Source organism: Acidovorax sp. SUPP2825 (assembly GCF_030158995.1).
Lineage (GTDB): Bacteria > Pseudomonadota > Gammaproteobacteria > Burkholderiales > Burkholderiaceae_C > Paracidovorax.
The window spans coordinates 228,284-283,599 of sequence record NZ_BQXK01000005.1; the positions used below are offsets into that span (position 1 = coordinate 228,284).

The following is a 55,316-nucleotide window of genomic DNA, read 5'->3' on the forward strand; positions in this document are numbered from 1 at the left end:
GACATCCACCCCTGGGCGCCTGTGCATTTTTTGATGGTGCCCAAGGAGCATGTGCACTCCATGGCCGGCGTGACCGAGGCCCATGCCGGCGTGCTGGGCCGCATGATGGCCCTGGCCCCGCGCCTGGCGCTGCAGCAGGGCTGCAATCCCTATCCGGAGGGCGGATTCCGCATCGTGGTGAACACGGGCGCCGAGGGCGGCCAGGAAGTGCACCACCTGCACGTGCACGTGATGGGCGGCCCGCGGCCCTGGCTCAAGGGCTGAACCGGCGGCCGCCGGGAAGGGCGTGGAGCCCGGGCGCCGCAGGGATATGAACTTCCCCGTCATGCGGCGGGTCTAGAATGGTCCGTATTCGTTAGGAGATTGACATGGGTTCGTTTTCCATCTGGCACTGGCTGATCGTGCTGCTGATCGTGGTGATGGTGTTCGGCACGAAGAAGCTCAAGAACATGGGCTCCGACCTGGGCGGCGCCGTCAAGGGGTTCAAGGACGGCATGAAGGACGGCTCCGCGAGCGACGTGCCGCCGGCCACGCCCCCCGCAGGGCAGGTCGTCAACCACACCGCTGCCGACCCCAAGGGCACCACCATCGACGTCGAAGCCAAGCACAAGGGCTAAAGCCCTGCCGCCCCTGCTTCCATGATTGATATTGGCCTGTCCAAAATGGCGCTGATCGGCGCCGTGGCGCTGATCGTCATCGGCCCCGAGAAGCTGCCGCGCGTGGCGCGCACCGTCGGCACGCTGCTGGGCAAGGCCCAGCGCTACGTGGCCGACGTGAAGTCCGAGGTCAACCGTTCCATGGAGCTGGACGAGCTGCGCAAGATGAAGGAAACGATGGAAGGTGCCGCACGCGACGTGCACCAGAGCATCCACACCAGCGCCAGCGACTTCGAGAAAGACTGGAACAACGACTTTTCCGGCACCGCGTCCGGCACGGGCACCGACACCGGTGTGCCGTACGACGCGGCCGGCGACGCCAGCGTGGTGCCCGCGTACAAGCACCCCGGCAAGAACTGGCGCCTCAAGCGGGGCGCCACGCCGCAGTGGTACAAAGCCCGCAGCGGCGTGCGCACCAAGGCCCAGTCGGGTGCGGCGCGCGTGGCCCGCTTTCGGCCCCAGAAATTCCATTGATGGCTGCGCACCCCGCGCAGCCACCCGCGCGGGTGCAATGCCCGCCCCTCCTGCACCATGTCCGACACCCCCACTAAAGAAGACGAGCTGGCCGGCACCGAACAGCCGTTCGTGCAGCACCTCATGGAGTTGCGCGACCGCCTGGTCAAGGCGCTGATCGCCATCGGCATCGCCGCGGGCATCCTGTTCCTGTACCCCGGCCCGGGCGCGCTCTACGACCTGCTGGCCGCGCCCCTGGTGGCGCACCTGCCCAAGGGCGCCACGCTGATCGCCACCTCGGTGATCTCGCCGTTCATGGTGCCGCTCAAGATTTTGCTGATGTCGGCCTTCCTGCTGGCACTGCCCGTGGTGCTGTGGCAGGTGTGGGCCTTCGTGGCGCCGGGCCTGTATTCGCACGAGAAGAAGCTGGTGCTGCCACTGGTGGTGTCCAGCACGCTGCTGTTCCTGGTGGGCGTGGCGTTCTGCTACTTCTTCGTGTTCGGGCAGGTGTTCGCCTTTATCCAGGGCTTCGCGCCCAAGAGCATCACCGCCGCGCCTGACATCGAGGCGTACCTGAGCTTCGTGCTCACCATGTTCCTCGCGTTCGGCCTGTCGTTCGAGGTGCCGATCGTCGTGATCGTGTTGGCGCGCATGGGGCTGGTCAGCGTGGAAAAGCTCAAGGGCTTTCGCGGCTATTTCATTGTGCTGGCCTTCATCATCGCCGCCGTGGTCACCCCGCCGGACGTGGTGTCCCAGTTGGCCTTGGCCGTGCCGATGTGCCTGCTCTACGAGCTGGGCATCTGGGCGGCGCAACTCTTCATCCGCCACACCAAGGCGCCCGAGGACGAACAGGCGCAGGAACCAACCTGACATTGGACTGAGGCTGGGCAACGCCTGCGCGGCGTGCCTTGCCCTTGCGCGCTGCCGTCTGGTCGCATCGCCGATGGCAGGGCGTGATCGGGTGATCGATTCTTCATGGCGACGCTGATGCCACGCCAGGGATTGCCTGCAGGGCGCTCCACGGCCTGTTCGATGGCCTGATCCGCGCCGGATGTTCACGTGGCGCCGGCGAGCCTTCAAGACCACGGCGCTACCCCTGGGCCGCCCGCAAGGCCCATCCATCACCCATCCGTTTCAATCCTGTCCCGCGGCGGAGCCCCCGGGACAACGCCTCTTCAACGCTGTGGCTGAGGTGCCCGCTGCGGCCGGGGCCGAGTTCCGGGCACCACCTCCAGCTCCACCTGCGAATCGCCGCGCTGCAGCTGGAACGTGGCGGGCGTGCCGGGCTTGAGCGAGGCCACGGCAGTCAGCAAGGCGGAGACGCTGGCGGTCGGCTTGTCCTGCACCTGCACGATCACGTCACCCGGGCGCATGCCGGCGCGGGCGGCGGGGCCGTCCTGCAGCACGCCGGTGATGATCACGCCCTCGGAGGCCTTCACGCCGAAGGTCTGCGCCAGTTCGGGCGACAGTTCGTTCGGCTCCACGCCGATCCAGCCGCGCGTGACCTGCCCGTCCTTCACAATGCCGTCCAGCACCAGCTTGGCGGTGGACACGGGAATGGCGAAGCCGATGCCCATGCTGCCACCCGAGCGCGAGTAGATGGCGGTGTTGATGCCCATCAGGTTGCCGTTCACGTCCACCAGCGCGCCGCCCGAATTGCCGGGGTTGATGGCCGCGTCGGTCTGGATGAAGTTCTCGAACGTGTTGATGCCCAGCTGGCTGCGGCCCAGCGCGCTCACGATGCCGCTGGTGACCGTCTGCCCCACGCCGAACGGGTTACCGATGGCCAGCACGTGGTCGCCCACGGCGAGCTGGTCGGAGTTGCCCAGCACGATCACGGGCAGCTTGTCCAGCTGCACCTTCAGGATGGCCAGGTCGGTGTCCGGGTCGGTGCCGATCACGGTGGCGCGCGTGCGGCGGCTGTCGGTCAGGGTGACCTCGATCTCGTCCGCGCCCTCGACCACGTGGTTGTTGGTCAGGATGTAGCCGTCCGGGCTGATGATCACGCCGCTGCCCAGGCCGGTCTGCGCCTGCTGCGTGCCCTGGTCGCCGAAGAAGAACTGGAACCACGGGTCGTTGCTGCGCGGGTGGCGCACGGCGGCCTTGCTGGTGTTGATGCTGACCACCGCCGGCGCGGCCTTGCGCGCCGCGGCGGCGAAGCTGCCGGGGGCGGGGGGCGCGGCCGGGGTGCTGGGCGCCTCAATCAGGGCCACCCCCGCGCCGCTGCGGGTCGCGCCGCGCCGCAGCCAGTCCGGCTGGAGGGTGGCGACGACGAAATAGGCCGCGACGAGCACCGTCACGGTCTGGGAAAACAGCAGCCAAAAGCGCTTCATGGTGGGCAGGGAAGAAAACCGGGGGAAGGGCGATTGTCGCCAGTTTGGGCCGGACCTTGGACGAACAAGGCCCCCGGCCCGTCAGCCCGGGGTCAGCCCCATGGGGGCGCCGCTCAGGGCAAACCCTTAAAATGCCGCAGCGACTGCCACCGCACCCCCCGTCCCGTTCTCCCCGCGCGGCCCGGCCCACCGGCCCCGCCGCCTGCAACACGCCCCATCCGGAATGCCTGCTGAACGTCGGCCGCGCACCGCGCCCGCGGTGCCGCGCAGTCCCGCCATCGATCTCTCCGGAACCTGCCCATGACTTCTCCTTCCCCCGCCGCCGGCGCCCTGGCCGCTGCGCCCCGCCGCCCGCTCACCCGCCACGACTACCAGACGCTGGGCCTGTCCGCCCTGGGCGGCACGCTCGAGTTCTACGACTTCGTCATCTACGTCTTCTTCGCCGCCGTGCTGGGCGGGCTGTTCTTCCCGGCCGACATGCCCGACTGGCTGCGCCAGCTGCAGACCTTCGGCATCTTCGCCGCCGGCTACCTGGCGCGCCCCGTGGGCGGCATCATCATTGCCCACTTCGGCGACAAGCTGGGCCGCAAGCGCATGTTCACGCTGTCGATCTTCCTGATGGCCGTGCCCACGCTGGTCATCGGCCTGCTGCCCACCTACGCCAGCATCGGCGTGGCGGCGCCGCTGCTGCTGCTGGCCATGCGCGTGCTGCAGGGCGCGGCCATCGGCGGCGAGATGCCCGGGGCCTGGGTGTTCGTGGCCGAGCACGTGCCCGCCAACCGCTACGGCCTGGGCGTGGGCACGCTCACGGCCGGCATCACGGGCGGCATCCTGCTGGGGTCGCTGGTGGCGATCGGCATCAACCGCAGCTACGCGCCCGCCGAGGTGCAGGAATTCGCGTGGCGCATTCCGTTCATCCTGGGCGGCGTGTTCGGCCTGGTGTCGGTGTACCTGCGGCGCTTCCTGCACGAAACGCCCGTGTTCCAGGAACTGGCCGCCCGCCGCGCCGTGGCGCGCGAACTGCCGGTCAAGACCGTGCTGCGCGAACACCGCGGCGCCATGCTGCTGGTGGCCCTGATGACCTGGGTGCTGTCCACCGCCATCGTGGTGGTGGTGCTCATCACGCCGACCTACCTGCAGAAGGTGTTCCACATTCCCGCCACGCTGGCGCTGGAGGCCAACGCGGTCGCCACGCTCACGCTCACCATCGGCTGCGTACTCGTCGGCTGGGCCACGGACCGCTTCGGCACCCGCCCGGTGATGCTGGTGGGCTGGGGTGGACTGGTGGTCACCACCTACCTGTTCTACACCGGCCTGCCGGGCACGCCGGCCACGCTGGTGTTCAACTACGGGCTGATCGGCCTGTTCGTGGGCTCGATCGCGCTGCTGCCCATCGTGGGCGTGCGGGCGTTTCCGCCCGAGGTGCGCTTCACCGGCCTGTCCTTCTCGTACAACATGGCCTATGCGGTGTTCGGCGGCATCACGCCCATCCTCATCACGCTGTGGCAGCAGCACGACGTGTTGGCCAATGCCCACTACGTGGCGGCCATGGGCGTGCTGGGGTTCGCGCTGGGCTTCGTGCCGCTGGCCTCGCGCGGCTGGCAGCCTTCGGCGCGTACGTAAAGGGGAAGAGGGCGCCAAAGACCCGACACCCCGGAGCGTTCAAACGGAATCGCGTCTCGCTTGAAAATTGAGAATGAACGCAGTTTTTCAAAGCCTGCTGCGAATTTGCGGCGCCTTGGCTCTGGTGTTGTTCGGCCTCCTGGCTTTCGTCGTGGCCATGACGACCATGCCGGGGAGCTCACACCGGGGACCGCTTCCCGCCATGAGCGCCCAGGAACGGGAACTCTCGGTCCGGTTGCGCAGACACGTGACGGCCATTGCGTCCACCGAGCACAACCGCCGGCACTACGAAGCGCTGGAAGCCGCCTCCGCATACATCGAATCCGAACTCGCGGGCTCCGGCTTCGTGGTGCGGCGCGAAGAATTCAGCGTCGCGGGCAAGGTCGTGCGCAACTTGGAAGTCACCATTCCAAGCCAGTCGGCGCCGGGCCGCAGTGCCGTCGTCATTGGGGCGCACTACGACTCGGCCCAAGGAAGTCCAGGTGCCAATGACAACGGCACCGGTGCCGCAGCGGTGTTGGAACTGGCGAAGAGCCTGAAAGCTGGCGCTGAAACCGCGCGGTCAGACGTCGTCCTTGTCCTGTACACCAATGAAGAGCCCCCGTACTTTCGTACCTCACAGATGGGGAGCGTAGTTCATGCAAAAGGCTTGGTATCCCGGGGCATGACGGTCAAGGCCATGCTGTCGCTGGAGACGATGGGGTACTTTTCTGACGAACCAGATTCTCAAAAGTATCCCTGGCCACTCAACCAGTTCTATCCCAGTCAGGGCGACTTCATCGGCTTCGTCGCGACCACTGCCGATTGGCGCCTCGTTCGCCGGGTCGTCCAATCGTTCCGCGCGCAGGCGGCTTTTCCGTCCGAGGGAGTCGCTGCACCCCGGTTCGTGCCGGGCGTGGATTTTTCCGACCACGCTGCCTACCTGGACGAAGGCATACCGGCGCTGATGGTGACGGATACGGCCCCGTACCGGTATCCCTACTATCACACGGCCCAGGATACGCCGGACGAAGTCGACTTCGACAAATTGGCGCGCGTGGTGTCGGGCTTGAACGCTGTCGTGCGCGACCTGGTTGCGGGTGAGTAGGGTGCAGGCCGGAAACGGCCGGCTCGCGGTTTAGCTGTCCGGAAAACCGGCGAGGTGACGCTCTGCGACGCTGCACCTTGTTTGCTGCTCAAGGGAGTGCGTGGCCATGCGGGCATTTCCGCCTGAGGGGCGCTTCGCCGGCCTGTCCTTCTCGTACAACATGGCCTATGCGGTGTTCGGCGGCATCACACCGATCCTCATCACGCCGCGGCAGCGGCACGATGTGCTGGCCAATGCCCACTACGTGGCGACCATGGGCGTGCTGGCGTTCGCGCTGGGCTTCGTGCCGCTGGCTTCGCGCGGCTGGCAGCCGGCCGGCGCACGGGCCTGAGCCGAAAGCCGTGCAGGCGCCTGCCGGTGATTGCCCCCCGGGCGCCGCACCGCGCCCTCAGGCCGAGGTCGACGGGCTGTGCATCGCATCGGCCCATTCCTTCTGGATCAGCTGCTTGAACTCGCGGTACGTCCAGTCGGAATCGGGCTTGAAGTGCTCGATGCGCTGCTCCTTGTCGTCGATGTAGTCGAAGAACTCGTAGTGCTGGCGGTCCTTGTTCGCATAGCGGTAGCACTGGATGGTGGCGCAGAAGTCGCCGCCGGGCCGGGGTGACGGGTTGCTCAGCCGGTGGATCTGGTAGTACTGCGGCGTGAGGAAGGTCACGTCGCCCGCGTGCGCGAGCATGTGGCCCCAGGAGGTTTCGTCCTGCGGGCTGAGGGTGCCGAACCACTCGATCAGGATCTGGCCGTGCAGCACCTTGATGATCGCGTTGGCCTGCCCGTGGTCGTGGATGGGCGAATGGCTGCCCGCTGGCCAGACCTCCAGCACGTAGGGCTGGCCTGGCGAGTCGCCCAGGTTGCCGTCCAGCGTGATGCGCAGGTAGCTGAAGCCGCCTTCGCCGCCCGCCTTCTTCTTGAGTTTCTCGAAGCACATCTTGCCCGGCGTGACGATCGAATACTGGATGGCCTGCGCGAACTCCGGGAAGTCCGGTGTTTCCAGGCGGATGTTCGGCCCCGCCACGTTGGCGTAGAGCAATTGGCATTCCTTGGGCAGGTTCTGCGCCACGCTGACGGTGTTCTCCGCGATGAGGTCCAGCGTGATTTCTTCCGGGCGGATGACGCGCGGGGCGGGGTCCAGATTGACCGGGATCGGCCGCAGCAGCAGGTGGGGGTGGTCGCCCGCGCCCCGCACCTCGACGTGCCGCAGCGTGGGCGCGAGCGCACCGAGGCCGAGCGGGTCGGAGGTTTCCGGGAAGGCGTATTCAAGCTGCATCAGATGCAGCAGCATTTCGCCCTTGCCGTAGCGCAGGCGCCGGTTGTTGCTGTCCAGGCTGAGCCAGTACGACTGGTTCGCCGAGGGCTGCAGCAGGGCTTTCGGGGCGGTGCTGCGGGCGAGCTCGAAGCGCTCTCCGTTCTTTTCGACCCAGAGCACGGCGCAGGCCGCATCCACCGTCAGGCCGCAGGCGCCGGCCGGGTGCTTGCCGGGCTTTGCCGGCCGCAGGGCGATGGTGAGCGAGCGGGTGCCCGAATCGGCGGGCAGGCGCACGGAGGCGGTGCCCTGGCCGGTGATCCGGAAATCGGCCTGGGAGGCGTCCTGGGAGACGAGGTGGAGCTTGATCGGCGAGACGGTGGAGGCGGGCTGTGCGGAGGGCATGGCTTGGCGTGGGGGAATGGAGGGATGGGTGGGGGGCTGCGGAATGGGGCGGTGCGGGCGTGCGGGGCGGCAGCGCGCGTGCATGGGTGCATGCGTGCGCACGGCTTCCGGGGGCCCGGAAAGTGTCGGTGCTGGTGGTGTTTCCCTCCCTGTCGTGGCGCCGCCTGGTTGGCGGTCTGTGCGTCGGTGTTGCGTGCTTCGGTCTGCGGTGCGGCACTGTGCCGGCCTGGCGCGCGCCCTGCCACAATGGCCCGCATGACGGCCTCTTTTGTACCTTCTTTCACGCACGACTCCACCCCCGGGGTTTCCCGGCACGACCTGCAGCGCGCGTTCGACACCCTGCTGCAGCCCGAGCGTTTCAAGGACTACGGCCCCAATGGGCTGCAGGTGGAGGGCAAGGAGCGCATCGCGCGCATCGTGAGCGGCGTGACGGCCAGCCGGGCGTTGATCGATGCGGCCATCGAGGACGGGGCCGATGCGATCTTCGTGCACCACGGCCTGTTCTGGCGCGGGCAGGACGGCCGCGTGACGGGCTGGATGAAGCAGCGGCTGCAGCGCCTGCTGGTCCACGACATCAACCTGTTCGCTTACCACCTGCCGCTGGATGCGCACGCCGAGCTGGGCAACAACGCGCAGCTGGGCCGCATGCTTGGCGTGGCCGCCGATGCGCGCTTCGGCGAGCAGGACCTGGGCTTCGCCGGTCCCGCGGAGTTCGCCGATGCGCATGCCCTGGCCCGCCATGTGGAGAGCGTGCTCGGTCGCGCCGTGACGCTGGTGGCGCCCGAGCCGCGCCCGATCCGGCGGCTGGCCTGGTGCACGGGCGGGGCGCAGGGCTATTTCGAGGGGGCGATTGCCGCCGGGGCCGACGCCTTCGTCACCGGCGAGATCTCCGAGCCGCAGGCCCACCTGGCGCGCGAGACGGGCGTGGCCTTCATCGCGGCGGGGCACCACGCCACCGAGCGCTACGGCGCCCCCGCCGTGGCCGAACGGGTGGCCGCGCAACTGGGCATCGCCCACCGGTTCATCGAGATCGACAACCCGGCGTGAAGGGGTTTGCTATTTAATTGATAGCGTAATGCCCTAGTACTGATTGTGCTGGAGGGCTGCGGAAGGTATGGTCGCCGACTCCATTCATGAGATCGGTCTGCCTACCGGCTTCGCAGGCGCTTCTTAGCCAAAGCCGCTTTCCCCGGAGTTCGTACGAGACAGCTCATTGGCCCACCACCTTTTCTCCGTGCAGCACGTCGTTCATCCAGCGCGGATCGGTCGGTAAGACAAAGCCTGCGGGTGCATAGCCAACGAACTTGCCGTCATCCTCCCACTTCTTCATCTTGCGGGTGAATTCTGCGGGGTAGTCCCTTGCGCTGCATGCGATGTTGCTCCATGGATCGCATACGTACACGTCTGCAGGCCATGTCCTCATGTCTGCAGCCAAGGGGTTCGATGCGCGACCGATGACGGCAACGTCATGGGCAACACTTTGGTCATCGCCCCCGAGTTCAAGAATCTGCGCAGCCAATCCACGTTCTTCAAGGTGATGCGCTGCCAGAAGCGCCAATTCCTGGCACTGATGGGCCTTCCCTTGCTTGGCAGCCTGAAGTGGATCAGGCTTGGCACGCATGCGTTCGACCTCCAGCGTGGCTTGTTCCTGCCGGGCCTGTTCTTCCGGCCCGCCGTTTCCATTGACCTTATTGCCGGACTTCAGGTTCGGTCGGTAGTAAGTGTCCCGCACGAAATTCAGGACATCGGTCACTGCAGCTTTTGCTTCGGATGGGCTCAGGCGCTGCGCGGAAGACAGTACCGCCGTGCGTTGCCTTTGAAAAGCGGAAGTTTCTGCGTTGGAGGTGCCCTGTCGATAGGGACTCAATCCACTCAAATGGCTGCCGCCTTGGCCTGTTGTGCGCGCCTGGGCACTGCGACCAGTCGCGGCAGGCAAATGCTGGGTCCTCGAATCCATGTTGGGTCCATGCCGGTTGGAACCACTGCCCGATGTCGAAAAGCACAAGCCCATGACGCGTCTCCTGATCGTTGACTGCAACAGTCTATTTTGCGAGAGGCGTGATCTGCACCGAGGAAAAACGCGAAGATTCGTTTGTCAGCGCGAAGTGGAAGCTCGATGCTTTTAATCGGCACATCAGTGCGTTCAACGGGCAGGCCTGCCCTCAAAAGCAGACGCCTTCTACATGACCCGCCCGTACCACCACACCGACAGCGCGGCCGCCAGCAGCATGAACACCGCGCCGGCCAGCGCGAACAGGGCGGACACCTCGGTTTCCTTTTTCTCCACCGTGAGGCGCGAGCTGAGTGTCTCGTACACCTTCTGCAGGTCGGCCGCCGTGGCGGCATGGAAGTATTCGGCGTTGGTGCGCAGGGCCACGGCCTTGAGCGTGTCCTCGTCCAGGCGCACGCGCATGGACCAGCCTTCGAAGCCGATCGTCTCGCCGGCCACCGTGCCCACGCCCACGGTGTACACGCGCACGCCGCGGTCGGCGGCCCACTGGGCGGCCTCGAGCGGGTCCACGCCCGTGGTGCGCTGGCCGTCGGTCAGCATGATGATGGCGGCCGAGGTGTAGGAGCCCGGCGCCACGGGCGTGAAAGGCTTCCGGCCCTGCGCCCGGCCCACCTCGTCGATGGGCTGCGAGCGCATGGCCTGCCGCCCGCCCAGGGCGGCGATGTCGATGCCCGAATCGGGGAACAGCGTGGCCAGCGACAGCAGGATGCCGTTGCCCGTCGCCGTGCCGCGCTGCAGCTGGAAGCTGTCGATGGCTTTCACCAGGTCTTCATGATTTTGCGTGGGCAGTTGCGCCAGCTGGGCGCTGCCGGCGAACGCCACCACCCCCACCCGCACGTGGCGCGGCAGGTCGGCGATGAAGGCCTTGGCGGCGTTCTGCGCGGCGGTGATGCGGTCGGGCAGCACGTCGGCGGCGCGCATGCTGCCCGAGACGTCCATGGCCAGCATGATGGTCTGCTGCTGCGAGGGCAGGGTGATGATGGCCAGTGGGCGTGCCGTGGCCAGCAGCAGCGCGGCCAGCCCCAGCAGGAACAGGGCGGGCGGCACATGGCGCCGCCAGGTCGTGCGCGCGCCCAGGGCCTCGCGCACCAGCGCAAGGCTGGGGTAGTGCAGGGCGGTGGCCCGGCGCCGGCGCAGCAGCCACACGTAGAGCAGCACCAGCACCGGCAGCGCGATCAGCAGCCAGAGGAACGTGGGCCAGAGAAAGACCATGGTGCAGCGGCTCCTACTTGTTCTGTCTACGCGGCCCGGGCGGCAGCGCCCGCGACGGTGGGGGAGGCCGGGGCGCGGTAGGCGGGCTTGGCCGGCTGGCGGCCGCGCAGCTCCATGAAGCGCACCAGGGCGTCCAGCAGGTCGTCGCCGGTGGCCAGCTCCAGCGTGTCGGCCCCGGCGCGCGCGAGCGATTCGCGCAGGGCGGCCTCGCGCTGCGCGGCCAGGCGGGCGAAGCGGTGGCGAAAGGCCTTGTCGCGCGTGTCCACCTGCAGCTGGTCGCCGGTCTCGGGGTCGCGCAGGGTGACCAGGCCCACGTCGGGCAGTTCCAGTTCCAGCGGGTCGAGCAGGCGCACGGCGACGACGTCGTGGCGCTGCGCGAGCTGGGCCAGCGGCTTTTCCCAGCCGGGCGCGGTGATGAAGTCCGACACCACGAACACCGCCGAGCGCCGCCGCACGGTGCCCAGGGCCGTGCCCAGCAGGTGCGACAGGTCGGTGGCGCCGGGCGGCGCCGCAGCGGGCCCAGGCACCTGCAGCAGGCGGTGCAGCAGGTGCAGCACATGGGCGCGGCTGGCGCGCGGCGGCAGGATGGCGTCCACGCCCGGAGCCCGCGCGGCACCGGCGGGCGCAGGGGAGGCGGCACCCGCTCCGTACAGCATGGCGCCCACGCGGTTGCCGTGGCGCGTGAGCAGGCGCGCCAGCACGGCCACGAAGCCGGCCAGGATGTCGCGCTTGGCCTGCCCCGGCGGGCCGAAGTCCAGCGACGGGCTCAGGTCCAGCAAAAACCACGCGGCCATCTCGCGGTCTTCGGAGAACACGCGCACGTGCGGCACGGCGAGCCGCGCGGTCACGTTCCAGTCGATGTGGCGCACGTCATCGTGCGGCTGGTATTCGCGCAGGTCGGCCAGGTCCAGCCCGCCGCCGCGCAGCAGCGTGCGGTAGTCGCCCTGCAGCAGGCCGTCGAGCCGGCGGATCACCGTCCACTCGAGCTGGCGCAGCAGCCGCTCGGCCTGGCCGGGCAGCGCCGCTGCGCTTGCGGCCGGCGGGGCGGCGTCAGGCGCGCTGCGGCTCATGGCGGGCCCCGTCCTGGGCGTCGTGGTGCAGGGGCCGGGGCGGCGCGGGCAGGTGGGCCATGAGCTGGCCGACGAGGGCGTCGGCGTCCAGCCCGTCCGACAGCGCCTCGTACGACAGCGTGATGCGGTGGCGCAGCACGTCGGGCGCGAGGTCGGCCATGTCCTGGGGCAGCACGTAGGCGCGCCCGCGCAGCATGGCCAGGGCCCGCGCGCCCTCGGCCAGGTGGATGGTGGCGCGGGGGCTGGCGCCGCAGGCGATGCGCGGGGCCAGGCCGGGCAGGCCGTACTGGGCCGGCGCGCGTGTGGCGGCCACCAGGCGCACGGCGTACTGCAGCAGCGACGGGTCCACGTAGACCGTGCGGCACTCGGCCTGCAGCGCGGCGAGCTGGCCGGTGGTGGCCACGGCGGCCACCTGCACGGCGGGTGCGAGCGCGCGCTGGGCGATCACGAACTCTTCCTCTTCGCTCGGGTAGCCCACGAGCACCTTCATCATGAAGCGGTCCACCTGCGCCTCGGGCAGCGCGTAGGTGCCCTCGGTCTCGATGGGGTTCTGCGTGGCCATCACCAGAAAGGGCTCGGGCACGCGGTGCGTCTCGCCCGCGATGGTCACCTGGCGCTCCTGCATCACCTCCAGCAGCGCGCTCTGCACCTTGGCGGGCGCGCGGTTGATCTCGTCGGCCAGCAGCAGATTGGTGAACACGGGGCCGCGCGTGGTGCTGAACTCGCCCGTGCGCTGGTTGTACATGCGTGTGCCCACCAGGTCGGCAGGCACCAGGTCGGGCGTGAACTGGATGCGCTTGAACTGGCCCTGCACGGTGCTGGCCAGGGTCTTGACGGTGAGCGTCTTGGCCAGGCCGGGCACGCCCTCGACCAGCAAGTGGCCCTGCGACAGCATGGCCACCATCACGCGCTCCAGGAAGCGGTCCTGCCCGACCACGACGCGCTTGACCTCGTAGAGGATCTGCTCCATCAGCGTGGCGGTGTGCGGTGTGGCGTGTTCCATGGCTGTCCTTTTTGATGCGTTATCGAGGAGGCGGCAAGTGCAAAGGCCCATGCACTGGCGGGCGCTGTCCCTTCCGAAGGCCGCGGAGCAGGCCGCGCCAGCAGACGCCGCGCAAGGGCCGCCCCGCCGCGCTGGCGTCGTCCCCCTGCCCGCAGTGCGCAGCGCTGCGAGAGCGGGGGGAAGCGGCGCAGCCGCTCAGGGGGGTGTTCATAGTCAAAACGGAGGCATGCCGACGGCGGCCGCCGCGTTCTCGATGGGCACGGCGAAGCCGATGCCGATGAAGGTGCGCGCGGGCGTGGGGTTCAGGATGGCGGTGACGATGCCGACGACCTCGCCGTCGAGCGTGACCAGCGGCCCGCCGGAGTTGCCCGGGTTGGCCGCGGCGTCGAACTGGATCAGGTGCTGCAGCTCGCGCTTGCCCTCGGGCGAATCGAACTCGCGCTCCAGCCCCGACACCACGCCGGCCGAGGCCGAAGGCCCGATGCCGAACGGAAAGCCCACCGCCACCACCGGGTCGCCCGGGCGCAGGTTCTGCGTGGAGCGCAGCGGGGCGGCCACCAGGTCGTCGGGAATCTTGTGGGCCTGCAGCACCGCCAGGTCGTTCTCGGGCTGCACGCCGGTGACGCTGGCGCCGGCCTCCATGCCGTCGGAGAACGTGATCTGCACGCGCGTGGTGCCCTGCACCACGTGCAGGTTGGTGAGGACGACGCCCTTGTCCAGGATCACCACGCCGGTGCCGATGCCGCGCTCGACCTCCTTGCCCTTCTTGGTGCGGGCGTAGCCCACCACCCGCACCACCGAGGGCGCGATGGTCTGCACCGCGCGCGCCGTGGCCGCGGGCAGGGGCTGGGTCTCCAGCGTGCGCAGCACGGCGGCGTCGATGTCCTTTTGCGTGAGGGGCGGGGCGGACGGGCGCTGGCCCATCCAGACGCTGGCGGCCAGCAGCACCGACAGCAGGGCGATGGCGGCCCACAGGGCGCGCTGGTGCAGGCGTGGGGCCGCGCGCACGGGGCGATCCCCGGTGGGGGCGGCCGTGGCGGAAAGGGCCTCGGGCGCCTGCGCCGCTTCGGCCGAGCGCCCGGCGCCGGGGCGTGGTGCGGCGCCGGCCGGGCCACGCGGTGCGGCCGGGTGCGGTGCCGCCTCGGGGGCGCTGCGGCGGTCGGAGCGGGAGCTGCTGTAGCGGGGTGGCCTGGGCATGCTGACACCTCTGGAAGCGGGCGCGCCACGGGCGGGCGGCGGCGGAGCGTTCACGGTAGCACGGAAAAGCCCGCCGCGCATGTGACAGGGCGTATCGGCGCGGGCCATGGCGCCCGCAGGGCCTGCCGCCTCGGGCATCATCTGCGCATGCACACCTGGATCGACACCCACTGCCATCTGGACGAGTTCGAGGCGCATGCCGGGCCCGCGCACCTGGCCCAGGTCCGCGCCGAGGCCGCGCGCGCCGGTGTCATGCACTGCGTGCTGCCGGCGGTGGAACTGGGCAACCTGGACGCCGTGCGCCGCCTGGCGCACCAGCATGGCGACAGCTACGCGCTCGGCATCCACCCGCTGTTCACCGGCCGCGCGGGCGATGGCGACGTGGATACGCTGGCCGGGGCGCTGCAGGCCCACCACGCCGACCCGCGCCTGGTCGCCATCGGCGAGATCGGCCTGGACTACTTCGTGCCCACGCTGGACGGCCCGCGGCAGGAGCGCTTTTACCGGGCGCAGTTGCAGCTGGCCCAGCGCTTCGACCTGCCGGTGATCCTGCACGTGCGGCGTTCGTCGGACAAGGTGCTCAAGGGCCTGCGCGAGCGGCCGGTGCGCGGCGGCATCGCCCATGCCTTCAACGGCAGCCTGCAGCAGGCCCAGGCGTTCATCGCCATGGGCTTCAAGCTCGGTTTCGGCGGGGCGGTCACCTTCGACCGCGCGCTGCAGCTGCGCCGGCTGGCGGCGGAACTGCCGCTCGAATCGCTGGTGCTGGAGACCGATGCCCCCGACATTCCCCCGCATTGGCTCTATGTGACCGCCGCCCAGCGGGCCGACGGCGCACCGCCCGCGCGCAATGCGCCGGGCGAGCTGCCCCGCATCGCCGAGGTGGTGGCCAGGCTGCGCGGCATGCCGGTGGCGGAGCTGGCACAGGCCACGCGGGCCAACGCCTGCGCTGCGCTGCCGCGGCTGGGGGCGCTGCTGGCGATCTGAGCCTTTTGGGCCGCCAGTGCAATTGGTACTAGGGCATGTTGCTATGATATTGATAGTAATCTGCTGCTTCGCCGTGCGCCCCGGCCCGGTCTCGCGACACCGCGGGGCCCGCCGATTCCCCGTTCCCCTCTTTTTCTCCCCAATGCCCCCCGATGATGGCCGCCATGGATTCCGCCTCCGATCCGCCTGAGCCCTGGTTCCCCCCGCCTTCCGGTCCGGTGCCGGCGGCGGCCCCGCGTCTTGTCGGGCTGGCGCCGGTCGTCTCGCCGCGTACCGTGGTGCTGGTGCTCGGCAGCTTTCCCGGCGCGGCCTCGCTGCGCGCGGGGCAGTATTACGGGCACCCGCAGAACCACTTCTGGCGCATCCTGCAGGCACTGTGGCCGCAGCCCGTGCTGCCGGGGCGGGACGACTACGCCGGGCGCTGCGCCTGGCTGCTGGACCGGGGCCTGGGCCTGTGGGACGTGTACGCCGCCTGCGAGCGCGAGGGCAGCCTGGACACCGACATCCGCAACGCCGTGGTGAACGATTTCCGGGCGCTGCTGGCGCAGTGCCCCCGCCTGGCCGCCATCGCCCACAATGGCGGGGAGAGCTTCCGGCACGCCAAGGCCGTGCGCGCCCACCTGGGGCTGCCGCCCGCGCTGCTGGAGGGCGGCGTGCAGTCCCTGCGGCTGCCTTCCACCAGCCCGGCCAACGCCTCGTGGAGCTTTGACAAGAAACTGAACGCCTGGGCTGCCGCCCTGGGCACTTATGGATTGGTGTGACGATTTGACCCGCAAGAAAAACGACAGCGAAGCCCTGCCCGAAGTGAGCGTCTCCGACGATGGCGAGGTGCGCCACCTGCACCTGGGCACGCCGTGGATCCAGGGCTCCATGCGCGTGGCCGAGCCGTTCGGGCTCGAGCTGGAATACGTGCAGCGCATGATGGCCTGGCTGCTCTTCGTCGAGCCCGCCAGCGTCACCAAGCGCCATGCGATGCAGCTGGGCCTGGGCGCCGGTGCCCTCACCAAGTTCTGCCACAAGAAGCTGCGCATGTGCGCCACCGCCATCGAGCTCAACCCCCAGGTGCTGGCCGTGTGCCGCGCCTGGTTCAAGCTGCCGCCCGACGGCCCCAAGCTGCGCGTGATCCTGGGCGATGCCGCCGCGGAGATCCGCGACCCGATGTGGCTGGGCACGGTCGATGCCCTGCAGGTGGACCTGTACGACCACGACGCCGCCGCGCCCGTGCTCGACAGCGCCGCCTTCTATGCCGACTGCCGCGCGCTGCTGTCCGAGGACGGCGCCATGACCGTCAACCTGTTCGGCCGCGCCTCCAGCTACGAGCGCAGCCTGGGCAAGATGGCCGAGGCCTTCGGCGCCGACGCGCTGTGGGCCTTCAAGCCCACGCGCGAAGGCAACACCGTGGTGCTGGCGCAGCGCACGCCCACGCGGCCCAAGCGCGCCGACCTGCTCGCGCGCGCCGAGGCCGTGCAGGCCCGCTGGGACCTGCCGGCCACCAAGTGGGCGCGCGTTTTCAAGCCGGTGGCAGCATGACGCGGGCCGCTTCGGCCTTCCACCGTGGTGCGTGCTGCTGCTGCCGCCGCACCGCTGCGCTCGCCCTTCCTCTCCTTTGAATGAGGCCCGCCCATGAGCACCGCCACCCCAACCGACACCCCGACGAAGCCCCCTGCCTATACCGGGCCCCTGGAGTGGCGCCGGCTGGTGGACTGGCTGCGGGCCGACGGCGTGATCTCGGCCGAGGAGGCCGCCCGCACCATCGCTCGCTGCTCGCAGGCCGAAAGCCGCCAGCACCCGCTCGTGCGCCTGGCCAACGTGGCGATGGCCCGCGCGAGCGACGGCCGCCCGCTCGATGCCGAGGCGCTCACGCAGTACCTGGCGCAGCGCAGCGGCCTGGCCTACCTGCGCATCGATCCGCTCAAGGTGGACGTGGGCCGCGTGGCCGACACCATGAGCGCCAGCTACGCCGAGCGCCACAAGGTGCTGCCCGTGCAGGTCACGCCCAAGGAGGTGGTGATCGCCACGGCCGAACCCTTCATCGACGACTGGGTGGCCGAGGTGGAGCGCCAGGCGCGCCGCTCGGTGCGCCGCGTGGTCGCCAACCCGCAGGACATCCAGCGCTTCACCGCCGAGTTCTTCGCGCTGGCCAAGTCGGTGCGCGCCGCGCAGAAGGCCGGTGGGGCCTCGGCGGGCAGCAGCTTCGAGCAATTGGTGGAACTGGGCAAGAGCAACAAGCAGCTCGATGCCAACGACCAGGGCGTGGTCAAGGTGGTGGACTGGCTGTGGCAGTACGCCTTCGACCAGCGCGCGAGCGACATCCACCTGGAGCCGCGCCGCGAGCAGGGCGTGATCCGCTTTCGCATCGACGGCGTGCTGCACCCGGTCTACCAGATGCCCATGGGCGTGCTCAACGCGATGGTCTCGCGCGTGAAGCTGCTCGGGCGCATGGACGTGGTGGAAAAGCGCCGCCCTCAGGACGGCCGCATCAAGACCCGCAACCCGCGCGGCGACGAGGTGGAAATGCGCCTGTCCACGCTGCCCACGGCCTTCGGCGAGAAGATGGTGATGCGCATCTTCGACCCCGACAACGCCGTCAAGGACCTGGACGCGCTGGGCTTCGCGCAGCACGACGCCACGCGCTGGGAGGCGCTGGTCAAGCGCCCGCACGGCATCATCCTGGTGACCGGGCCCACGGGCTCGGGCAAGACCACCACGCTGTACTCCACGCTCAAGCGCGTGGCGACCGAAGAGGTCAACGTGAGCACGGTGGAAGACCCGATCGAAATGATCGAGCCCAGCTTCAACCAGACCCAGGTGCAGCCGCAGCTCGACTTCAACTTCGCCGAAGGCCTGCGCGCGCTGATGCGGCAGGACCCGGACATCATCATGGTGGGCGAGATCCGCGACCTCGCCACCGCCGACATGGCCGTGCAGGCCGCGCTCACCGGCCACCTGGTGTTCAGCACGCTGCACACCAACGATGCGCCCAGCGCCGTCACGCGGCTCATGGAACTGGGCGTGCCGCCCTACCTCATCAACGCCACGCTGCTGGGCATCCTGGCGCAGCGGCTGGTGCGCACGCTGTGCAAGCAGTGCAAGCAAAAGGACGAGGCGGCCTCGGCCGAGGCGCTGGCCGCTGTGGTCAAGCCGTGGAAGCTCAACGGCGGCTACCAGCCCTACAAACCCGTGGGCTGCGTGGACTGCCGCATGACGGGCTTCCATGGCCGCATGGGCCTGTACGAACTGCTCACCGTGAGCGAGGCGCTCAAGGACCGCATCAACCAGGCGCCCTCCATCGACGTGCTGCGCCGCCAGGCCGTACAGGACGGCATGCGCCCGCTGCGCCTGGCCGGCGCGCTGCGCGTGGCCGAAGGCATCACCACGCTGGAAGAAGTGATCGCGGCCACGCCGCCGATGGAGTAGACCGCGCCGCCGCGCGCGGCCCCCGGGGCCGGCTGCGCGCGCTTTGTCCGAGCCTTGCCGGGCCCTTCATCCACCGCCTGCGGACGCTCTGCCGTAGCGCGCCGGTGCGGCTTTTTCCGGGGCGCCACCCTGCGGTTTTCCCTAGGCGCTGGATAGGTGGAATCCACATCGATCCCGAGTGGACCGGACTGCACAATCGCCCGTCAAGTTCTTGTAAGGAGACGTTTTCGTGAAAATCAAGAGCCAGAAAGATTTCTTTTCGGGCCTCATGTTCATGGGTGTGGGCGTGGCCTTCGCGGTCGGTGCCTCCAACTACAACATCGGCAACGGCGCCCGCATGGGCCCCGGCTACTTCCCCCTGATTCTCGGCATCATCCTCGCCATCCTCGGCGTGGCGATCACGTTCTACGCCACGGTGGTGGAGAGCGTGGATGGCGACAAGGTCGGCAAGTGGGCGTGGAAGCAGCTGTTCTTCATCCTGGCCTCGAACTTCGCGTTCGGCGTGCTGCTGGCGGGCTTGCCCTCGTTCGGCGTGCCGGCCATGGGCCTGATCGTCGCGATCTACGCGCTGGTGTTCATCGCCAGCCTGGCCGGCGACACCTTCAGTGCCAAGGAGGTGTTCATCCTCGCCACGGTCCTGGCGGTGGGCAGCTACGTGGCTTTCGTGTGGGCGCTGAAGCTGCAGTTCCCTGTGTGGCCCAGTTTCATTTCGGGTTGAGCAGGAGCATCGAAAACCATGGAATTGTTTGACAACCTGGCGACCGGCTTCGGCGTCGCCTTCACGTTTCAGAACCTCATCTACTGCTTCATCGGCTGCCTGCTGGGCACGCTGATCGGCGTGCTGCCTGGCATCGGGCCCGTGGCCACCATCGCCATGCTGCTGCCCGCCACGTATGCGCTGCCCCCGGTGGCCGCGCTGATCATGCTGGCCGGCATCTACTACGGCGCGCAATACGGCGGATCGACCACCGCCATCCTGGTGAACCTGCCGGGCGAATCGTCCTCGGTGGTGACCGTGATCGACGGCTACCAGATGGCGCGCAAGGGCCGGGCGGGTCCCGCGCTGGCAGCCGCCGGGCTGGGCTCGTTCTTCGCCGGCTGCGTGGGCACGCTGATCCTGGCCGCCTTCGCGCCGCCGCTGACCGAAGTCGCCTTCAAGTTCGGCCCCGCCGAATACTTCTCGCTGATGGTGCTGGGCCTGATCGGCGCCGTGGTGCTGGCCTCGGGCTCGCTGCTCAAGGCGGTCGCCATGATCGTGCTGGGCCTGCTGCTGGGCCTGGTGGGCACCGACGTGAACTCGGGCGTCGCCCGCTACAGCTTCGACATCCCTGAACTGACCGACGGCATCAACTTCGTCGTGATCGCCATGGGCGTGTTCGGCTACGGCGAAATCATCGCCAACCTGTCCAAGCCCGAAGACGACCGCGAGGTGTTCACCGCCAAGGTGCACGGCCTCATGCCGACCAAGGAAGACTTCAAGCGCATGATCCCCGCCGTGCTGCGCGGCACGGCGCTCGGCTCGGCCCTGGGCATCCTGCCCGGCGGCGGCGCGCTGCTGGCGGCCTTCGCGGCCTACACCATCGAAAAGAAGACCAAGCTGCAACCCGGCGAAGTTCCTTTCGGCAAGGGCAACATCCGCGGTGTGGCGGCCCCCGAGTCGGCCAACAACGCCGGCGCGCAGACCTCCTTCATCCCGCTGCTGACGCTGGGCATTCCGCCCAACGCCGTGATGGCGCTGATGGTGGGTGCCATGACGATCCACAACATCCAGCCTGGCCCCCAGGTGATGACGAGCAACCCCGAACTCTTCTGGGGCCTGATCGCCTCGATGTGGCTCGGCAACGCGATGCTGATCATCCTGAACCTGCCGCTGATCGGCCTGTGGATCAAGCTGTTGACCGTGCCTTACCGTTGGCTGTTCCCCTCCATCGTGCTGTTCTGCGCGGTGGGCGTGTACGGCACGAACAACAACACGTTCGACGTGTGGCTGGTCGGTATCTTCGGCTTCATCGGCTACCTGTTCCACAAGCTGGGCACCGAACCCGCGCCGCTGCTGCTCGGGTTCATCCTGGGCCCGATGATGGAAGAAAACCTGCGCCGCGCCCTGCTGCTGTCGCGTGGCGACTGGAGCGTGTTCGTGACGCGCCCCATCTCCGCCGGCCTGCTGGCTGCCGCCGTGCTGCTGCTCATCATCGTGCTGCTGCCGGCCGTGAAGAACAAGCGCGAGGAAGCCTTCGTCGAGGACTGACCCTCGGGCTGGGTACCCTCTCACGATTGAGAACGACGGCACCTTCGGGTGCCGTTTTTCTTGGGGGCAACCGATGGATACACAACACTTTCCCGGCGGTGCCTGGGTCTCGCTAGCATCGATCCGCCAAACCGGCAGCTTCAGGAAAAAGACCCATGACGCGATCGATGCCACGTACTGCCGTGGGGGCGGCCTGTGCTGCCACCTTGTTGATCGTGTGCGAAACCGGGTGGTCGCAGACCTCGGCGGCAGGGGCCGCATCCGTCCGATCCGGCGCGTCTGCCATCGCCACGGCTTCCAGCGCAAAGGCCACGGTAGCGGCCAGCGAAACTCGCCCCGTCGGCCTTTGGGCCTCGCAGCCGGTGGCCCCCGACGACACCGTGGTGGTGAGCGCCGCCAACGCCGCGCCGGGCGCCACGGTCCAGGCCCGGCGCCTGGACGACCTGCCACTTGGCAATCCACTGGCCGGTGAACAGAGCAGCGGCGGTGCCTGGGTCGACATCGTGCCGCTGCAGGCCACGGCCCAATCGGTGAAGTTCGTGCCGCCAAACCAGGGCGCGGGGGTCTACGAATACCGCATCCTCGCCAATGGAACGACAGGCCCGATCGCTCAGGTGAATGCCCCCGATGTCTGGTTCGTGCAGGGGGACATGGGCGCGGCGGCGAGCCCTGGAGGCCGGCTGAGCGTGTTCGGCACGGCGCTGGGAGGCCTGTCGTCCTCCGGCAATACGCCCGTCATTGCGCTGGTGAAGGACGATCGCTTGGTGGCGACCTTGCAGGCCGAGCCTGTCGAGCCTGCGGAAGCCGCGTTCACCGCCAGCTTCAACGTGCCGGCCTGGGTCGAGCCCGGCGCGTATCGGCTGTACTTCCACAACGGGTGGGGTGGCCCCGGTGCATGGAAGCGCTTTTCCGGCTTCGGTGCGGGCCCGGACCGTTCCCAGGGGCCTGCCGGGGTCGATGCCATCCAGATCGCCCGGCGCGTCGATTGGCCCCTGGACGAATGCACCGTGCCGCCTCCCCGGGGAAACGGCCAGCCGGATGACACAAGCTTCACCGACGCTTTCGCGTGTGCCGCCGCAGGCGGCACCATCGCGCTGCAGGCTGGCCGCTACACGCTGTCCAGCCTCTATGCGCAAGGGTTCGGATTGCGCATTCCGAACCATGTGCGCGTGAAAGGCCAGGGCATGGGTGTCACGGAACTGTATTTTCCCGCGGCCACGGACGGCCCCCTGCTGGCAGGAAAGGGCCTGGCACTGAGCCAGGGCGGCTTCAACTACGACTATGGCGAAGCCGTGTACGGCGTCGAGGGCCTGTCGATCATCGCTCCGCTGATGACCCAGGGCGATGCGATCCGGTTCAACCACATGGCGCTTGCCGACAGCGTCTCGACCCCCTACGTCGTCAACGTGAAGATCGACCTGGGCGATGGCAAGCCCAACGATGCCAACGGCATCTTCGCCGCCAAGATGTCCAATGTGCTGGTGCGTGGCAACGACATCCGTGCGGGCTACCCGGTGCAGTTCAACGGCAACGTGTTTGCCGTCACCGTGACGGACAACACGTTCACGTGGTACCACGAGGCGGTGCGCTTCAACCACTTCGCGCAGAACGCCGTCATCACGAACAACACCTTCCGGCAAATGGCGCTGGAGGCGCCGAGGGGCGCGGCAGAGCGGTCTTTCGCAGCGCCGTCGTCCGACGTCTACTACGCCCGCAACCGGAGCGAAACGGACCGGCCCCCTTCGAACTCGGTCTGGGGGCTCACGCTCGATGAAGGCAACGGCATCTTCTTCGGCCATGCCGTCGCCGCTTCGGGCACGACGCTCACGCTGGACGGCGACCTGAGAGATCCGAACTCGGCGCCCGGCTTTTCCGCGATGGTCCTGTCGGGGCAGGGTGCCGGGCAGATGCGGTATGTGCTCCGAGCACCCGACAACCGCACATTGGTGCTCGACAAACCCTGGACGGTGGATCCCGACGGCACCTCGGTCATCAGCGTGGTGAGCACGCTCGGCCGCATGCTGTTCGTCAACAACGACTATCACGTGAACGGAGGGCAGAGCAGCTTCTATCCCTCGGCCGACGTGGTGCAGGCGAACAACCGCCTCGGCGTGGCCGGCGGGGCCGATAGTGCCCTGGTCCAGTCCACCGGCATCTACGAAATGGGCCGAGGGATGATTCCCGGCTGGCACCACCAGATCCTGGGTAACACCATCCGGTACGCAGGCGTTCTGGAAGTGCACGGCGGCAATCCGGCCGGCGTGGGCAACGACGTCTGGTACACGGACCGCATCACGCAGACCAACATCGTTCGACGAAATACTTTCGTGGACCAGGCAAAGGGCTCGATCGAGCTCTGGGATTCGATCGGCAATTCGCTGGTCGAGCACAATGTTGTCCCAGCGCTGCGCCTGCAGAACGCCAGCGCGATGCGCGACACGCTCTTGCGCGGCAATCGGAACGGCACTGGCGAGCCGCCATCGCTCCAATGGAACCAATCGATTCCAGCCGACGTCAAGGTGGTGAACTGAGCAGAGTCGGAGAACGGTTGAGCGCAGGCCGTGTGGGATGAAGGCACCGGTGCTGCAATGCGTCAAGGCATGATTTCGGCATCGGTCAGCGGTGGACAGTCAGCACACTCCGGCGGAATGTTCTCGAACACCACGTCGCGCCCTACACGCACCTTGTTCATGGGCGGGTTGAGGTACCAATACAACTGGCCGTTGATCCAGAGGTCCACTACATCGCTGGTGCCCAACAGTGTCCTCGGCTCTACGCGATAAAGCCGAATCACGTGGGGATAACGCATGTCCATGTGCGTTAAACGTTGAAGCCAGGAGGCTTCGTAGTAGTCCAACCGGTACACACGGCGGGGGCTGTAGTGACTTCGATCGTAGGTTGGAGTAGCGAAGTACCAGCCCCCGACGATCAAGGCAATCGCGAGAGCAGCCCGTTTTAGAAGAGCCCGGTATTTTTTCTTCTCAGGGCATGATTTCGGCATCGGTCAGCGGCGGACAGTCAACGCACTCCGGCGGAATGTTCTCGAACACCACGTCGCGCCCTACACGCACCTTGTTCATGGGCGGGTTGAGGTACCAATACAACTGGCCGTTGATCCAGAGGTCCACTACATCGCTTTCCCCGAGCAGCGTTTCGGGTGCGATCCGATACAGACGCACGAATGACGGCATCTTGAAATTAGGGTGAATGAGGCTTTGCAGTAACGAGGCTTCGTAGTATTCCAAACGATAGACGTTGCGTGGGCTGATCGCACTGTGGAACAGTTTGGGTTGGGAGCCGTACCAAAGACCGCAACCCAACGGAACGATCAAAAGCCAGAGCCATTTTTTTCGATATTTCCAAGCCATTGGCATTCCAGTCACCATGAAATTTTTTGCGGGAATGGCAGCCGCACCCTGCGCACATCCGACAACACCATGAAGTCGCCTCCCCTTTGGTGCTTGGCCCGCCAATCGCGAAAGTCCTTGTTTTGAACGACGTACTTGTAGCCCTGAACGGCAGCAGGGGATTCGTCCACCAGCACTTCTCCGAGCGGCACGCCCCACTGGGTACGAACGCCACATTCCACGCCATTGAAGCCCCAGCAGCCCAGCGGTTGTGAAATGAACGATTGGCCATCGTTGAAATCGTAGGCATCGCGCAGATAAAAGCCCAGTTCATTGATTTCGATGGTCGCTCTGCCCATGCCTTGAGGGGTCACCATTCCAGACGCTGCCACGTTGATCTGCGCTTCGCCCATAGCACCATAGAAGTCATCCATGGGATCGCTCCACTGGCCGAAAGCCAGGTAATTCACCTGACAGGTGTCTTCGAGTATTTTGGCGGGCTGGGCCAAGTTGCCAAAAAGCCAGCATTGGTGACTGCGTCCACGACTCTCCTGTTTCACACGGTCTTTCAATTGCGCGATTCCTGCCGGGCTCGCCCATTTCGCTTGCAAACGGGCCATTGCAGCCTGCACACGCGCAAAGCCTAAAGCCCACGCCATGGAGACGGTATTCTCGTCAAGCTGCGTCGAGGGCAAATAACTCAAACGCTGACCTGCCACGCTGCCTTTGACTTGCGGGGTCATCTGGTACGCCGCACCGTTAAACCACCGCTCCATCAACGCCGCCGCCACCGGCCACCCCAAGCGCGAGCGCATCACCGATGGAATGTCCCGCAACTGGAACAGGCGGGTGGCATATTGCGGCGCGTTCTGGCGCCCGAGCACGGACCGCAGGGCTTCCTGCGGCGCCTTCAGAAGATCGACCATTGACCCTGACTCCCTTTGTTTTTCAGTCACGCGGAGGCTTGCGTGAACGGGGCGGATTATGGCGAAGAAATGGCTTGATTCCCCGAGCGTTGCTGTATGGGTTGGTTGCAGGACGTAACCGTTCAGCAAATGATCGTGGTGCTTCGCGGAGCCATCCCGCACCGCCCGCAATGCCGCCGCAAAGCACTGTGACTTCGCCGGTATCGCCGATCGCGGGGCGGGCCGCGCACAGGGCCGATGGCTGTGCCGCCACCTGCGTGCGACACTGAATGAATGCGCACCCGGCCAACGCACCGGGCTGCCCAACCCGCCGAATCCATGCAGCAGTCCACACCCCCCGATACCGCGCGCTCCACGGCCCCTGCCGTCGAAGCGTCCGCTTCCGTTCCAGTGCAGCCCTCGGGGCCTTTGCCCGCGCCGAATGCCGGCGTGGCCGCCGGCATGGCGCTCGCCCTGGTCGGCGCCATCGCCTTCAGCGGCAAGGCCATCATCGTCAAGCTGGCCTATCGCCACGGCGTGGACGCGGTCACGCTCATCATGTACCGCATGCTGTTCGCGCTGCCGATCTTCGCGGCCATGGCGTGGTGGTCCAGCCGGGGCAAGGCGCCGCTCACGCGCCGCGACTGGGCAGGCGTGGCGTGGCTGGGGTTCACGGGCTACTACCTGGCGAGCTTTCTCGACTTCGCCGGGCTGGCGTACATCAGCGCCAGCCTGGAGCGGCTGATCCTGTACCTCAACCCGACCCTGGTGGTGGTGCTGGGCTGGGTGCTGTATCGCCGCAGCATCCGCTGGGGGCAGATGCTGGGCATGGCAATCAGTTACTGCGGCGTGGTGCTGGTGTTCGGGCACGAGGCGGGCCTGCAGGGCGCATACGTGGCCTGGGGGGTGCTGCTGGTGTTCCTGTCGGCCGTGAGCTATGCGGTCTATCTGGTGTACAGCGGCGAGATGGTCAAGCGCATCGGCTCGCTGCGCCTGGTGGGCCTGGCGACCACGGTGGCGTGCGTGTGCTGCCTGCTGCAGTTCGCAGTGCTGCGGCCGCTGGGCGCGGCGGTGGTGGCGCCCGAGGTGCTGTGGCTGTCGTTGCTGAACGCCACGCTGTGCACGGCGGTGCCGGTGCTGCTGGTGATGATGGCCATCGAGCGCGTGGGTGCGGGCCTGGCCGCGCAGGCCGGCATGGTGGGGCCGCTGTCCACGATCCTGATGGGGGTGTGGCTGCTGGACGAGCCGTTCACGCTGTGGGTGGCGTCGGGCACGGCGCTGGTGCTCACGGGCATCTTCGTCTTCACCCGCATGGCGGCGCGCAAGCCCGCGGGCTGACGCCCTGCGGAGCCGGTGCCTGGCGCCGGGCATTCCCCTTGCCCGGCGCTGGCGCGCGGCGCTTCGTATCATGGTCCTTCGATCGCTGGCGCACCGGGAGCAGGGCGCGTGCGGTGCCTCTTTTTGCGATTCGCAACGGGCCGGGCGCGCCGGCCGTGAAAGGAGACTATGGACCTGGGTATTGCCGGTAAATGGGCGTTGGTGTGCGGCGCCAGCAAGGGATTGGGGTATGGCTGCGCCGAGGCGCTGGTGCGCGAGGGCGTGAACGTGGTGATCAACGCCCGCAACGCCGAGGCGCTGGACCAAGCCGCGGCGCAGTTGCTGGCCGCGGCGGCCAATGAGTCGGCCACGCTCGCGCACAAGCACCCGCAGCCGGTCGTGCTGGCCGTGGCGGCGGACATCACCACGCCCGAGGGCCGGGCCGCAGCGCTCTCGGTGGAGGGCGGGCCCGGGGCGGCGTTCGACATCGTGGTCACCAACGCGGGCGGCCCGCCGCCGGGCGACTTCCGCGACTGGGACCGCGATGCCTGGATCAAGGCGGTGGACGCCAACATGCTCACGCCGATCGAGCTGATCAAAGCCACGGTGGACGGCATGGCGGCACGGGGCTTCGGGCGCATCGTCAACATCACGTCGAGCGCGGTGAAGGCGCCCATCGACATCCTGGGCCTGTCCAACGGCGCGCGCAGCGGTCTCACGGGCTTCGTGGCGGGCGCCTCGCGCAGCTCCATTGCGGCGAAGGGCGTGACGATCAACAACCTGCTGCCGGGCAAGTTCGACACCGATCGCCTGTCGGCCAACATCCAGGCGACCGTCCAGAAGACCGGCAAGAGCGAAGACGATGTGCGCCGCGCGCACCAGGCGGCCATTCCTGCCGGCCGCTACGGCACGCCGCAGGAATTCGGTGCGATCTGCGCGTTCCTGTGCAGCGTGCAGGCGGGCTACCTGACGGGGCAGAACGTGCTGGCCGACGGCGGGGCGTTTCCGGGCACGTTCTGACGCGAAGAGGGCCGCTTTTGGGGCGGCAGGCCCTTCAAGTCCGCGGCTGGGTTCCGGCCGCCGCGCCGGATGCCCTTCGCCGCCGCTCGCCCAGGCGCAGGCCGAGCACCAGGCTGGCGAGGAACAGCGCGAGCGCCAGGTACGCCTGCAGGTAGTAGCTCCAGCCCTGTTCGGCATACAGGTAGGGCCCGACGTCGGTGGAGTGGATCTCCAGCAGCAGCCCGGCGAACCACAGCGCGGGCACCACGGCCAGCGCCGCGCCCAGCCACCGGCGCCAGGCCATGCCCGCCATGCACACGGCCGAGGCGCCCAGGGCCACGGCCCAGATGTGCCAGAGGGCCGGCGTCTTGTCGCTGACTTCCGCCAGGGCCAGCCCCGGTGCCAGAGCCAAGGCCAGGAGCGCGGTGGTGCTGCGGGCCATCATTCGGCCGGGTAGCGGACGGTGAGCGGGATGTAGCATTCGTGCAGGCCCCCCAGTTCGTTCTTGAGCTTCTCGACGAACTTGTCGATGTGCACGGTCAGGTCGATGCAGCCGGCGCTGCCCGGCGTCGAGCCGCCGTGGATGAAGAAGCCGCCGCGCCCGTAGGTCTCGGTGTCGGGATAGGGGTGGATGGTCAGCCGGAAGTTGCCCCAGGCCGCGCGTGGCGAGCGGTACAGGTTCTTGAGCCAGTTGTTGGCCCACATCTCGGACGGCTGGATCCAGTAGTCCCCTTCGGGGATGGGCCCGGCATTGCGGGTCTTCTGCCATTCGGTGGAGTAGTCGAAGTGGCCGTTCTTGGGCTTGCCGGACACGGCGGGCAGCGCGAGGACGGATTGCGTGCCCGTGCCGCGCAGGACCTTTCCGTCGAATTGCAGTGCGATTTTCGATTGCAGGCATCCAGGGGCATGGGGTCGGCTGCGCTCTAGGGCGTAGGGATCGGACATGGCGGGGTGAAAGGGTTGGCGCCGCGTAAAAGGAGCATGCGCAACGGGCAGGGCGCCCGGGCGGTTCAGCGCGGCCGGCCGATTCTAGGAGGGGGTTCTGCCGTGGCCCGTGCGTTTTTGTAATGCCGGGTGTCGGGACGTATCGCACGCCGTACGCCGAATGCGCGCCTCTGGCACGCTACACCGACCAGGTGCGCGGCCGCTGCGCCGCCATGCCCCAGCACTGAGCACGCCAGGCCGCCCAAACGGCCTGCAGCAGGCCCATGGCGGGCTCCACCACGGGCGCGAGCACCCGCACCACCACCACGTTCGGATGGGGGCTGGTGGCGCCGGCCGTGGCGGCCAGCGGGTGCCCGTCGATGGCGGCGCGGGCGGCGTCCAGCGCGCCTTCGCGCCGCTCGCGGGTCAGGGCCTCGCCGGCGATGAAGAAGACCGACGCCATGCAGCGGTGCCCCGCCAGGCCCAGCGGGCCGTCGAGCAGCAGCCGGTCCGCCGCGTCGATGCGGCCGCGCTCCAGCCACACGCCCGGCACCTCGATGTGCTGGGTGAAGCGGCCCGATTCGAAGGGTTGCCCTGCGTGGGGCAGCCCGAGCGCGGTGACGTCCCAGCCCAGGCATTCGGCGCCCGGGGCCACCTCCAGCGTGAGCCGGTTCTCGGCCTGGCAGGCGTTGTAGCAAAGGGCTTCGAGCGGCAGCCATTCGAGCCGCGCGCCGGGCGCCAGAACGGCGTGCGTGCGCTGCAAGGCGGGGGCACCGGTGGATCGGTAAAAGCGCGTGGCGCCGGGGGTGGTGACCAGGCCGTGCGCGCCGGCCGCGACCGTGGTGCGGATGTCCAGCGTGTCGCCCCCCACCAACCCGCCGGGCGGGTGCACCAGCACGTTGTGGCACACCGCATCGCCTTCCGGGTACAGGCTTTGCAGGATGCGCAGCGGGCCGCCGTGTTCGAAGCGCGCCACCGTGCGCTCGGCCTCTCGGCGGTAGTCCAGTTGCAGGTGGGCGTGCCAGGTCATGCGGTTGCTATCAAATCGTGAGCTAGACCGGCATGATATCCGCCGGCATCGGGCCGATTCGATGCCGACCGGGCGAAGGGGATGGACTTCAGGCTTTCCATGCGCCCCGGTGCGAGGCCGAGGACTCCTCGATCAGCGCCGGGCCGATGCATTCGATGGCATGGGACGAGGCCGCGAACACGTCGCGGCACGACAGCTCGGCGTCGCGCTGGTCCAGCCGCTCGCCGCGAAAGGCGCGCAGCCGCACGGCGTCGATGCCGTACACCACGCGACCGATGTTGGCCCAGAAGATCGCGCCGGCGCACATCACGCAGGGTTCGCCGGACGAATACAGCGTGGCCTGCACGAAGGCCTCGCGCGGATGGTGCGGGCTGGCCAGCCGCACGGCCGAGGTCTCGGCATGCGCGGTGCAGTCGCCGGTCTCGCCGTTGGCATTCCAGGCCTCGGCCAGGATGCGGTCGTCCGCACCCACGATGACGGCGCCGAACGGTCGGTTGCCGCGCGCGCGGGCCTGGTCGGCGAGGGCGATGGCACGGCGCAGGTACAGGCCGTCGCGCGGGGCGAGGGGGACTTCCTCGGGCAGTTCGCAAGCGGGGGAAGCAGGCATGTTCATCGGGCGGTCTCCGCTTTCAGGCCGGCACCTTGCGGTCGGCCGCAGCGGGCAGGAACGCCGGGTTGAACACGCGCTCGGCCGCCGGCTTGCGGGCCAGGCCGAAGGTGGTGGCGATCTCGTCGATCTGCCGCGCGAGCACCTCGGGGTTCACGCTGCCCAGGCCGATGGCCTGCGTCTCGGCCGTGGCGAGGTATTGCCGCGTGATGGCCCAGCGGGCGCGCTCCATGTCCATGTTCAGGATGGGCTCGCGCGCCTTGATGGCGGCCATCGCCGCATCGGGGTTGGAGAGCGTCTCGCGCAGCGCCCGGTTCGTGGCGCGCAGGAAGGCCCGCGCCACATCGGGCCGCTCCTGCAGCAGCCGGCCGGCCAGGATGGCGTTGCCGTAGAGGTTGAGCCCGGTCTTGCCGTACTCGAGCACCGCCAGGTCCTGCGGCGGCATGCGGGCGAACAGGGACACGGCCGAGTCGTGGAAGTAGGTGGCCGCGTCCACGTCGCCGCGCACCATCACGTTGTCGCGCGCGCTGAAGTCGGTGGTCACCCACTGGAACAGGTCGGGGCTGGCGTTGAGCTGGCGCGCCACCATGGGCCAGCTGCGGCGCGTGGATTCCACGGCGGCGGCGGCCACGCGCTTGCCCTTGAGCGACTGGAAGTCGGTGGTCACGCCGCGGTCCTTGCGGCCGATGATGACGAAGGGCGCGCGGTTGTAGTACTGGTAGATGGCCTGCACCGGCGCGTCGGCGTTCTGCGCGTGGAACTCGGCCAGCGCGCTGATGTCGCCCAGCCCCAGGTCGTAGGCCCCGCTGGCCACGCGCGTGATCGAGGCCACGGAGCCCGAGCCCACGTCGATGGCCACGTCCAGCCCCTCGTCCTTGTAGTAGCCGTTGGCGGCGGCCAGGAAGAACGGCGCGGTCTGGCTGGTCACGCGGAAGTCGAGGGTGAACTTGAGCGCTGTGGTGGCCTTGCCCTGGGCGTGCACGGCGGGTGCGGCCAGGGTGGCGGACAGGAGGGTGGTGGCGGAGGTGGCGAGGAATCGGCGGCGTTGCATGGCGGTGGCTCCAGGTTCGGGGATGACAGCCGGCCACGGCGCATCTGCGCCGTGCATCGGTGCGAACTGAGCAATTTCCGGGCAACGGCGCCGTGGGGAACGGGCCGGGCTGAACGCTTCTACTCGGAGGCGGCGTTGCATGAAGCGTGCCTGCACGACGCCGTTGGAGTCGGCTCAGGGTGTGGGCGTGTGTGGTGCGGCGGAGGCGTGTCGCCGCTGGTGCATTTCCGGCGGGGCGGGCACACGGGTGGTGCGTGGCGGTCCCCGTTGCGGTGAGGCGCGGCGCGGCGGCCCGTGCCGCCGCGGCGCCGCAGCGCTGGTCCACCCGCTGCGCACGGATTGGCCTGCGATTTGCTTGCACGCCCCGCAAGAGTAGAAGCGTTCAGCCCGATGGCCTGCCCCGTGCGGCCCCATCGGCGGGTCATTGCTCTTGAAGCCGGTGGTGGCCGCCGGCGCGCCGTTGCCGTCCTGGCGAATGCGTGCTGCCGGTCGCCGCCTTTGTCCCCTTCAAGAGCCCCGTGGCGCGTGCCTGCCTGGCCGTGTCCGCCATGGGCCTTGGTTCATCCGACGAGGAAACCCGCCATGCAGCAGCAAAGCACCGCCAATCACCCCGCCATCTCCCCTGGCGACCCCGCAGACGCCACCGCCGATGTGCGCGGCGAACTGGAAAAGGAAGCCCGCATGGGCGGCATGGGCGCGGAAACCAGCGCCCGCGAAATCCGGCGCATCGACCTGTCCGACTTCGAACACCGCAAGGCCGAGATCGCCGAGCAGTTGTGGAGCGCCTCGGTCGAGATCGGCTTTTTCCAGGTCACCGGCCACGGCATTCCGGTGCAGGACATCCGCAACGCGTTCGCGCGCGCCCAGGCGTTCTTCGACCTGCGGCGCGAGACCAAGGCGCAGTGGCCGCTGGCGCGAAATGCCGGCTGGGAGCACAAGGCGCAGGTGCGCCCGTCCACGCGCACGCCGGACCAGAAGGAGTCCTACCAGGTCACCCGGCCGCGCATGGCGGGCCTGTGGCCCAGCGAGGCCGAGCTGCCGGGGTTCCAGGAAGCCACCTTGCGCTTCGAGGCGCAGTGCTGGCACGTGGGCATGCAACTGCTGTCGTGCTTTGCGGACCGGTTAGGGTTCGATCCGGACTTCTTCACCCGCGCGCACGACCCGTCGAGCGCGGCCTACCAGAGCACCCTGCGCATGCTCCACTACTTCGCCGTGGACCCGGCGCTCAAGGACGAACTGGGCCTGTGGCGCGCGGGCGCGCACACGGATTTCGACTGCCTCACGCTGCTGTTCCAGCGCCCGGGCCAGGGCGGGCTGCAGGTGCTGCCCGGCAAGGAGATGGAGAGCCGCCAGTGGACCAGCGTGGAGCCGGCCGAAGGCGTCATCACCTGCAACATCGGCGACATGCTGACGCGCTGGAGCGACGACCAGTTGCCCAGCAACTTCCACCGCGTGCGCACTCCGCTGCCGCACGAATACCAGGGCGCGCGCTACAGCCTGGCGTTCTTCTGCCAGGCGAACGAGGATGCCGTGGTGGAAGGCCCGGGCCGCAAGTACCCGCCGATCACCGCGGGCGACTACCTGCGCCAGCGCATCACGGCGAATTTCGCGAAGTACTGAGCGCGCCGGCGTGTGCTGAAGGACCGCGCCGCGTGCGCTGCGCGGACGCCGCAGGCGCCAGGCGCTACACCGTGGAGGTCAGCGGCGCCGGCGTGGTTTCGGACGCGCCGCGTGCCGGCAGGACGATGTGAAACACGCTGCCCTGGGCCGTGTTGCTCGCATGGATGCGCCCGCCGAAGGCCTCGACGATCTTGCGGCAGATGGCCAGGCCCAGGCCGGTGCCGCCGGAGCCGTCGCGCGTCTTGCTCGACTGCATGAAGGCCTCGAAGATGCGCTCGAGCTCTTCCTCGGGCACGCCCGGGCCGCTGTCTTCGATCTCGATGTGGATCTGCCCCAGGCCGTCCATGAAGCCGCGCAGCTCGATGGTCGAGCCCCCGGGCGAGAACTTGACCGCGTTCGCCAGCACGTTGCGCACGACCTGCTGGAACCGCAGCGGATCGGCCTTGGCGACCAGCGGCAGATCCGGCAGCTCCAGATGCAGGTACAGCCGGTGCCGGGCGAGCAGGGGGTCGAACTCCCGCGCGACCGAGCGGATGAGCCCGCGCAGGTCGGTGCGCTCCAGGTGGAAGGTACCCACCGTGCTTTCGATCTTGGCCACGTCCAGCAGGTCGTTGACCAGCGTGAGCATGCGCTGCCCTGAGGAGTGGATGTCGGTGAACATGCCGGCCAGCCGCGCATCGGCCGGGCTGCGCAGCGCGCCCAGCTCGGCGAACCCGATGATCGACTGCAGCGGCGTGCGCAGCTCGTGGCTCATGTTGGCCACGAACTCGGACTTGGTGCGCGAGGCCTCCTCGGCCGCGGTGCGCGCCTCCTGGATGGCGCGCTCGGCCATGCGGAAGTCGGTCACGTCCATGAGGATGCTCAGCACGCCGGTGGCATGGCCCATCTCGTCGGTCAGCGCTGCCTTGAAGACGCGGGCGTCGCGGTGGGTGCCGTCGCCGTGCAGCAGCCGGGTCTCCAGCGTCATCTTGCCGCCCTGCATCAGCAGGCGCTGGTTGGCCTCCACCACGACGTTGGCCTCGTCCGGCGGCAGGAAGGCATGCAGCCGCTCGCCGATCACCAGCGCGCGGCCCCGGCCCTTGTATTCCTCCCAGGCACGGTTCACGAGCACCACGCAATGGTCCTTGTCGGTCAGGGACATGGGCAGGGGCGTGGTTTCGAGCAGCAGGTTCTGGAAGGCCAGCTGGGCCTGCAGCTTGAGCTGCGCCTCCCAGCGCCCGGTCACGTCCACCGCGCTGCCGGCGAAGCCGGCGATGCGCCCTTCGCTGATGAGCGGTACCACCGCCAGCTCGAACAGCAGGTGGCGGCCATCGGCGCTGCGGATCAGCGCCTGGCAGGTGCGCGCCTGCGCCGTGGATTCGGTGTCGAGCATGGCCACGACCTCGTTGCGACTGACCGAGTCCACGATGTCCGGCAGCGTCTGCCCCACGGCATGCGAAGGGCTGCGTCCGCTGATCGTGTCCCACCGCGCGTTGGCATAGGTGATGACGCCTTGCGCATCGGTGCGGAAGATCAGCTCCTGCACGCTGCTGATGAGCACCGCCAGATCGTGCTGGCTCTGCGCGATCTTTCGCTGCGCGAGGTTCATCGAGCGCTGCGCGGCCTCGCGCGCTCGCAGGCCGCGCCAGGCGGTCGCGGTCAGTCCGAGGGCGAGCAGCACGGCGGCCAGGCCGATGCCGAGCATGCTCTGGGCCTCCTGCAGCCACCGGTCCTGCGCCATCGCGTAGGACTCCTCCACGATCGCCACCAGTGGCTTGTCGCGCGAGGCGCGAAAGGCCAGGATGCGGTCGCTGCCCAGCACGCCCTGGCCGATGTAGCTGGCGAAGTCGCGGTGGGGCAGGTAGCTGTGGAAGACGGGCAGGTTGTCGATCCGCCGGCCGACCAGGGCAGCGGCGGGCGCGGAGCTGGCCAGCACCTGGCCGTCGTCGCTGGCGATCACCGCGTCGTAGCTCAGGGATTCCAGGGTGAGGTACTGGAAGTTCGACAGCGCACCGGGATTGACCAGCCCCACGAGCATCAGGTCCCGACCGCCGTTGGTGCGGAAACCGCGCAGCAGCGGAATGAACGACATGCCTGCCGGGGCCACGTCGGGGGGCGTGGTGCGGCGCAGGCTGCCCAGGCTGCGGCCCGGCACCAGCGGGCCGATGCGCTGGCGTTCTTCCTCCACCCAGGGCCCCAGGCCCGTGACGTCGATGAAGGTACCCGCCTCGCCGGTGACGGTGCTGGCGACCACCAGGCCCTTGGTGTCCACCACCGCCACGCCGCGCATGAAGGGCAGCCCGGCCAGCACCTGCCGCATCGCGACCTCCATCGCCTGCGTGCTGGTGGGGGCATCGGTCAGTGCCTGCGAATGCGCGAGCACGCCCAGCGCCATGTCGCCGGCATCGAACGTGCGGGCGGCCTGGTCTTCGATGATGCGGGCCAGCAACTGGGCCTGCACCTGGCTGGCGGTCATCGTCGCACGCATGTCGTTCACGGCGAGCAGGGCCATCGCGGCCGCCGCCAGCAGCGCGGCCGCCACGCCGGCGGCCAGCACGAGGCCGCTGGCCGGCAGCCCGCGAAAGCGCAGCGCCGGTTCCGCCGCGAGGGAGGGTGGGGAGGGAGCGCGGCGTTTCATCGTCATGTCAGGGCTCGATCACCTGGCCGAGGCCGTTCTTTTCCGCGGCGGCCTTGAGCCGGCCGTCGCGCTTGATGCGGGCCACGAAATCCTCCATCTGCCGGAGCCAGGCACCATCGCCGGGCCGCACCGCGTAGGCGTAGGGCACGACCCGGATCGAATGCGCCGGCACGAGGAGCTTGGCCCAGTTGGCGTTGTCCAGCAACTGGCGGCTGTAGAAGTAGTTGGTCATGAACACATCCACGCGGCCGGAGATGAGCTCCTGCTCGCGCGTGGCGGGCGCGTCGACCGGCACCACCCGCGCATGCTGCAACTGCGCCGCCATGATCGGCCCCGTCAGGGTGCCTTGCTGCACGCCGACCCGCACGCCGGGCTGGTCGATGTCGGACCATTGCGTGACCACGGCATTGTTCTTGGTGGTGATGGCGTACACGTCGCTGTGCAGGTAGGGCTGCGTGAAATCCAGCACCTGCTGGCGCTGCGGGGTCACGGCGATGGCGGACATGGCCACGTCGCACCGGCGGCTGGTGAGGTCGGCCACCAGGGATGGAAAGGAGGAATCCACGTACTCCAGGCGCGCGCCCAGGTCTTTCGCGAGTTCGGCCGACAGGTCGATGTCGATGCCCTTCAGCTCGCGCGTGCGGGGATGGCGGTAGGTCACGCCGTAGTAGTCGGGCCAGATGCAGACCCGCAAGACCCCGGTCGAGCGCACCCGATCGGACACCGGCCCGGCCTGCACCGCCGGCCATGCGGCCAGGCAGGCCCCGGAAAGCAGCGAGAGGGAAAGGACGATCCGCTTCATGCCATCCATTTCTTCAGGGCCGCGCCCTGCAGGAAAGGGGGCGCGCGATGTCCTCGGGATGCAGGCCCGCCGGGAAGGCGGCCTGGGGTGTCAGCGCATCATAGGGGCCGGTGCCCGGTCGCCCGTGTCGGCCTGTGCCTTTACCTTGACCGATCTCAGGGTTTCGGGGAAGGCGCGTCAGGCCAGGCTCGCCCCATGGCAGCGCGGCGCCGGGTTTTTGCCAGACGCTTGAGCAGGGACGACGAGCGGTGAAGGCCATGGGATCGGATGGTGAGAAAATGATAGAAATAAAAAACAGCGTCGTTGGCTGATTTTAATCAGAAAAATCATTTTTATCATCTTTAAATTTGTTTGTTTTGAACCCAACAGCGGCACAATTCACGCATGGCAACATCTGCTCCTGAGATCTCCGACGTGACCGATCACTGCACCACCCTGGAGGTGGCCAAGCTGCTCGGCATGGCCGTTCGATCCGTTCAACTCATGGTGGATCGCGGGGAGCTTCAAGCCTGGAAGACGCCCGGCGGGCACCGGCGCATTTCCCGCGCATCCGTGCAGCAATGGCTGCAGGGCAACAAGGCCGCCCCGGCGCAGCCGCACAACCGCCGGGCGGACGACGCCCGGACCGGGGCCGGAACCGAGGCCGGCGCGCCGAAAAAGCCCCTGTTGCTGCTCATCGAGGATTCGACGCACTTCCAGAACCTCATCCAGCTCATCGTGCAGCAGCAGTTTCCGGAACTGGGGCTGCAGGTGGCCGATGACGGCATCGCCGGGCTGGCCCTGTACGGGCAGCTGCAGCCGGACATCCTCATCGTGGACATCCTGCTGCCCGGCCTGGATGGCGCGACCCTGATCACCACGCTGCGGTCCCATCCCCAGTTCGCTCGCAGCGAGCTGATCGTGGTGACCTCGCTCGACGAATCGCAACGCGCGCCCTATGCCTTCGCCCTGCAGGGCGTGGCCGTCATCCACAAGCCCCGGCTGGTCGCCGAACTGCCTGGGGCGCTGCAGGCCTGCCTGGAAACGCTGCGCCATGGATGAACCCGTCGTCCTCCTGGTGGAAGACGATGCCCTGGTGTCCCGCTTCGTCGGCATGGTGCTCGACGACCTGCCGGTGCGGCTGCAGGTCTGCAGCAGCGTGGAGCAGGCGCTGCAGTTCCTGGCGGAGCACCGTGTCCAGCTGGTCATCACCGATCTGATGATGCCCGGGGAATCCGGCATGGGGCTGATCCAGCGCATGGCCGCCGACCGCTCCCTCGCCGCGGACGCCAAGGTCGTGGTGTTCAGCGCGGGATTGAACACCAAGGTGCGCGAGCAACTGGCGTCGATGAACATCTGGCGTACGCTGGCCAAACCGGCTTCGGTGGGCGATCTGCAAGGCTGCGTGCGGGATGCCCTGCAACTGGCCGGCCAAAGTCCTCCCCCTGCGCCGCCGCCCGCGCCTGCCGCCCTGGCGGTGGAGGGCCTGGCGGAGCACGAAACCCTCGCGGTGGCCACGCACTTCGCCAACAACCGCCGCCTGTTCGAGAGCTATCGCGAGCGCTGCTTTTTGCAATTCCCCAAGGATCGCGCAGAGGGGGACCGGGCCGCCGCCGTGGCCGACCTGGCCGCGCTGCGCCGGCTGGCGCACAACCTGCGCACCGTACTGCTCACGCTGGGCCGCAGCGAAGGCCACCAAGTGGCCAGCCGCCTAGAAGAGGCCGCCTGCGCCGAAGACGTGCCTGCCTCAGTGGCCGGCTGGAAAGCCCTGCGAGATCATCTGAGCGCTTGATCTGCAGCCGCAGGGCGCCTTGGTCAGCGGCCGGCCATGGCGCTGAGCCTGGGGATGGCACGGGTGTTCGCTACGGGCTGGGCATGCCTTTTTCCGACGCCCGCCTGCCCGCTGAACGATGGCCCTGCCTGGTGTGCCATGGCGTTGCTCACCTCCGTTTGTGCGCCGAGCTTGAAAATGGCCACGGCCTGCAGGAGTTGCTGGGCTTGCGTGCTCAGGCTGCTGGCTGCCGCAGCGCTTTCCTCCACCAGGGCCGCGTTCTGCTGGGTGACTTGGTCCATCTGGACGATGGCCTCGCCCACCTGGGCTACGCCCTGGCTTTGCTCGGTGCTGGCGGCGCTCACCTCTCCGATGATGTCGGTGACGCGGCGGATGGCCGTGACCACTTCGGTCATGGTGCTGCCGGCCTTCGCCACCAGCGCCGTGCCCTCGCCCACCTGGGCGACGCTGCTGTCGATCAGTGACTTGATCTCTTTCGCGGCCTCTGCGCTGCGCTGCGCCAGGTTGCGCACTTCGCTGGCCACCACCGCGAAACCACGGCCTTGCTCGCCGGCCCGGGCGGCCTCCACGGCGGCATTGAGCGCCAGGATGTTGGTCTGGAAGGCGATGCCGTCGATCACGCCGATGATGTCGGCGATGCGTTTGGAGCTATCGTCGATGATCTTCATCGTGCTCACGACGTCGTTCACCACCTGACCTCCCTGAACGGCGACGGTCGATGCGCTCACGGCCAACTGGTTGGCCTGGCGGGCGTTGTCCGCGTTCTGTTTCACGGTGCTGGACAGTTCCTCCATCGAGGCCGCGGTTTCTTCCAGCGCGCTGGCTTGCTGTTCGGTGCGGGCGGACAGGTCGCTGTTGCCCTGGGCGATCTCGGCGCTGGCCGTGGCCACGCCGTCGGAGCCATGGCGCACGGTGGCCACCACCGAAGTCAGCGCCTCCTGCATGCGGGCCATGGCGGCCATCACGCTCACCGTGTCGCCGCTGCGTACCACCAGTGCCGCGCTCAGGTCGCCGGCCGCCACATTGTTGGCGGCTGCCGCCAACGCGGAGGGTTCGGCGCCCAACGAACGGGAGAGATCACGAACGATGAGCCAGCCGACCAGCACGCTGACGACCAGCATCAGCGCTGCGGCCACACCCAGCACCACGGCCATGTTGTGGGCATGGGCCAGGGCCTCTTTGGCGACTTGATTGGCCAGGCCACGCTGGATTTCGCGGGATGCGTCCACGGCGCCGAACAAGGCGTTTTGCAGGGTGCGCACTTCTTTGATCAGTAACGTTCCCGCTGCTGCGCTGTCACCGGCTTCCGCCAGAGCGACGGCCCGATCGATGGCCTGGTTGTAAGGCTCGCGGTTGGCGTTGATGATGCGCAGTTGCTCGCGGGTCACCGGCAGGGCCAGCGACGCGTCCAGTTGCTGGAGCAGTGCGGCATTGGCCGCGCGAGCTTCGGCAACCTTCTTCTTCTCGCCCTGGCGCAGTGCCGGGTCGCTGGAGATGATGATGTTGCGCACTGCGCGCGCGCCGTTGTTCAGGTTGTCCTTGATGTCGGTGAACTGTGCCACCTTGACCATGCGGTTGGTCGACACTTCGGTCAGATCCTGGGCCAGGCCCTGCATGCGGAGCGCAGCGAGCAGCGCAATGGCGACGCCGAGGGTGGCGAGCAACCCGAATCCCATGATCAATCGGGTGGAGATCTTGAGGTGTTGCATGGTCAGTGTCTCTTCAGTGCGGTAGTGAAAATATCATTTTTATTAATTATGCCATTTTCACTTCAAACGTGTGCAAACGTTTCCTGATTGTGCGCTTCTTGGTAACCCAGTCGCGGAGGCCACGGCTCGGCCCCCAGAGCACGGGGGTCCAGGCAGCGGCACCAGGGCGGAGTGGCGCATCCGGCGTGAGGCTCGGCGCGACAGTGAAGAAGCAGCGAAGGAAAAAGAGCAGGGCGCCGCGCCCGACGCTGAGCGCTCGGTGCCGAAGCTCAGGGCATGACCCAGCGGTCCGCCGCCGCGCGGATGTGCGAGCGCATGGCCGACTCCGCCAGCAAGGGGTCGCGGGCCGCGAGGCAGCGGTAGATCTGCTCATGCTCGGCCAGGGCCGCATGCCAGGTCGGCTGGCCTTCCAGCCGCTCGCGCATGTGGCTGGCCAGCGGCCCGCGGCGCTCGTCGAACAGGCTGCCCACCAGCCGCACCAGCACCGAGTTGCCCGTCATCTCCGCGATGCGCACGTGGAACTCGCGGTCGTGCTCCAGCACATCACGCCCGGCCGCGATGTCGGCGCGCATGGCGTCGATGCTCGCCTGCACGCGGGCCAGACCGTCCGGCGTGGCATGCACGCACGCCAGCACGATGACCGCCCCCTCCACCGCGCCCCGCGCCTGCATCAGTTCGGCCGGGCTCTCGCCCATGGAAGGGGGCAGGGCGGAGCGCCGCAGCGCGCGGCTGCAAACGTACACGCCCGAGCCCATGCGGATCTCCACGCTGCCCTCGATCTCCAGCGCGATCAGCGCCTCGCGCAGCGAGGGGCGTGACACGCCCAGCTGCTGCGCCAGATCGCGCTCGGGCGGCAGGCGGCTGCCTTCCCGGTAATCGCCCTGCTGGATCAGCAGGCGCACCTTGTCCGCGATCTGCTGGTACAGGCGCCGGGATTCGAAGGCTTTGGTCGAGTCGTTCATCAAACGTGTGGATTGAAATTGGCCAGACCATATGGCCTGACCAAAAAGGGTTTGCGCGCAGTGTAGGGGGTGAAATCACCAGATTCCAAGCATTGGATCGCTGAAAACCCTTCGGCTGGGGTTAACCCGGTAAGGCCAATTTAAATTTGGCGCTCAAATTGGCCTTACCAGAAACCCCTGCGATGGGCCGCCGAGCGGTCCGCACGCCGACACCGCCTTGAACTACGCTTTCGACTTCTCCGCGCCGCTGGCCTACTGGCCCGACCTCCTGGCAGGGGCGTGGACCACGCTGTCGCTGTCGCTGGCATCGACCTTCTTCGGCTTCCTGGTGGGTGTGTTCTGCGCCCTGGCCAACACGGGCCGCTCGCGCTGGCTGGCCCGGCTGGCGGGGGTGTACATCGAGGTCATCCGCAACACGCCGCTGCTGGTGCAGGTGTTCATCGTGTACTTCGGGCTGGCCTCGCTGGGCCTGCAGGTGGGCGCGTTCACCGCGGCCATCGTGGCGCTGGTGGTGAACGTGGGGGCCTACACCAGCGAGATCGTGCGGGCCGGCATCGAGTCGATTCCCAAAAGCCAGCTGGAAGCGGCCGAGTGCATGGGCCTGTCGCGCTGGCAGACGCTGCGCCACGTGGTGCTGCCGCCGGCCATCGAGCGCGTGTACCCGGCGCTGTCCAGCCAGTACGTGCTGCTGATGCTGGCCTCGTCGATCTGCTCGCAGATCTCGGCGGAAGAACTGACGGCGGTGGCCAACCGCATCCAGTCGGACACCTTCCGCTCGGTGGAGACCTATCTCATCGTGGCCGCGGCGTACCTGGCCATGTCGCTGGTGATGCGCGGCGCGCTCTGGCTGGTGGCCATGGTCGCCTTCCCGCGCCGCCGGCGCCTGGGCACCCCCCTTTAAAAGCCGCAGGCACGCACCATGGGCTTTCTCAACGCATCGCACCTTCATTTCCTGTTCGACGGCCTGCTGTGGACCGTGGGGCTTTCGCTGCTGGCGTTCGCCGGCGGCGGGCTGCTCGGCTTTGCCGTGGCGCTGGGCAGCTCGTACGGGCCGCGCTGGTCGCGCGTGGCCGTGTCCCTCTACATCAAGCTGATCCAGGGCACGCCGCTCTTGGTGCTGCTGCCGCTGGCGTATTTCGGCCTGCCCTCGCTCGGGTTCAACGTGGCGCCGCTCACGGCAGCGGCGCTGGCGCTGTCGATCTACGTGTCGGCCTACCTGGGCGAGATCTGGCGTGGCTGCATCGAGTCGGTGCCGCGCACGCAGGCCGAGGCCGCGGAATGCCTGGCCCTGCGCTGGCACCAGCGCGTGTGGCACGTGATCCTGCCGCAGGCCGTGAAGATCGCCACGCCGCCCACCGTGGGCTTCATGGTGCAGATCGTCAAGAACACCTCGCTGGCCTCTGCCATCGGCTTCGTGGAGCTGGCGCGGGCGGGCCAGATCATCAACAACTCCACCTTCGAGCCGTTCGTGATCTTCGTGATCGTGGCGGCCCTGTATTTCGCCCTGTGTTACCCGCTGTCGGTGCTGAGCCGGCGCCTGGAGAGGAGCTTTCATGTCGCCCATCGTTGAGATCGAGAACATCTCCAAGTGCTTCGGCGCCACCCGCGTGCTGGAAGGCGTGTCGTTCACGGTGAACAAGGGCTCGGTGGTCGCCATCATCGGCCAGAGCGGGTCGGGCAAGAGCACGGCGCTGCGCTGCATCGACCGGCTGGAGACGGTGGATGCCGGCCGCATCCGCGTGTGCGGCCACGAGGTGACCGCGCCGGGGCTCAACCTGCACCAGCTGCGCCGCGACGTGGGCATCGTGTTCCAGAGCTACAACCTGTTTCCGCACCTCACCGTGCTGGAGAACATCATGCTCGCCCCGCGCCTGGTGCAAAAGGCCGCCAAGGCCGAGGTGCGCGAGCGTGCACAGGCCGTGCTGGCGCAGGTGGGCCTGTCCGACAAGGCCGACTGCTACCCCTCGCAGCTGTCGGGCGGCCAGCAGCAGCGCGTGGCCATCGCCCGGTCGCTGGCCATGCAGCCGCAGCTGATGCTGTTCGACGAGGTGACCTCGGCGCTGGACCCGCAACTGACCGGCGAGGTGCTGCGCGTGATGGAAAAGCTGGCCGAAGGCGGCATGACCATGATCCTCGTCACGCACGAGATGGGCTTTGCGCGCAAGGTGGCCGACGAGGTCATCTTCATGCACCGGGGCCGCGTGTGGGAGCACGGTCCGGCCTCGATCCTCGACGCGCCGGCCACCACCGAGTTGCGCGATTTCGTCGGCAACGGCCTGTAGCGCTGCCACGGTGATTCCCGAGCCCCGCGCCAGACGGGGCCGACCCCAACCCTTCCTTTTCACACGGAGACAAAGCCCCATGACAACACCGCGTTCCTTCCTGCTGCGCACCTTGCTGGCCTCGGCCGCCCTGATGGCCTTCGGCACCGGCAGCGCCCATGCCGATCTGCTCAAGGACATCCGCGAGGCCAAGAAGATCCGCATTGCTCTCGACACCGGATCGCCGCCCTACGGCTTCGTGGACGACGCGATGAAGCCCGTGGGCTCCGACGTGGAGACCGCGCAGCTGCTGGCGCAGGACCTGGGCGTGGCCCTGGAGATGGTGCAGACCACCAGCCCCAACCGCATCCCGTTCCTGCAGACGGGCAAGGCCGACATCGTGGTCGCCTCGCTGTCGGTCACGCCCGAGCGCGAGAAGGTCATCGACTTTTCGGTGCCCTACGCGCAGATCCTCGCCGTGGTCGCCGCCCCCAAGGCCGCGGACATCAAGGGCTTCGAAGACCTGCAGGGCAAGCGCGTGGCCACCACGCGCGGCTCCAACAACGACAAGGTCGTCACGCAGGGCGCCAAGGGCGCGCAGATCGTGCGCTTCGACGACGACGCCACGCTGGTCACCGCCGCGGTGAGCGGGCAGGCGGACATCATCGCCACCTCGCCCGCCATCGTGAACACGGCCCTGGCGAAATCGCCGCAAAAGGACCTGGTGCAGAAGTTCGTCATGCAGAAGGTGCCGCTGGGCGTCGGCCTGCGCAAGAACGAGCCCGAGCTGAAGGCCTGGATCAACGACTGGATCACCAAGAACACCGAGAACGGCAAGCTCGTGGCGATCTACAAGAAGTACCACGGTGGCAACTGAGCCAGCGTTTCAGTCCACCGAACCCACCCACCCCTCTTTTTCCTGCATTGCGAGCCCCCCATGCTGACCGTCATCTGTGAAACCCCTGGCACCCTGCGCGCCGTGGAGCGCGAACGCCCCGTGCGCGGAGAGGGCGAAGTGCTGCTGCGCGTCAAGCGCGTGGGCGTGTGCGGCACCGACCTGCACATCTACACGGGCAACCAGCCGTTCCTGCAGTACCCGCGGGTGATGGGGCACGAACTGTCGGGTGTGGTGGAAGAGGCCGTGCCCGGCGGGCGGCTGGCGGTGGGCGACGTGGTCTATGTCATGCCCTACCTGTCGTGCGGCACCTGCGTGGCCTGCCGGCAGGGCAAGACCAATTGCTGCGTCAACATCCAGGTGCTGGGCGTGCACCGCGACGGCGCGTTCACCGAGGTGCTTTCGCTGCCCGAGGCCTTCGTGCACCGTGCCGAGGGCGCCACGCTGGACCAGGCCGCGATGATCGAGTTCCTCGCCATCGGCGCGCACGCCGTGCGCCGGGGCGACGTGCAGCCCGGCCAGCGCGTGCTGGTGGTGGGAGCCGGCCCGATCGGCATGGCCGCCATGATCTTCGCGAAGCTGCGTGGCGCGGAGGTGACAGCCATCGACGGCCGCCAGGACCGCGTGGCCTTTTGCCAGCGCGAGCTGGGCGTGGCCCATGCCGTGGCGCTGGGCGAGGGCGACGAGGCCCAGCTGTCCGCCGCCACGGGCGGCGAGTTCTACGACCAGGTGTTCGACGCGACGGGCAATGCCAAGGCCATCGAGCGCGGCTTCGGCTTCGTGGCGCACGGCGGCAAGTACGTGCTGATCTCGGTGGTGCGCGACACCATCACCTTCTCCGACCCCGAATTCCACAAGCGCGAGACCACGCTGCTGGGCAGCCGCAACGCCACCACCGAAGACTTCGAGACCGTGCTGGCCGCCATGCGCGCGGGCCAGGTGCCCACGGCGGCGCTCAACACGCACCGCATGGCCCTGGCCGACGTGCCGGCCGATTTCGCGCGGCTGCTGGACCCCGCCCAGGGCGTGGTCAAGGCCCTGGTGGAAGTCTGAGGAACGCGCTGCCATGGTCCAACCCATCCTCCAGTTCGGCACCAGCCGGTTCCTGCAGGCGCACGTCGATCTGTTCGTGTCCGAGGCGCTCGCGGGCGCTGCCGGCGCGGGCGATGCGCTGGGCGGCATCACCGTGGTGCAGACCACCGACCGCCCCGACGGCGCGGCCCGCATCGCGGCGCTGGCGCGCGGCGAGGGCTACCCCGTGCGCATCCGGGGTCTCGCCGGCGGCGAGCGCGTGGACCGCACCGTGCAATGCACGGCGGTGCGCGAGGCCTGGCAGGCCGCCACGCACTGGCCCGAGCTGCGCGCCGCCGTGGCCGGCCCGGTGCGCGTGATCGTCTCCAACACCGCAGACCGCGGCTACCTGCTCGACGACCGGGACGGCCCCGCCGCGCTGCGCCCGGGCAGCGCGCCACCGCACAGCTTTCCCGCCAAGCTGCTGGTGCTGCTGCACGGCCGCTGGCAGGCCGCGCCCCAGGCGCCGATCACGCTGCTGCCGTGCGAACTGGTCGAGCGCAACGGCGACGTGCTGCGCGATGTGGTCGCGGGCCTGGCGCGCCAATGGGCGCTGCCGGCCGAATGCACCGACTGGCTCACGGCGCACTGCGTGTGGGCCAATTCGCTGGTGGACCGCATCGTGTCCGAGGCCATCGCGCCCGTGGGCGCGGTGGCCGAACCCTATGCCGTGTGGGTGGTCGAACGCCACCCGCGCCTCACGCTGCCGTGCACGCACCCGGCCATCGTGCTCACCGACGACCTGGCGTTCTACGAGCGGCTCAAGCTGCTGCTGCTCAATGCCGGCCACACCTACCTGGCTGAGCGCTGGCAGCAGGAAGGCCGCGCCGCCGGCGAGACCGTGCGCGAGGCCATGGCCGATGCCGCGCTGCGTGCCGGGCTGGAGACGCTGTGGGCCGAGGAGATCCTGCCCGTGTTCGGCGCCCTGGGCGCACGGGCGCAGGCCGAGGCCTACCTCGTCGATGTGCGCGAGCGCTTCGAAAACCCGTTTCTGGACCACCGCATCGCCGACATCGCGCAGAACCATGCGCAAAAGAAGCAGCGCCGCTTCGGCCCCCTGGTGGCGCTGGCGGCCGAGCATGCCCCGCACCTGGCCCAGCCGCGCCTGAAGGTGGCCCTCGCCGCCGCCTGACCCTTTCATTCCCTGTTTGCCACCGCCCTGCCGCGCAGCCCCGACGATGAACACCGACCTGCAGTCCACCCCGCCCCTGGCCCTTCAGCTGGGCGCTGCCGACAACGTGGCCGTGGCGCGCCAGGCGCTGGAGGCCGGCACGCGCCTGTCCATCGGCGGGCACGCCGTGCAGGTCCGCGAGCCCATCGCCTCGGGCCACAAGGTGGCGCTCGTGTCCATCCCGCGCGGCGCGGCCGTGCTCAAGTACGGCCAGGGCATCGGCATCGCCACGGCCGACATCGCGGCCGGCGACCACGTGCACGTGCACAACGTGGGCATGGCGGCATCAAGCCACGGCCACAGCGCGGGCGTGGGCTACCGGCCCACGGGCGCGTTGCAAGAAACGCTGACCTTCGACGGCTTCGTGCGCGCCGACGGCCGCGTGGCCACGCGCAACTACCTGGGCGTGATCGCCAGCGTGAACTGCTCGGCCACCGTGTGCCGCCACATCGCCGATGCCTTCAGGGGCGAGGCGCTGGCCGCCTACCCGCAGGTGGACGGCGTGGTCGCCATCACCCATGGCAGCGGCTGCGGCATGGGTGGCAATGGCGAGGGGCTGGAACTGCTGCAGCGCACGCTGCGCGGCTACGCCAACCACCCCAACTTCGCCGGCGTGCTGGTCATCGGCCTGGGCTGCGAGGTCAACCAGATCGCGCCGCTGGTGGAGACGCTGACGGCGCGCGCGCCCGGCCTGTTCGCCACGCTCACCATCCAGGACGAGGGCGGCACGCGCGAGACCATCGCGCACGGCAAGGCCATCCTCGGTGACATGCTCGTCCAGGCCAACGCAGCGCGGCGCGAGCCGGTGCCGCTGCGGCACCTGGCGGTGGGCCTGCAGTGCGGCGGATCGGACGGTTACTCGGGCATCAGCGCCAACCCGGCGCTGGGCGCGGCGGTGGACCTGCTGGTGCGCCACGGCGGCACGGCCATCCTGTCGGAGACGCCCGAGATCTACGGCGCCGAGCACCTGCTCACGCACCGCGCCGCCACGCCCGAGGTCGCCGCCAAGCTGCTGGATCGCCTGGCCTGGTGGGGGCGCTACGCGGCGCTGCACGGCGGCGATCTGAACAACAACCCCTCGCCCGGCAACAAGGCCGGCGGCATCACCACCATCCTGGAGAAGTCGCTGGGCGCGGTCGCCAAGGCCGGCTCCACCGGGCTGATGGACGTGGTGGGCTATGCCGAGCCCGTGCGCACGCAGGGCCTGGTCTTCATGGACACACCCGGCTACGACCCCGTGTCCGCCACCGGCCAGGTGGCCGGCGGCGCCAACCTGATCTGCTTCACCACCGGCCGGGGCTCGACCTACGGCTGTAAGCCCACGCCTTCGCTCAAGCTGGCCACCAACACGCCCATGTTCCAGCGCATGGCGCTCGACATGGACTTCGACTGCGGCGGCATCGTGGAGGGGCGCCAGAGCATCGCCGAGGCCGGCGAAGCGCTGTTTCGCCTCATGATCGCCACGGCCTCGGGGCAGCGCAGCAAGAGCGAGGACAACGGCCTGGGCGACAACGAATTCCTGCCCTGGCAGCTCGGGGCCGTGATGTGACCGACCGATAACTCTGTGGATGGACGACGCCCCGATGCAACCCGACTCCCTTGCGCTCGATGTTCTCACCGTGGGCGAGCCCATGGCGCTTTTCATGGCCACCGCCCCGGGCGAGCTGCATGCCGTGGCCGACTACCGCCGCGCGGCGGCCGGCGCCGAGTTGAACGTGGCCACCGGCCTGGCGCGGCTGGGGCTGCGCACCGGCTACATCACGCGGCTGGGCGCGGACTCGTTCGGCCGCTTCCTGCAGGGCGAGATGGAGCGCGAGGGCATCGACCGCCGCCACGTCGCCACCGATGCCGCGCACCCCACGGGCTTCATGCTCAAGACCCGCGCCGAGGACGGCAGCGATCCGCAGATCGAATATTTCCGCAAAGGCTCGGCCGCGAGCCACCTGAGCCTGGCCGATGCGCCGCAAGGCGCGTTCCCGGCCCGTCACCTGCACCTGACCGGCATCACGCCGGCGCTGTCGCCCAGCACGCGCGAGCTGGCCTTCCACCTCGCGCGGCAGGCGCGCGCGGCGGGCGCCACGATTTCGTTCGACCCCAATCTGCGTCCCCGGCTGTGGCCCTCGCCCGAGGCCATGGCCGAATGCATCAACGCCCTGGCGGCGCTGTGCGACACCGTGCTGCCGGGCCTGGGCGAAGGCCGCACCCTCACGGGGCGCGATACCGCCGAGGGTGTGGCCGACTTCTACCTCGCCCAGGGCGCGCGGCAGGTGGTCGTCAAGCTCGGGCCGGAAGGCGCCTTCTACGCGCAGCAGGGCGGTGCGCGGGGCACAGCGCCCGGGTGCCCGGTGACTCGCGTGGTGGACACGGTCGGCGCTGGCGACGGCTTCGCAGTGGGCGTGGTCAGCGGCCTGCTCGAAGGGCTGGACCTGGCCCGCGCTGCGGCGCGCGGCAACGCCATCGGCGCGCGGGTGGTGCAGTTTCCGGGCGACTCGGACGGGCTGCCCACGCGGCAGGAACTGGGCGACGGGGTCTGACGACACCCCTTGCCCAGCAGAGCATCCCGGAGCGAGGAAGGCGAAGAAGGCTACAAGCGGTTGCTATTAAAAGTATAGCTATATGCCATAGTACTTATTGCGGTGGAGACCTTTTCAATGCACGACCTGTATGCGCCTTGCGCCGGACCGGCCTGGCGCCTGTCCATTCACTCCATTGAACGGGCGCCGCCGCCCCTTCACTGCTCCGTATAGTGGTAGGTCAGCCCGCCATCCACCGAATGCGTGCCGCCGGTGATGTAGCCCGCGTCCTCGCTCGCCAGGAATGCCACCAGCCCCGCCACATCCTCCGGCATGCCCAGCCGGCCCATCGGAATCTGCGCCTGCAGCGCCTTGAGCTTGGCTGGGTCGTTCAGCAGCTTTTCGTTGATGGGCGTGGCGATCGCGCCCGGCGCCACGTTGTTGATGCGGATCGACAGCGGCGCCAGTTCGCTGGCCAGGTTGCGTGCCAGCATGCGCAAGGCGCCCTTGCTCGCGCAGTACGAGGCGAAGTGCGGGAACGCGATCTCTTCGTGCACCGAGCTGATGTTCACCACGGCGCCGCCGCGCTGCAGTGCGCGGCGGTGGCGCACGAAGGCCTGGGTGGCGAAGAACAGGCCCTTCACGTTCGTGTCCATCACCAGGTCGTAGTCTTCTTCGGTCACGTCCCAGAAATCGGCATGGCGCTCCACGCCGGCGTTGTTGACCAGGATGTCCAGGCCGCCCAGCGCCTCGACCGCACGCTCGACCAGCTGGGTGGCCGCGCTGGCGGTGCCGATGTCGGCCGCTACATAGACCGCGCGGCGGCCCAGCGCCTGGATCTGTTCGATGAGTTCGCGCGGCCCGCCGTCGGGCTTGCGGCCGTTGAGCACGACGTCGGCGCCCTCGCGAGCGAAGCGCAGCGCGATCGCGGCGCCGATGCCTTGGGTGCTGCCGGTGACGAGGGCGGTTTTCTGGGAAAGGCGTGGCATGGGGAAATGCTCGGTGGGGGATGAAGGAAAGGCCGGCCGGAGGGGCGCCGGGCGATGTGCCATTTCATCCCCGTTGGCCTGCCGGCCGTGTCAGCCAATGGCGCAAGGGGGCCATGGCCCGGCAGGTGTGCGGGCCGCCGTCCCTCACCAGAAGGGCCGCAACCCGCCGAGTCCCGCGCTGGTGCCCCCGGGTACCGCGCCGCGCGCGGGCCGGTATTCGCAGCCGATCCAGCCCGGGTAGCCCAGTTCGTCCAGCAACTGGAACAAGTAGGGGTAGTGGACCTCGCCCACATCCGGCTCGTGCCGCTCGGGCACGCCCGCGATCTGGATGTGGCCTACCCGGCCCGTGGGCACGTACTGGCGGATCTGGGTGGCCAGGTCGCCTTCGACGATCTGGCAGTGGTACAGGTCCATCTGCACCTGAACGTTCGGCGCGCCGATCTCGGCCAGCAGCGCATGGGCCTCGTCCTGGCGGTTCAAAAAGTAGCCGGGCATGTCCCGTCCGTTGATGGGTTCGATGAGGATCTGCAGCCCGTGCGGCGCGGCCATCGCGGCCGCCACGCGCAAGTTGGCCACATAGGTGGCGCGCACCTCGCCCCGCGTGCGGCCGGCCGGCAGCAGCCCCGCCATCACGTGGATGCGCGGCGACTGCAGCGCTTGCGCGTAATCGATCGCCTGCACCATGCCGGCGCGAAACTCCGCCTCCCGCCCCGGCAGGCAGGCCGTGCCGCGCTCGCCCGCGTCCCACTGGCCCGGTGGCGCGTTGAACAGCACCTGTTCGAGGCCATGGGCCTGCAGGCGCGCCGCCAGTTCGGCGGGCGGGTGGCCATAGGGAAAGAGAAATTCGACCCCACGAAAGCCGTCACGTGAAGCCGCGGCGAAACGGTCGAGGAAATCGAACTCCGGGTAGAGCAGGGACAGGTTGGCGGCAAAGCGGGGCATGCGATACGGCTTTCGGGCGCGGGCGATGGCTGCGATTTTCTGGCGCTGAGGCGACCGCTGCGAGGGGGCTCGTCGAGAGATTTGAGAGCGCCGCTCACACGTCGTCGTCACGTGCTGACTGGATTGCCATTTCTTTGAAATGATTTAACGAAACGTTGATCGGGTGTCGGACACGGCAAGGGCATGGAATGAATACTCCGATGTGTTTTGTGGCCTGGATCCGCAATGCAATGCCCTCGACGTCATTCATTACACACGGGTACGTGCCCATCCACAGGGCGCCGACGACCCGGTACCAACCGAGCACATCAGCGGACACATCGGCGACTTCGCAAAAAGCGACAGAGCTTCGCATTCCTGGACTGGGACAGCGTCGTCCCTGTCGATTATGCGCACTCCTTTTTTAAATGAAATTGAGAATCATGAAGATTGACGCCCATCGCGGACTACTCAAATGCGTCTTGCCTCCGAAGGACAAGGACTCCCAGCCAGATCTGCAGCGCACGCAACATGGGGGCTGTTCGAAAGCGGGGAAAGTGCTATCGACGGCCGCACGTGCCATTGGCCTTCCAACCATCCGAAGCGGGGCCTCCAGCAAAAGTTCGAAGATTGCGGCGCCTCGAAATGCAGATATCCAGAAGTTGCCAACTGCGAGTCAGGCCAATAAAGAGCGTGTCGACGCAACCGTTGGAAAAATCAGGTTGATTCACGCAAAGATGAAGCCTCGGCTCGATGCGCACAAAGAGCATGTGAAGAATGATCAAAATCGCACGCAAGCGTACATTGCCGATGGGCTCGAACCTTGCGATGAGGTCAATGAATGTCTGAATTCACTGGTGACGACATGCAACGAGGATTATTCTGCCGAACAGTCCCGGGCCATAAGAAAAAATCTGAGCGATATCGCATCAGATCTGCAAGAAATTTCCAATCTTTCAGAAGGGGAGATGGAAAGAATTGCTTTGGACTACATTTTCACTGTTTTTAAAAATACAAGCATTCCTGTGCTGCATGCCGGTTTGAATAATAAAGACGATAAAACCGCACATTTGAAAAAGATCGTGTTCGATGTTCCGAGCAGCAAAAAGATTGCCGGCGTGCAGGAAAGCCATCAGTTCTCTTTTCCATACCTCGATAATTACGACAAGATGGCGGAGAATGAGCTGCGCTTGTTGACGAAAGACAGTTCAATTCCTGATCTGAAGGGCAAGACCATTTCATTCGTCGGTGCCGGTTTTCCGCTTTCCGCCATGATGTACCATATTCATTCGGGCGCCAAAATCCAGTTGGTTGATATTGATCAAGGTGCTTGCGAAAGGGCCGAGGCTTTTTTGGATATCTGCGCCGAAGCCAATATCATTGATCGCAGTGATTTCTCTGTCGCGCAGGGTGACGCCAGTAAAATCAGATATGTTCGAAAATCGACGGACGATGTTGGAGTGCAAGCTGCCGAAGACAGGGCAGGTGCCTCGTCGGACAATGCAGAGGTATCGGAATTGCAGAGCGATATCCTTATATTCGCCGCCGCACTGCCCAGCGAAGTCAAGGCAGCCGCCTTGAACAATATTTCTTCCCGGGGTCTGGATGTGATCAATCGATGCACCTCCGAAACAAATAATCTACTTTATCCGTCCACCAAATTGTCTGCCTTGCAGAAAAGGTATGGACTGGAAGGTGGTTCTCGTGTTTTTTCGGTGGAAAAGGTCATGTATCCAGAATACGCCTATAGAAACAAGATTTCTATCAACGCGGCGGGTGTTCCAGTCAATAAAAATGGAGTGCCAGTGATTGAAACCAATAAAATCAACCAAAATACCGCCCAGAAAATTGGCGTTGCCGTCAATCCCGCATCGAAGGGGAGCCTCTCGAAAAGGCTTGGCAATTCCTTGTCCTGACAGCGCTTCCGTGTCCAGCCCGTCTGCTTGAAGAAAGGCTGTCGGACCGAATCCATGCCACTGGGCGAAGTCCAGCGCACCGAGACGGCGCTGGCGCTGTAGCGGGTGGTGGCTTGGAGCATCAATCGGCCGATGCGCCTAGGGCGGTCAATGCCGTATCGGGCCGCGGCCCCGCTGTTTGAGAAGGACGAGCAGCAAGCGACGGCGCAAGTGCGCCACCAGAAGAAGACTCGAAGGAGGCGCCGCAGTCGAACGTGCGGTGGTGCGGCTGGTCGGCTCCACAGGGCGGCTTCCTGGACCACCAGGGCAATATTGGGCTTGGCGCCAAGACGGTGGCTTGGCATGCCGGCCGCATTGCATGCAGGGGATGCGGTGTGTTCTGATGCCTCTTTGAGATGCGTGTCGTGCAATGCCCTTGAGCTGGCCTTGTTTAATCGATGGATTGTCATTATTGCTGGCTATGATCGCGGCCTTTAATCACAGCGATTACGCCGATAGGGGCTTGCTCACATGACACGCCGCGTCACGATCCAAACGCCATTGGGAGAACAGCTGCAGTTTCGCCGCCTGCAGGGCAAGGAATCCTTGAGCGAGCTGTTTGCGTTGGATGTGGACCTGCTGAGCGAGAGCAAATCCCTCGACCCCAAGGCGTTGCTGGGCAAGCACGCCACGGTGGAGGTGGAGACCGAAGGCGGAGGTCGGCGCTACCTGGACGGCATCGTCACCCGGTTCGGCTTGCAGGGCGAAGACCACCGGTATTACTCCTACCGCCTGCGCTTGAACCCCTGGCTGTGGCTGGCCACACGCAAGAGCGACTTCAAGATCTTCCAGAACAAGACCGTGCCCGACATCATCGAAGAGGTGCTCGGCAAATACGGCCACCCCCTGCAAAAGCGGCTCACGCGGGCGTATCGCAGCTGGGATTACTGCGTGCAGTACGGCGAGACCGACTGCGCCTTCGTCTCGCGCCTGATGGAGCATGAGGGCATCTATTACTACCACCAGCACAGCGCGGGCCAGCACATCCTGACCCTGGCCGACGACATCGTCGCCTCGCACAGCCCGCTCGCGGGCGCCGCCGTCATCCCGTTCTACCCGCCTGAGAAGGCCGCCGTCGCCGACAAAGAGAACATCCACGCCTGGGAGCTGCACCAGGCCATCCACTCCGGGCGGCACTACAACGACGACTACGACTTCAAGAAACCGCGCGCGGACCTGTCCAATATGCGCCAGACCCCGCCGGGGCACGCGCACGACGCCCACGAAATCTACGAATGGCCGGGCGGGTACACCGAATTCGGCGACGGCGAAGCCTATGCCCGGGTGCGGCTGCAGGAAAGCCTCACCGGGCACAGCACCGTGCGGGGCCAGTCGCGCCACCGGGCGCTCGCTCCGGGCTACACCTTCACGCTGGAGAACTACCCGCGCGAGGACCAGAACCAGGCCTACCTGCTCACCGGTCTCGAATATCACTTCAAGGAAAACCCCCAGGTCAGCGCTGCTGCGCCGGGCCCCAAGGGCACGGCGCAGGAAGAAGGCTCGTTCCAGCGATTCACCCTGCTGGCCCAGCCCACCAGCGTGCCCTACACCCCCGCGCGCACCACGCCGAAGCCCAGGACCACCGGCCCGCAGACCGCCGTCGTCGTCGGCCCGCCGGGCGAGGAGATCTGGCCCGACCAGTACGGGCGCGTCAAGGTGCAGTTCCACTGGGACCGGGTGGGCGCCATGAACGAGAACTCCAGTTGCTGGGTGCGGGTCTCCAGCAGCTGGGCCGGCTCCGGCTTCGGGGCTATGTTCATTCCTCGCATCAACATGGAAGTCGTGGTCGACTTCCTCAATGGCGACCCGGACTACCCCCTCATCACCGGCTGCGTGTACAACGCCGACAACATGCCGCCGTGGGCGCTGCCGGCCAACGCCACGCAGTCGGGCATCAAGACCCAATCGAGCAAGGGCGGGGCCTTCGGCGACGGACTGAAGAACGGCGCGGGCGATGCCAATGCCATCCGCTTTGAGGACAAGGCCGGGGCCGAGCAGCTGTGGCTGCATGCGCAAAAGGACCAGCTCACCGAAGTGGAGAACGACGAGGACAAGTGGGTCGGGAACGACCGGCGCAAGACCGTCGACCGGGACGAGACCAACGTCATCCACCGCGACCGCACCGAGACCGTGGACCGCGATGAAACCATCACCGTGCACAACAACCGCACCGAGCGGGTGGACCACAACGAGAAGATCAGCATCGGCGACAACCGGAACGAAGACGTCGGCATCGACGAGACGGTGAGCATCGGCAACAACCGCAGCAAGACCATCGGCCGCAACGAAAAGGACAAGATCGGCAACAACTGGTCGATCAAGGTCGGAAGCTTCAAGACCGAGACCGTCGGCCTGGCCTACCTGCAGAACGTGGGGCTGGCCAAGATGATGAACATCGGCGCGGCCTACAACGTGAACGTGGGCGCGGCCATGGTGGTCAACGTGGGGCTGACGCAGAGCACCAACGTGCTGATGGGGCGCTCGGTCACCGTGGGGCAGAGCCAGACCAGCAAGGTGGGCAAGGACCGCACCGACAGCACCTCCGACAACTACACCGAGAGCGTGGGCAAGAACGCGGCCACGACGATCGGCGAGGTGCGCACGCTGTCGGTCGGCAAGGAAATGTCCGTGACCGTGGGCGACGCCATCGAGATCAAATGCGGCAAGGCGGTGCTGCGCATGACCAGCGACGGCACCGTGCAGATCAACGGGCAGACCATCAACGTGGCCGGCAGCTCCAGCGTGACCGTGGCGTCGCCCAACACCAACGTCAATCCCACCTGACCGGAGTCCGCATGGCGCTCGCACAACCGTCCTCCGTCGATGCTTCGCTCTCTTCTTCGCCGTCTCACGGCGATGGTGCAGGCGCGACCCCATCCGTCACGATGTGCCAGGCCACGGTGCGCGCGCAAGCCGGGCAGGGCGCCTACAGCGTGGCGT

General features: G+C 67.7%; 51 protein-coding genes and 1 pseudogene (2 of these 52 running past the window's edge). 31 read left to right on the top strand and 21 right to left on the bottom strand.

Translation table 11 applies throughout. From position 1 onward, the window contains the following. The 4 genes from AVAK2825_RS08840 to tatC form a co-directional block, all read left to right on the top strand. On the top strand, positions 1 to 264 hold the 3' portion of the coding sequence (locus tag AVAK2825_RS08840; RefSeq protein WP_284396780.1) for a histidine triad nucleotide-binding protein. 96 nt of this gene lie to the left of the window's left edge; 264 of the gene's 360 nt are visible here — the last part of the coding sequence; its start codon lies beyond the left edge, outside the window; it ends in the stop codon at positions 262 to 264. Between the two features lie 104 nt (positions 265 to 368). Continuing rightward, positions 369 to 617, top strand: a complete 249-nt coding sequence (tatA, locus tag AVAK2825_RS08845; RefSeq protein WP_284396782.1) for a Sec-independent protein translocase subunit TatA — start codon at positions 369 to 371, stop codon at positions 615 to 617. Between the two features lie 21 nt (positions 618 to 638). Then, positions 639 to 1,130, top strand: a complete 492-nt coding sequence (tatB, locus tag AVAK2825_RS08850; RefSeq protein WP_284396785.1) for a Sec-independent protein translocase protein TatB — start codon at positions 639 to 641, stop codon at positions 1,128 to 1,130. A gap of 57 nt (positions 1,131 to 1,187) precedes the next feature. Next, positions 1,188 to 1,979: a twin-arginine translocase subunit TatC gene (tatC, locus tag AVAK2825_RS08855; protein ID WP_284396789.1), complete on the top strand. Its 792-nt coding sequence runs from the start codon at positions 1,188 to 1,190 to the stop codon at positions 1,977 to 1,979. Positions 1,980 to 2,284: 305 nt separating this feature from the next. Here the strand turns inward: tatC and AVAK2825_RS08860 are convergent, their stop codons facing one another. Then, positions 2,285 to 3,442 carry a S1C family serine protease gene (locus AVAK2825_RS08860; RefSeq protein WP_272567637.1) on the bottom strand — a complete coding sequence of 386 codons (1,158 nt, stop codon included), beginning with the start codon at positions 3,440 to 3,442 and terminating at the stop codon, positions 2,285 to 2,287. A 300-nt stretch (positions 3,443 to 3,742) separates the two neighbouring features. On the opposite strand from AVAK2825_RS08860, the gene AVAK2825_RS08865 reads away from it, so the two are divergent. From AVAK2825_RS08865 to AVAK2825_RS08875, 3 genes and pseudogenes are all read left to right on the top strand, one after another. Then, a complete protein-coding gene (locus AVAK2825_RS08865; protein ID WP_284396793.1) occupies positions 3,743 to 5,065 on the top strand; it encodes an MFS transporter in 1,323 nt (440 codons plus the stop codon). A gap of 73 nt (positions 5,066 to 5,138) precedes the next feature. Then, positions 5,139 to 6,152: a M28 family peptidase gene (locus AVAK2825_RS08870; protein WP_284396796.1), complete on the top strand. Its 1,014-nt coding sequence runs from the start codon at positions 5,139 to 5,141 to the stop codon at positions 6,150 to 6,152. A 100-nt stretch (positions 6,153 to 6,252) separates the two neighbouring features. Next, positions 6,253 to 6,483, top strand: a pseudogene (locus AVAK2825_RS08875) (MFS transporter); the annotation flags it as partial. A 57-nt stretch (positions 6,484 to 6,540) separates the two neighbouring features. Here the strand turns inward: AVAK2825_RS08875 and AVAK2825_RS08880 are convergent. Beyond that, the gene (locus tag AVAK2825_RS08880) at positions 6,541 to 7,797 is read right to left on the bottom strand and encodes a cysteine dioxygenase (RefSeq protein WP_284396799.1); all 1,257 of its coding nucleotides are present in this window, start codon (positions 7,795 to 7,797) and stop codon (positions 6,541 to 6,543) included. A 255-nt stretch (positions 7,798 to 8,052) separates the two neighbouring features. Between AVAK2825_RS08880 and AVAK2825_RS08885 the strand changes: the two genes are divergently transcribed. After that, positions 8,053 to 8,844 (top strand): Nif3-like dinuclear metal center hexameric protein, encoded by a 792-nt coding sequence (locus tag AVAK2825_RS08885; protein WP_284396802.1) that lies wholly within the window; start codon positions 8,053 to 8,055, stop codon positions 8,842 to 8,844. Positions 8,845 to 9,007: 163 nt separating this feature from the next. Here AVAK2825_RS08885 and AVAK2825_RS08890 read toward each other — a convergent pair whose 3' ends face one another. From AVAK2825_RS08890 to AVAK2825_RS08910, 5 genes are all read right to left on the bottom strand, one after another. Further along, positions 9,008 to 9,754, bottom strand: coding sequence for a hypothetical protein (locus AVAK2825_RS08890; RefSeq protein WP_284396805.1), 747 nt, complete (start codon positions 9,752 to 9,754; stop codon positions 9,008 to 9,010). 222 nt (positions 9,755 to 9,976) lie between these two features. Continuing rightward, the gene (locus tag AVAK2825_RS08895) at positions 9,977 to 11,020 is read right to left on the bottom strand and encodes a VWA domain-containing protein (protein WP_284396808.1); all 1,044 of its coding nucleotides are present in this window, start codon (positions 11,018 to 11,020) and stop codon (positions 9,977 to 9,979) included. Between the two features lie 26 nt (positions 11,021 to 11,046). Further along, positions 11,047 to 12,090 (bottom strand): DUF58 domain-containing protein, encoded by a 1,044-nt coding sequence (locus tag AVAK2825_RS08900; protein WP_284396811.1) that lies wholly within the window; start codon positions 12,088 to 12,090, stop codon positions 11,047 to 11,049. Further along, positions 12,071 to 13,093 (bottom strand): AAA family ATPase, encoded by a 1,023-nt coding sequence (locus AVAK2825_RS08905; RefSeq protein ID WP_284396814.1) that lies wholly within the window; start codon positions 13,091 to 13,093, stop codon positions 12,071 to 12,073. The genes AVAK2825_RS08900 and AVAK2825_RS08905 overlap by 20 nt, the downstream gene beginning before the upstream one ends. 213 nt (positions 13,094 to 13,306) lie before the next feature. Further along, positions 13,307 to 14,290: a S1C family serine protease gene (locus AVAK2825_RS08910; RefSeq protein ID WP_284396817.1), complete on the bottom strand. Its 984-nt coding sequence runs from the start codon at positions 14,288 to 14,290 to the stop codon at positions 13,307 to 13,309. A gap of 147 nt (positions 14,291 to 14,437) precedes the next feature. Between AVAK2825_RS08910 and AVAK2825_RS08915 the strand changes: the two genes are divergently transcribed. The 7 genes from AVAK2825_RS08915 (at position 14,438) to AVAK2825_RS08945 (ending at position 23,470) form a co-directional block, all read left to right on the top strand. After that, positions 14,438 to 15,274, top strand: a complete 837-nt coding sequence (locus tag AVAK2825_RS08915) for a TatD family hydrolase (protein ID WP_284396820.1) — start codon at positions 14,438 to 14,440, stop codon at positions 15,272 to 15,274. Between the two features lie 164 nt (positions 15,275 to 15,438). Beyond that, the gene (locus AVAK2825_RS08920) at positions 15,439 to 16,035 is read left to right on the top strand and encodes a DNA-deoxyinosine glycosylase (protein WP_284396825.1); all 597 of its coding nucleotides are present in this window, start codon (positions 15,439 to 15,441) and stop codon (positions 16,033 to 16,035) included. Beyond that, the gene (locus AVAK2825_RS08925) at positions 16,022 to 16,804 is read left to right on the top strand and encodes a class I SAM-dependent methyltransferase (protein ID WP_502870513.1); all 783 of its coding nucleotides are present in this window, start codon (positions 16,022 to 16,024) and stop codon (positions 16,802 to 16,804) included. Before AVAK2825_RS08920 ends, AVAK2825_RS08925 begins: the two co-directional genes overlap by 14 nt. Positions 16,805 to 16,897: 93 nt before the next feature. Then, complete coding sequence (gene tfpB, locus AVAK2825_RS08930) at positions 16,898 to 18,691, top strand: type IV pilus assembly ATPase TfpB (RefSeq protein ID WP_284396828.1); 1,794 nt, start codon at positions 16,898 to 16,900, stop codon at positions 18,689 to 18,691. Between the two features lie 229 nt (positions 18,692 to 18,920). Next, complete coding sequence (locus AVAK2825_RS08935; RefSeq protein WP_284396831.1) at positions 18,921 to 19,409, top strand: tripartite tricarboxylate transporter TctB family protein; 489 nt, start codon at positions 18,921 to 18,923, stop codon at positions 19,407 to 19,409. 18 nt (positions 19,410 to 19,427) lie between these two features. Next, entirely contained in the window at positions 19,428 to 20,939 is a 1,512-nt protein-coding gene (locus AVAK2825_RS08940) for a tripartite tricarboxylate transporter permease (RefSeq protein ID WP_284396834.1), read from the top strand. A 155-nt stretch (positions 20,940 to 21,094) separates the two neighbouring features. Further along, complete coding sequence (locus AVAK2825_RS08945) at positions 21,095 to 23,470, top strand: hypothetical protein (protein ID WP_284396836.1); 2,376 nt, start codon at positions 21,095 to 21,097, stop codon at positions 23,468 to 23,470. 62 nt (positions 23,471 to 23,532) lie between these two features. Here the strand turns inward: AVAK2825_RS08945 and AVAK2825_RS08950 are convergent, their stop codons facing one another. From AVAK2825_RS08950 to AVAK2825_RS08960, 3 genes are read right to left on the bottom strand one after another with little or no spacing between them, the layout of a single operon-like run. Then, positions 23,533 to 23,940: a hypothetical protein gene (locus tag AVAK2825_RS08950; RefSeq protein WP_284396838.1), complete on the bottom strand. Its 408-nt coding sequence runs from the start codon at positions 23,938 to 23,940 to the stop codon at positions 23,533 to 23,535. Then, positions 23,921 to 24,307, bottom strand: a complete 387-nt coding sequence (locus AVAK2825_RS08955) for a hypothetical protein (protein WP_284396840.1) — start codon at positions 24,305 to 24,307, stop codon at positions 23,921 to 23,923. The genes AVAK2825_RS08950 and AVAK2825_RS08955 overlap by 20 nt, the downstream gene beginning before the upstream one ends. Positions 24,308 to 24,318: 11 nt before the next feature. Then, positions 24,319 to 25,212, bottom strand: a complete 894-nt coding sequence (locus AVAK2825_RS08960) for a DUF6402 family protein (RefSeq protein ID WP_284396843.1) — start codon at positions 25,210 to 25,212, stop codon at positions 24,319 to 24,321. A gap of 441 nt (positions 25,213 to 25,653) precedes the next feature. Here AVAK2825_RS08960 and AVAK2825_RS08965 point away from each other — a divergent pair, with 441 nt between their 5' ends. After that, complete coding sequence (locus AVAK2825_RS08965) at positions 25,654 to 26,529, top strand: DMT family transporter (RefSeq protein ID WP_284396942.1); 876 nt, start codon at positions 25,654 to 25,656, stop codon at positions 26,527 to 26,529. A 168-nt stretch (positions 26,530 to 26,697) separates the two neighbouring features. After that, complete coding sequence (locus tag AVAK2825_RS08970; protein WP_272567669.1) at positions 26,698 to 27,528, top strand: SDR family oxidoreductase; 831 nt, start codon at positions 26,698 to 26,700, stop codon at positions 27,526 to 27,528. Between the two features lie 34 nt (positions 27,529 to 27,562). Here AVAK2825_RS08970 and AVAK2825_RS08975 read toward each other — a convergent pair whose 3' ends face one another. The 5 genes from AVAK2825_RS08975 to AVAK2825_RS08995 form a co-directional block, all read right to left on the bottom strand. After that, positions 27,563 to 27,949 (bottom strand): hypothetical protein, encoded by a 387-nt coding sequence (locus AVAK2825_RS08975; RefSeq protein ID WP_284396847.1) that lies wholly within the window; start codon positions 27,947 to 27,949, stop codon positions 27,563 to 27,565. Further along, positions 27,949 to 28,452 (bottom strand): tlde1 domain-containing protein, encoded by a 504-nt coding sequence (locus AVAK2825_RS08980; protein ID WP_284396849.1) that lies wholly within the window; start codon positions 28,450 to 28,452, stop codon positions 27,949 to 27,951. Before AVAK2825_RS08980 ends, AVAK2825_RS08975 begins: the two co-directional genes overlap by 1 nt. A 178-nt stretch (positions 28,453 to 28,630) precedes the next feature. Then, positions 28,631 to 29,461 carry an urease accessory protein UreD gene (locus AVAK2825_RS08985; protein WP_284396851.1) on the bottom strand — a complete coding sequence of 277 codons (831 nt, stop codon included), beginning with the start codon at positions 29,459 to 29,461 and terminating at the stop codon, positions 28,631 to 28,633. 88 nt (positions 29,462 to 29,549) lie between these two features. Further along, positions 29,550 to 30,074 (bottom strand): nucleoside deaminase, encoded by a 525-nt coding sequence (locus AVAK2825_RS08990; protein WP_284396855.1) that lies wholly within the window; start codon positions 30,072 to 30,074, stop codon positions 29,550 to 29,552. 16 nt (positions 30,075 to 30,090) lie between these two features. Further along, entirely contained in the window at positions 30,091 to 31,119 is a 1,029-nt protein-coding gene (locus AVAK2825_RS08995) for an ABC transporter substrate-binding protein (RefSeq protein WP_284396857.1), read from the bottom strand. A 681-nt stretch (positions 31,120 to 31,800) separates the two neighbouring features. Between AVAK2825_RS08995 and AVAK2825_RS09000 the strand changes: the two genes are divergently transcribed. Continuing rightward, positions 31,801 to 32,739: an isopenicillin N synthase family dioxygenase gene (locus AVAK2825_RS09000; RefSeq protein ID WP_284396945.1), complete on the top strand. Its 939-nt coding sequence runs from the start codon at positions 31,801 to 31,803 to the stop codon at positions 32,737 to 32,739. Between the two features lie 64 nt (positions 32,740 to 32,803). On the opposite strand, the gene AVAK2825_RS09005 is transcribed toward AVAK2825_RS09000, so the two are convergent. Then, on the bottom strand, positions 32,804 to 35,362 hold the full coding sequence (locus tag AVAK2825_RS09005) for a sensor histidine kinase (protein ID WP_284396859.1): 2,559 nt from the start codon (positions 35,360 to 35,362) through the stop codon (positions 32,804 to 32,806). 1 nt (position 35,363) lies between these two features. Beyond that, entirely contained in the window at positions 35,364 to 36,158 is a 795-nt protein-coding gene (locus tag AVAK2825_RS09010; RefSeq protein WP_349817163.1) for an ABC transporter substrate-binding protein, read from the bottom strand. 384 nt (positions 36,159 to 36,542) lie between these two features. Here AVAK2825_RS09010 and AVAK2825_RS09015 point away from each other — a divergent pair, with 384 nt between their 5' ends. Next, on the top strand, positions 36,543 to 37,199 hold the full coding sequence (locus AVAK2825_RS09015; RefSeq protein ID WP_272567680.1) for a response regulator: 657 nt from the start codon (positions 36,543 to 36,545) through the stop codon (positions 37,197 to 37,199). After that, positions 37,192 to 37,929, top strand: coding sequence for a response regulator (locus tag AVAK2825_RS09020; RefSeq protein WP_284396863.1), 738 nt, complete (start codon positions 37,192 to 37,194; stop codon positions 37,927 to 37,929). The genes AVAK2825_RS09015 and AVAK2825_RS09020 overlap by 8 nt, the downstream gene beginning before the upstream one ends. A gap of 23 nt (positions 37,930 to 37,952) precedes the next feature. Here AVAK2825_RS09020 and AVAK2825_RS09025 read toward each other — a convergent pair whose 3' ends face one another. Continuing rightward, the gene (locus tag AVAK2825_RS09025; RefSeq protein WP_284396866.1) at positions 37,953 to 39,638 is read right to left on the bottom strand and encodes a methyl-accepting chemotaxis protein; all 1,686 of its coding nucleotides are present in this window, start codon (positions 39,636 to 39,638) and stop codon (positions 37,953 to 37,955) included. A gap of 269 nt (positions 39,639 to 39,907) precedes the next feature. Continuing rightward, positions 39,908 to 40,600, bottom strand: a complete 693-nt coding sequence (locus AVAK2825_RS09030) for a FadR/GntR family transcriptional regulator (RefSeq protein WP_284396868.1) — start codon at positions 40,598 to 40,600, stop codon at positions 39,908 to 39,910. Positions 40,601 to 40,817: 217 nt separating this feature from the next. Between AVAK2825_RS09030 and AVAK2825_RS09035 the strand changes: the two genes are divergently transcribed. From AVAK2825_RS09035 to AVAK2825_RS09070, 8 genes are all read left to right on the top strand, one after another. After that, positions 40,818 to 41,501 (top strand): amino acid ABC transporter permease, encoded by a 684-nt coding sequence (locus tag AVAK2825_RS09035; RefSeq protein WP_272551408.1) that lies wholly within the window; start codon positions 40,818 to 40,820, stop codon positions 41,499 to 41,501. Positions 41,502 to 41,519: 18 nt separating this feature from the next. Continuing rightward, complete coding sequence (locus AVAK2825_RS09040) at positions 41,520 to 42,170, top strand: amino acid ABC transporter permease (protein ID WP_284396872.1); 651 nt, start codon at positions 41,520 to 41,522, stop codon at positions 42,168 to 42,170. Next, positions 42,154 to 42,882, top strand: coding sequence for an amino acid ABC transporter ATP-binding protein (locus AVAK2825_RS09045; protein ID WP_284396876.1), 729 nt, complete (start codon positions 42,154 to 42,156; stop codon positions 42,880 to 42,882). Before AVAK2825_RS09040 ends, AVAK2825_RS09045 begins: the two co-directional genes overlap by 17 nt. 79 nt (positions 42,883 to 42,961) lie before the next feature. After that, complete coding sequence (locus tag AVAK2825_RS09050) at positions 42,962 to 43,738, top strand: transporter substrate-binding domain-containing protein (RefSeq protein ID WP_284396879.1); 777 nt, start codon at positions 42,962 to 42,964, stop codon at positions 43,736 to 43,738. Positions 43,739 to 43,798: 60 nt separating this feature from the next. Further along, positions 43,799 to 44,809: a zinc-binding alcohol dehydrogenase family protein gene (locus tag AVAK2825_RS09055; protein ID WP_284396881.1), complete on the top strand. Its 1,011-nt coding sequence runs from the start codon at positions 43,799 to 43,801 to the stop codon at positions 44,807 to 44,809. A 13-nt stretch (positions 44,810 to 44,822) separates the two neighbouring features. After that, positions 44,823 to 45,959, top strand: coding sequence for a mannitol dehydrogenase family protein (locus AVAK2825_RS09060; RefSeq protein ID WP_284396884.1), 1,137 nt, complete (start codon positions 44,823 to 44,825; stop codon positions 45,957 to 45,959). A gap of 46 nt (positions 45,960 to 46,005) precedes the next feature. Further along, on the top strand, positions 46,006 to 47,547 hold the full coding sequence (locus tag AVAK2825_RS09065) for a UxaA family hydrolase (protein ID WP_284396885.1): 1,542 nt from the start codon (positions 46,006 to 46,008) through the stop codon (positions 47,545 to 47,547). A gap of 34 nt (positions 47,548 to 47,581) precedes the next feature. After that, positions 47,582 to 48,532, top strand: a complete 951-nt coding sequence (locus AVAK2825_RS09070) for a sugar kinase (RefSeq protein ID WP_284396892.1) — start codon at positions 47,582 to 47,584, stop codon at positions 48,530 to 48,532. A 197-nt stretch (positions 48,533 to 48,729) separates the two neighbouring features. Here the strand turns inward: AVAK2825_RS09070 and AVAK2825_RS09075 are convergent, their stop codons facing one another. Next, complete coding sequence (locus AVAK2825_RS09075) at positions 48,730 to 49,500, bottom strand: SDR family NAD(P)-dependent oxidoreductase (protein ID WP_284396894.1); 771 nt, start codon at positions 49,498 to 49,500, stop codon at positions 48,730 to 48,732. A 144-nt stretch (positions 49,501 to 49,644) separates the two neighbouring features. Then, the gene (gene otnI, locus AVAK2825_RS09080; protein WP_284396897.1) at positions 49,645 to 50,442 is read right to left on the bottom strand and encodes a 2-oxo-tetronate isomerase; all 798 of its coding nucleotides are present in this window, start codon (positions 50,440 to 50,442) and stop codon (positions 49,645 to 49,647) included. Between the two features lie 422 nt (positions 50,443 to 50,864). Between otnI and AVAK2825_RS09085 the strand changes: the two genes are divergently transcribed. The 3 genes from AVAK2825_RS09085 to AVAK2825_RS09095 all read left to right on the top strand — a co-directional run. Continuing rightward, a complete protein-coding gene (locus AVAK2825_RS09085; protein ID WP_284396900.1) occupies positions 50,865 to 52,337 on the top strand; it encodes a class I SAM-dependent methyltransferase in 1,473 nt (490 codons plus the stop codon). Positions 52,338 to 52,847: 510 nt separating this feature from the next. Further along, positions 52,848 to 55,160: a type VI secretion system Vgr family protein gene (locus AVAK2825_RS09090; RefSeq protein WP_284396904.1), complete on the top strand. Its 2,313-nt coding sequence runs from the start codon at positions 52,848 to 52,850 to the stop codon at positions 55,158 to 55,160. A gap of 11 nt (positions 55,161 to 55,171) precedes the next feature. Further along, positions 55,172 to 55,316 carry the 5' end (the start) of a hypothetical protein gene (locus AVAK2825_RS09095; RefSeq protein WP_284396913.1) on the top strand. Its footprint extends 308 nt past the window's final position, so the window shows 145 of its 453 coding nt (coding positions 1-145); its start codon is at positions 55,172 to 55,174; the stop codon falls past the right edge of the window.

Bases quoted from the DNA above. Each gene is read 5' to 3' on its own strand.
- tatA (WP_284396782.1), top strand. From the start codon at position 369: ATGGGTTCGTTTTCCATCTGGCACTGGCTGATCGTGCTGCTGATCGTG.
- tatB (WP_284396785.1), top strand. From the start codon at position 639: ATGATTGATATTGGCCTGTCCAAAATGGCGCTGATCGGCGCCGTGGCG.
- tatC (WP_284396789.1), top strand. From the start codon at position 1,188: ATGTCCGACACCCCCACTAAAGAAGACGAGCTGGCCGGCACCGAACAG.
- AVAK2825_RS08860 (WP_272567637.1), bottom strand. From the start codon at position 3,442: ATGAAGCGCTTTTGGCTGCTGTTTTCCCAGACCGTGACGGTGCTCGTC.
- AVAK2825_RS08865 (WP_284396793.1), top strand. From the start codon at position 3,743: ATGACTTCTCCTTCCCCCGCCGCCGGCGCCCTGGCCGCTGCGCCCCGC.
- AVAK2825_RS08870 (WP_284396796.1), top strand. From the start codon at position 5,139: ATGAACGCAGTTTTTCAAAGCCTGCTGCGAATTTGCGGCGCCTTGGCT.
- AVAK2825_RS08880 (WP_284396799.1), bottom strand. From the start codon at position 7,797: ATGCCCTCCGCACAGCCCGCCTCCACCGTCTCGCCGATCAAGCTCCAC.
- AVAK2825_RS08885 (WP_284396802.1), top strand. From the start codon at position 8,053: ATGACGGCCTCTTTTGTACCTTCTTTCACGCACGACTCCACCCCCGGG.
- AVAK2825_RS08890 (WP_284396805.1), bottom strand. From the start codon at position 9,754: ATGGATTCGAGGACCCAGCATTTGCCTGCCGCGACTGGTCGCAGTGCC.
- AVAK2825_RS08895 (WP_284396808.1), bottom strand. From the start codon at position 11,020: ATGGTCTTTCTCTGGCCCACGTTCCTCTGGCTGCTGATCGCGCTGCCG.
- AVAK2825_RS08900 (WP_284396811.1), bottom strand. From the start codon at position 12,090: ATGAGCCGCAGCGCGCCTGACGCCGCCCCGCCGGCCGCAAGCGCAGCG.
- AVAK2825_RS08905 (WP_284396814.1), bottom strand. From the start codon at position 13,093: ATGGAACACGCCACACCGCACACCGCCACGCTGATGGAGCAGATCCTC.
- AVAK2825_RS08910 (WP_284396817.1), bottom strand. From the start codon at position 14,290: ATGCCCAGGCCACCCCGCTACAGCAGCTCCCGCTCCGACCGCCGCAGC.
- AVAK2825_RS08915 (WP_284396820.1), top strand. From the start codon at position 14,438: ATGCACACCTGGATCGACACCCACTGCCATCTGGACGAGTTCGAGGCG.
- AVAK2825_RS08920 (WP_284396825.1), top strand. From the start codon at position 15,439: ATGGATTCCGCCTCCGATCCGCCTGAGCCCTGGTTCCCCCCGCCTTCC.
- AVAK2825_RS08925 (WP_502870513.1), top strand. From the start codon at position 16,022: ATGGATTGGTGTGACGATTTGACCCGCAAGAAAAACGACAGCGAAGCC.
- tfpB (WP_284396828.1), top strand. From the start codon at position 16,898: ATGAGCACCGCCACCCCAACCGACACCCCGACGAAGCCCCCTGCCTAT.
- AVAK2825_RS08940 (WP_284396834.1), top strand. From the start codon at position 19,428: ATGGAATTGTTTGACAACCTGGCGACCGGCTTCGGCGTCGCCTTCACG.
- AVAK2825_RS08945 (WP_284396836.1), top strand. From the start codon at position 21,095: ATGACGCGATCGATGCCACGTACTGCCGTGGGGGCGGCCTGTGCTGCC.
- AVAK2825_RS08950 (WP_284396838.1), bottom strand. From the start codon at position 23,940: ATGCCGAAATCATGCCCTGAGAAGAAAAAATACCGGGCTCTTCTAAAA.
- AVAK2825_RS08955 (WP_284396840.1), bottom strand. From the start codon at position 24,307: ATGGCTTGGAAATATCGAAAAAAATGGCTCTGGCTTTTGATCGTTCCG.
- AVAK2825_RS08960 (WP_284396843.1), bottom strand. From the start codon at position 25,212: ATGGTCGATCTTCTGAAGGCGCCGCAGGAAGCCCTGCGGTCCGTGCTC.
- AVAK2825_RS08965 (WP_284396942.1), top strand. From the start codon at position 25,654: ATGGCGCTCGCCCTGGTCGGCGCCATCGCCTTCAGCGGCAAGGCCATC.
- AVAK2825_RS08970 (WP_272567669.1), top strand. From the start codon at position 26,698: ATGGACCTGGGTATTGCCGGTAAATGGGCGTTGGTGTGCGGCGCCAGC.
- AVAK2825_RS08975 (WP_284396847.1), bottom strand. From the start codon at position 27,949: ATGGCCCGCAGCACCACCGCGCTCCTGGCCTTGGCTCTGGCACCGGGG.
- AVAK2825_RS08980 (WP_284396849.1), bottom strand. From the start codon at position 28,452: ATGTCCGATCCCTACGCCCTAGAGCGCAGCCGACCCCATGCCCCTGGA.
- AVAK2825_RS08985 (WP_284396851.1), bottom strand. From the start codon at position 29,461: ATGACCTGGCACGCCCACCTGCAACTGGACTACCGCCGAGAGGCCGAG.
- AVAK2825_RS08990 (WP_284396855.1), bottom strand. From the start codon at position 30,074: ATGAACATGCCTGCTTCCCCCGCTTGCGAACTGCCCGAGGAAGTCCCC.
- AVAK2825_RS08995 (WP_284396857.1), bottom strand. From the start codon at position 31,119: ATGCAACGCCGCCGATTCCTCGCCACCTCCGCCACCACCCTCCTGTCC.
- AVAK2825_RS09000 (WP_284396945.1), top strand. From the start codon at position 31,801: ATGGGCGGCATGGGCGCGGAAACCAGCGCCCGCGAAATCCGGCGCATC.
- AVAK2825_RS09005 (WP_284396859.1), bottom strand. From the start codon at position 35,362: ATGACGATGAAACGCCGCGCTCCCTCCCCACCCTCCCTCGCGGCGGAA.
- AVAK2825_RS09010 (WP_349817163.1), bottom strand. From the start codon at position 36,158: ATGAAGCGGATCGTCCTTTCCCTCTCGCTGCTTTCCGGGGCCTGCCTG.
- AVAK2825_RS09015 (WP_272567680.1), top strand. From the start codon at position 36,543: ATGGCAACATCTGCTCCTGAGATCTCCGACGTGACCGATCACTGCACC.
- AVAK2825_RS09020 (WP_284396863.1), top strand. From the start codon at position 37,192: ATGGATGAACCCGTCGTCCTCCTGGTGGAAGACGATGCCCTGGTGTCC.
- AVAK2825_RS09025 (WP_284396866.1), bottom strand. From the start codon at position 39,638: ATGCAACACCTCAAGATCTCCACCCGATTGATCATGGGATTCGGGTTG.
- AVAK2825_RS09030 (WP_284396868.1), bottom strand. From the start codon at position 40,600: ATGAACGACTCGACCAAAGCCTTCGAATCCCGGCGCCTGTACCAGCAG.
- AVAK2825_RS09040 (WP_284396872.1), top strand. From the start codon at position 41,520: ATGGGCTTTCTCAACGCATCGCACCTTCATTTCCTGTTCGACGGCCTG.
- AVAK2825_RS09045 (WP_284396876.1), top strand. From the start codon at position 42,154: ATGTCGCCCATCGTTGAGATCGAGAACATCTCCAAGTGCTTCGGCGCC.
- AVAK2825_RS09050 (WP_284396879.1), top strand. From the start codon at position 42,962: ATGACAACACCGCGTTCCTTCCTGCTGCGCACCTTGCTGGCCTCGGCC.
- AVAK2825_RS09055 (WP_284396881.1), top strand. From the start codon at position 43,799: ATGCTGACCGTCATCTGTGAAACCCCTGGCACCCTGCGCGCCGTGGAG.
- AVAK2825_RS09060 (WP_284396884.1), top strand. From the start codon at position 44,823: ATGGTCCAACCCATCCTCCAGTTCGGCACCAGCCGGTTCCTGCAGGCG.
- AVAK2825_RS09065 (WP_284396885.1), top strand. From the start codon at position 46,006: ATGAACACCGACCTGCAGTCCACCCCGCCCCTGGCCCTTCAGCTGGGC.
- AVAK2825_RS09070 (WP_284396892.1), top strand. From the start codon at position 47,582: ATGCAACCCGACTCCCTTGCGCTCGATGTTCTCACCGTGGGCGAGCCC.
- AVAK2825_RS09075 (WP_284396894.1), bottom strand. From the start codon at position 49,500: ATGCCACGCCTTTCCCAGAAAACCGCCCTCGTCACCGGCAGCACCCAA.
- otnI (WP_284396897.1), bottom strand. From the start codon at position 50,442: ATGCCCCGCTTTGCCGCCAACCTGTCCCTGCTCTACCCGGAGTTCGAT.
- AVAK2825_RS09085 (WP_284396900.1), top strand. From the start codon at position 50,865: ATGAAGATTGACGCCCATCGCGGACTACTCAAATGCGTCTTGCCTCCG.
- AVAK2825_RS09090 (WP_284396904.1), top strand. From the start codon at position 52,848: ATGACACGCCGCGTCACGATCCAAACGCCATTGGGAGAACAGCTGCAG.